The organism is Odoribacter sp. (assembly GCF_985060555.1).
In genome coordinates this window covers 57,672-115,342 of the sequence record NZ_CFKYFN010000116.1, presented here as the reverse complement: position 1 = coordinate 115,342, position 57,671 = coordinate 57,672, and the positions used below count along the sequence as shown (strand labels likewise).

At 43.3% G+C, this 57,671-nt stretch carries 53 protein-coding genes, 1 tRNA gene, 1 pseudogene and 1 riboswitch (1 of these 56 only partly in view); of the genes and pseudogenes, 27 read left to right on the top strand and 28 right to left on the bottom strand.

Annotated elements, in window-relative coordinates; genetic code table 11:
* The 5 genes and pseudogenes from AC5RDS_RS17035 to AC5RDS_RS17015 all read left to right on the top strand — a co-directional run.
* Positions 1-1,551 carry the 3' portion of a TonB-dependent receptor gene (locus AC5RDS_RS17035; RefSeq protein ID WP_494222417.1) on the top strand. 786 nt of this gene lie to the left of the window's left edge, so only the last 1,551 of its 2,337 coding nucleotides appear in the window; its start codon lies off the left edge, out of view; its stop codon occupies positions 1,549-1,551.
* Positions 1,552-1,592: 41 nt separating this feature from the next.
* Entirely contained in the window at positions 1,593-2,609 is a 1,017-nt protein-coding gene (locus AC5RDS_RS17030) for a hypothetical protein (protein WP_494222416.1), read from the top strand.
* 787 nt (positions 2,610-3,396) lie between these two features.
* A pseudogene (locus AC5RDS_RS17025) lies at positions 3,397-3,978 on the top strand (TIM barrel protein); the annotation flags it as partial.
* A 14-nt stretch (positions 3,979-3,992) separates the two neighbouring features.
* On the top strand, positions 3,993-4,091 hold the full coding sequence (locus AC5RDS_RS17020) for a hypothetical protein (protein WP_491677496.1): 99 nt from the start codon (positions 3,993-3,995) through the stop codon (positions 4,089-4,091).
* 85 nt (positions 4,092-4,176) lie between these two features.
* Positions 4,177-7,137, top strand: coding sequence for a PEP/pyruvate-binding domain-containing protein (locus AC5RDS_RS17015; RefSeq protein WP_013610970.1), 2,961 nt, complete (start codon positions 4,177-4,179; stop codon positions 7,135-7,137).
* Between the two features lie 134 nt (positions 7,138-7,271).
* On the opposite strand, the gene glmS is transcribed toward AC5RDS_RS17015, so the two are convergent.
* From glmS to bioD, 3 genes are all read right to left on the bottom strand, one after another.
* A complete protein-coding gene (gene glmS, locus AC5RDS_RS17010; protein ID WP_013610969.1) occupies positions 7,272-9,116 on the bottom strand; it encodes a glutamine--fructose-6-phosphate transaminase (isomerizing) in 1,845 nt (614 codons plus the stop codon).
* A 117-nt stretch (positions 9,117-9,233) separates the two neighbouring features.
* Complete coding sequence (locus AC5RDS_RS17005) at positions 9,234-11,036, bottom strand: peptidase U32 family protein (protein ID WP_013610968.1); 1,803 nt, start codon at positions 11,034-11,036, stop codon at positions 9,234-9,236.
* Positions 11,037-11,090: 54 nt separating this feature from the next.
* On the bottom strand, positions 11,091-11,756 hold the full coding sequence (bioD, locus tag AC5RDS_RS17000; protein ID WP_013610967.1) for a dethiobiotin synthase: 666 nt from the start codon (positions 11,754-11,756) through the stop codon (positions 11,091-11,093).
* Between the two features lie 160 nt (positions 11,757-11,916).
* Between bioD and AC5RDS_RS16995 the strand changes: the two genes are divergently transcribed.
* Positions 11,917-12,624 (top strand): YiaD family glycine zipper/OmpA-like lipoprotein, encoded by a 708-nt coding sequence (locus AC5RDS_RS16995; RefSeq protein ID WP_013610966.1) that lies wholly within the window; start codon positions 11,917-11,919, stop codon positions 12,622-12,624.
* Between the two features lie 192 nt (positions 12,625-12,816).
* On the opposite strand, the gene AC5RDS_RS16990 is transcribed toward AC5RDS_RS16995, so the two are convergent.
* Positions 12,817-13,725 carry a phosphate acyltransferase gene (locus tag AC5RDS_RS16990; protein ID WP_013610965.1) on the bottom strand — a complete coding sequence of 303 codons (909 nt, stop codon included), beginning with the start codon at positions 13,723-13,725 and terminating at the stop codon, positions 12,817-12,819.
* A 262-nt stretch (positions 13,726-13,987) separates the two neighbouring features.
* Here AC5RDS_RS16990 and AC5RDS_RS16985 point away from each other — a divergent pair, with 262 nt between their 5' ends.
* On the top strand, positions 13,988-15,082 hold the full coding sequence (locus AC5RDS_RS16985) for an MFS transporter (protein WP_022160307.1): 1,095 nt from the start codon (positions 13,988-13,990) through the stop codon (positions 15,080-15,082).
* A 143-nt stretch (positions 15,083-15,225) separates the two neighbouring features.
* On the opposite strand, the gene AC5RDS_RS16980 is transcribed toward AC5RDS_RS16985, so the two are convergent.
* From AC5RDS_RS16980 to AC5RDS_RS16970, 3 genes are all read right to left on the bottom strand, one after another.
* Positions 15,226-15,591 (bottom strand): hypothetical protein, encoded by a 366-nt coding sequence (locus AC5RDS_RS16980; protein ID WP_146752585.1) that lies wholly within the window; start codon positions 15,589-15,591, stop codon positions 15,226-15,228.
* 170 nt (positions 15,592-15,761) lie between these two features.
* A complete protein-coding gene (locus AC5RDS_RS16975; RefSeq protein ID WP_013610961.1) occupies positions 15,762-16,802 on the bottom strand; it encodes a TolB-like 6-bladed beta-propeller domain-containing protein in 1,041 nt (346 codons plus the stop codon).
* A gap of 122 nt (positions 16,803-16,924) precedes the next feature.
* Entirely contained in the window at positions 16,925-17,215 is a 291-nt protein-coding gene (locus AC5RDS_RS16970; RefSeq protein WP_262496256.1) for an NVEALA domain-containing protein, read from the bottom strand.
* A gap of 665 nt (positions 17,216-17,880) precedes the next feature.
* Positions 17,881-17,977, top strand: a riboswitch (TPP riboswitch).
* A 54-nt stretch (positions 17,978-18,031) separates the two neighbouring features.
* Here AC5RDS_RS16970 and thiS point away from each other — a divergent pair.
* Genes thiS through AC5RDS_RS16940 form a run of 6 tightly spaced genes read left to right on the top strand, consistent with a single transcriptional unit; the run spans position 18,032 to position 24,690 of the window.
* Positions 18,032-18,232, top strand: a complete 201-nt coding sequence (gene thiS / locus AC5RDS_RS16965; protein ID WP_013610959.1) for a sulfur carrier protein ThiS — start codon at positions 18,032-18,034, stop codon at positions 18,230-18,232.
* A 51-nt stretch (positions 18,233-18,283) separates the two neighbouring features.
* On the top strand, positions 18,284-20,041 hold the full coding sequence (gene thiC / locus AC5RDS_RS16960) for a phosphomethylpyrimidine synthase ThiC (RefSeq protein ID WP_013610958.1): 1,758 nt from the start codon (positions 18,284-18,286) through the stop codon (positions 20,039-20,041).
* 30 nt (positions 20,042-20,071) lie between these two features.
* A complete protein-coding gene (locus AC5RDS_RS16955) occupies positions 20,072-22,039 on the top strand; it encodes a thiamine phosphate synthase (protein WP_013610957.1) in 1,968 nt (655 codons plus the stop codon).
* 3 nt (positions 22,040-22,042) lie between these two features.
* A complete protein-coding gene (locus AC5RDS_RS16950; protein WP_013610956.1) occupies positions 22,043-22,810 on the top strand; it encodes a thiazole synthase in 768 nt (255 codons plus the stop codon).
* Between the two features lie 28 nt (positions 22,811-22,838).
* Complete coding sequence (gene thiH, locus AC5RDS_RS16945) at positions 22,839-23,945, top strand: 2-iminoacetate synthase ThiH (RefSeq protein ID WP_013610955.1); 1,107 nt, start codon at positions 22,839-22,841, stop codon at positions 23,943-23,945.
* A 43-nt stretch (positions 23,946-23,988) separates the two neighbouring features.
* Positions 23,989-24,690 carry a HesA/MoeB/ThiF family protein gene (locus tag AC5RDS_RS16940; protein ID WP_013610954.1) on the top strand — a complete coding sequence of 234 codons (702 nt, stop codon included), beginning with the start codon at positions 23,989-23,991 and terminating at the stop codon, positions 24,688-24,690.
* Positions 24,691-24,736: 46 nt separating this feature from the next.
* Here the strand turns inward: AC5RDS_RS16940 and AC5RDS_RS16935 are convergent, their stop codons facing one another.
* Genes AC5RDS_RS16935 through AC5RDS_RS16925 form a run of 3 tightly spaced genes read right to left on the bottom strand, consistent with a single transcriptional unit; the run spans position 24,737 to position 27,622 of the window.
* Complete coding sequence (locus tag AC5RDS_RS16935; RefSeq protein ID WP_041557163.1) at positions 24,737-25,927, bottom strand: transglutaminase-like domain-containing protein; 1,191 nt, start codon at positions 25,925-25,927, stop codon at positions 24,737-24,739.
* A gap of 18 nt (positions 25,928-25,945) precedes the next feature.
* A complete protein-coding gene (locus tag AC5RDS_RS16930; RefSeq protein WP_013610952.1) occupies positions 25,946-26,923 on the bottom strand; it encodes a dihydroorotate dehydrogenase-like protein in 978 nt (325 codons plus the stop codon).
* A gap of 15 nt (positions 26,924-26,938) precedes the next feature.
* The gene (locus tag AC5RDS_RS16925; RefSeq protein ID WP_022160312.1) at positions 26,939-27,622 is read right to left on the bottom strand and encodes a YggS family pyridoxal phosphate-dependent enzyme; all 684 of its coding nucleotides are present in this window, start codon (positions 27,620-27,622) and stop codon (positions 26,939-26,941) included.
* Between the two features lie 224 nt (positions 27,623-27,846).
* On the opposite strand from AC5RDS_RS16925, the gene AC5RDS_RS16920 reads away from it, so the two are divergent.
* The 9 genes from AC5RDS_RS16920 (at position 27,847) to AC5RDS_RS16880 (ending at position 38,403) form a co-directional block, all read left to right on the top strand.
* Positions 27,847-28,371: an RNA polymerase sigma factor gene (locus AC5RDS_RS16920; protein ID WP_013610950.1), complete on the top strand. Its 525-nt coding sequence runs from the start codon at positions 27,847-27,849 to the stop codon at positions 28,369-28,371.
* A gap of 2 nt (positions 28,372-28,373) precedes the next feature.
* Positions 28,374-29,546: an outer membrane beta-barrel protein gene (locus AC5RDS_RS16915; RefSeq protein ID WP_013610949.1), complete on the top strand. Its 1,173-nt coding sequence runs from the start codon at positions 28,374-28,376 to the stop codon at positions 29,544-29,546.
* Between the two features lie 111 nt (positions 29,547-29,657).
* Positions 29,658-30,185, top strand: a complete 528-nt coding sequence (locus tag AC5RDS_RS16910; protein ID WP_013610947.1) for a radical SAM-associated putative lipoprotein — start codon at positions 29,658-29,660, stop codon at positions 30,183-30,185.
* Complete coding sequence (locus AC5RDS_RS16905) at positions 30,178-31,245, top strand: TIGR04133 family radical SAM/SPASM protein (protein ID WP_494222415.1); 1,068 nt, start codon at positions 30,178-30,180, stop codon at positions 31,243-31,245. Before AC5RDS_RS16910 ends, AC5RDS_RS16905 begins: the two co-directional genes overlap by 8 nt.
* Positions 31,246-31,331: 86 nt before the next feature.
* A complete protein-coding gene (locus tag AC5RDS_RS16900) occupies positions 31,332-32,576 on the top strand; it encodes an exonuclease SbcCD subunit D (RefSeq protein WP_349174834.1) in 1,245 nt (414 codons plus the stop codon).
* Complete coding sequence (locus AC5RDS_RS16895) at positions 32,573-36,298, top strand: AAA family ATPase (RefSeq protein ID WP_118104697.1); 3,726 nt, start codon at positions 32,573-32,575, stop codon at positions 36,296-36,298. The genes AC5RDS_RS16900 and AC5RDS_RS16895 overlap by 4 nt, the downstream gene beginning before the upstream one ends.
* 66 nt (positions 36,299-36,364) lie before the next feature.
* Positions 36,365-37,102 carry a tRNA pseudouridine(38-40) synthase TruA gene (gene truA, locus AC5RDS_RS16890; protein ID WP_022160315.1) on the top strand — a complete coding sequence of 246 codons (738 nt, stop codon included), beginning with the start codon at positions 36,365-36,367 and terminating at the stop codon, positions 37,100-37,102.
* Positions 37,103-37,115: 13 nt separating this feature from the next.
* Entirely contained in the window at positions 37,116-38,264 is a 1,149-nt protein-coding gene (locus AC5RDS_RS16885) for an Lnb N-terminal periplasmic domain-containing protein (RefSeq protein ID WP_041556330.1), read from the top strand.
* A 66-nt stretch (positions 38,265-38,330) separates the two neighbouring features.
* Positions 38,331-38,403: transfer RNA gene (locus AC5RDS_RS16880), tRNA-Phe, on the top strand.
* 98 nt (positions 38,404-38,501) lie between these two features.
* Here AC5RDS_RS16880 and AC5RDS_RS16875 read toward each other — a convergent pair.
* Positions 38,502-38,639, bottom strand: a complete 138-nt coding sequence (locus tag AC5RDS_RS16875) for a transposase (RefSeq protein WP_229039691.1) — start codon at positions 38,637-38,639, stop codon at positions 38,502-38,504.
* A gap of 477 nt (positions 38,640-39,116) precedes the next feature.
* Here AC5RDS_RS16875 and AC5RDS_RS16870 point away from each other — a divergent pair, with 477 nt between their 5' ends.
* Entirely contained in the window at positions 39,117-39,503 is a 387-nt protein-coding gene (locus tag AC5RDS_RS16870) for a hypothetical protein (protein WP_118104695.1), read from the top strand.
* Between the two features lie 278 nt (positions 39,504-39,781).
* On the opposite strand, the gene AC5RDS_RS16865 is transcribed toward AC5RDS_RS16870, so the two are convergent.
* The 7 genes from AC5RDS_RS16865 to guaA form a co-directional block, all read right to left on the bottom strand.
* Positions 39,782-40,516 carry a tetratricopeptide repeat protein gene (locus AC5RDS_RS16865; RefSeq protein ID WP_013610932.1) on the bottom strand — a complete coding sequence of 245 codons (735 nt, stop codon included), beginning with the start codon at positions 40,514-40,516 and terminating at the stop codon, positions 39,782-39,784.
* 141 nt (positions 40,517-40,657) lie between these two features.
* Positions 40,658-41,128, bottom strand: coding sequence for a GAF domain-containing protein (locus AC5RDS_RS16860; RefSeq protein ID WP_013610931.1), 471 nt, complete (start codon positions 41,126-41,128; stop codon positions 40,658-40,660).
* Positions 41,128-42,591: an aminoacyl-histidine dipeptidase gene (locus AC5RDS_RS16855; RefSeq protein ID WP_046406021.1), complete on the bottom strand. Its 1,464-nt coding sequence runs from the start codon at positions 42,589-42,591 to the stop codon at positions 41,128-41,130. Before AC5RDS_RS16855 ends, AC5RDS_RS16860 begins: the two co-directional genes overlap by 1 nt.
* Positions 42,592-42,635: 44 nt before the next feature.
* Entirely contained in the window at positions 42,636-43,061 is a 426-nt protein-coding gene (locus AC5RDS_RS16850; RefSeq protein WP_013610929.1) for a MarR family winged helix-turn-helix transcriptional regulator, read from the bottom strand.
* A gap of 86 nt (positions 43,062-43,147) precedes the next feature.
* On the bottom strand, positions 43,148-43,483 hold the full coding sequence (locus tag AC5RDS_RS16845) for a DUF1904 family protein (protein ID WP_013610928.1): 336 nt from the start codon (positions 43,481-43,483) through the stop codon (positions 43,148-43,150).
* A 32-nt stretch (positions 43,484-43,515) separates the two neighbouring features.
* Positions 43,516-44,544 carry a DHH family phosphoesterase gene (locus AC5RDS_RS16840; RefSeq protein WP_013610927.1) on the bottom strand — a complete coding sequence of 343 codons (1,029 nt, stop codon included), beginning with the start codon at positions 44,542-44,544 and terminating at the stop codon, positions 43,516-43,518.
* A 228-nt stretch (positions 44,545-44,772) separates the two neighbouring features.
* Positions 44,773-46,302, bottom strand: coding sequence for a glutamine-hydrolyzing GMP synthase (gene guaA, locus AC5RDS_RS16835; protein WP_013610926.1), 1,530 nt, complete (start codon positions 46,300-46,302; stop codon positions 44,773-44,775).
* A gap of 199 nt (positions 46,303-46,501) precedes the next feature.
* Here guaA and AC5RDS_RS16830 point away from each other — a divergent pair, with 199 nt between their 5' ends.
* Complete coding sequence (locus AC5RDS_RS16830) at positions 46,502-47,293, top strand: patatin-like phospholipase family protein (RefSeq protein ID WP_013610925.1); 792 nt, start codon at positions 46,502-46,504, stop codon at positions 47,291-47,293.
* 21 nt (positions 47,294-47,314) lie between these two features.
* Here AC5RDS_RS16830 and AC5RDS_RS16825 read toward each other — a convergent pair whose 3' ends face one another.
* The 6 genes from AC5RDS_RS16825 to argS all read right to left on the bottom strand — a co-directional run bounded on the left by AC5RDS_RS16825 (position 47,315) and on the right by argS (position 52,760).
* Positions 47,315-48,673, bottom strand: a complete 1,359-nt coding sequence (locus AC5RDS_RS16825) for an MATE family efflux transporter (protein ID WP_195305805.1) — start codon at positions 48,671-48,673, stop codon at positions 47,315-47,317.
* Positions 48,674-48,692: 19 nt separating this feature from the next.
* The gene (locus AC5RDS_RS16820) at positions 48,693-49,466 is read right to left on the bottom strand and encodes an inositol monophosphatase family protein (protein WP_013610923.1); all 774 of its coding nucleotides are present in this window, start codon (positions 49,464-49,466) and stop codon (positions 48,693-48,695) included.
* 33 nt (positions 49,467-49,499) lie between these two features.
* Entirely contained in the window at positions 49,500-49,757 is a 258-nt protein-coding gene (locus AC5RDS_RS16815; RefSeq protein ID WP_013610922.1) for a TIGR03905 family TSCPD domain-containing protein, read from the bottom strand.
* Positions 49,758-49,793: 36 nt separating this feature from the next.
* Positions 49,794-50,036: a putative signal transducing protein gene (locus AC5RDS_RS16810; RefSeq protein WP_013610921.1), complete on the bottom strand. Its 243-nt coding sequence runs from the start codon at positions 50,034-50,036 to the stop codon at positions 49,794-49,796.
* 82 nt (positions 50,037-50,118) lie between these two features.
* On the bottom strand, positions 50,119-50,955 hold the full coding sequence (locus AC5RDS_RS16805) for a histidinol-phosphatase (protein WP_013610920.1): 837 nt from the start codon (positions 50,953-50,955) through the stop codon (positions 50,119-50,121).
* 14 nt (positions 50,956-50,969) lie between these two features.
* Positions 50,970-52,760 carry an arginine--tRNA ligase gene (gene argS, locus AC5RDS_RS16800; protein ID WP_022160328.1) on the bottom strand — a complete coding sequence of 597 codons (1,791 nt, stop codon included), beginning with the start codon at positions 52,758-52,760 and terminating at the stop codon, positions 50,970-50,972.
* Positions 52,761-53,009: 249 nt separating this feature from the next.
* Between argS and AC5RDS_RS16795 the strand changes: the two genes are divergently transcribed.
* On the top strand, positions 53,010-53,846 hold the full coding sequence (locus AC5RDS_RS16795; RefSeq protein WP_013610918.1) for a mechanosensitive ion channel family protein: 837 nt from the start codon (positions 53,010-53,012) through the stop codon (positions 53,844-53,846).
* Positions 53,847-53,958: 112 nt separating this feature from the next.
* Entirely contained in the window at positions 53,959-54,501 is a 543-nt protein-coding gene (locus AC5RDS_RS16790; RefSeq protein ID WP_013610917.1) for an HdeD family acid-resistance protein, read from the top strand.
* A gap of 205 nt (positions 54,502-54,706) precedes the next feature.
* On the opposite strand, the gene AC5RDS_RS16785 is transcribed toward AC5RDS_RS16790, so the two are convergent.
* Together AC5RDS_RS16785 and ispE are read right to left on the bottom strand one after the other, a co-directional pair.
* Positions 54,707-55,024 carry a hypothetical protein gene (locus AC5RDS_RS16785; RefSeq protein WP_013610916.1) on the bottom strand — a complete coding sequence of 106 codons (318 nt, stop codon included), beginning with the start codon at positions 55,022-55,024 and terminating at the stop codon, positions 54,707-54,709.
* Between the two features lie 22 nt (positions 55,025-55,046).
* Positions 55,047-55,871, bottom strand: coding sequence for a 4-(cytidine 5'-diphospho)-2-C-methyl-D-erythritol kinase (gene ispE, locus AC5RDS_RS16780; protein ID WP_013610915.1), 825 nt, complete (start codon positions 55,869-55,871; stop codon positions 55,047-55,049).
* A 113-nt stretch (positions 55,872-55,984) separates the two neighbouring features.
* Here ispE and AC5RDS_RS16775 point away from each other — a divergent pair, with 113 nt between their 5' ends.
* The gene (locus AC5RDS_RS16775) at positions 55,985-56,413 is read left to right on the top strand and encodes a thioredoxin family protein (RefSeq protein WP_046406005.1); all 429 of its coding nucleotides are present in this window, start codon (positions 55,985-55,987) and stop codon (positions 56,411-56,413) included.
* Positions 56,414-56,542: 129 nt separating this feature from the next.
* Here the strand turns inward: AC5RDS_RS16775 and AC5RDS_RS16770 are convergent, their stop codons facing one another.
* A complete protein-coding gene (locus AC5RDS_RS16770; protein ID WP_013610913.1) occupies positions 56,543-56,863 on the bottom strand; it encodes a cupin domain-containing protein in 321 nt (106 codons plus the stop codon).
* Positions 56,864-57,010: 147 nt separating this feature from the next.
* Positions 57,011-57,619 (bottom strand): trimeric intracellular cation channel family protein, encoded by a 609-nt coding sequence (locus tag AC5RDS_RS16765; protein WP_013610912.1) that lies wholly within the window; start codon positions 57,617-57,619, stop codon positions 57,011-57,013.
* Between the last annotated feature and the right edge of the window lie 52 nt (positions 57,620-57,671).

The following is a 57,671-nucleotide window of genomic DNA, read 5'->3' as shown; positions in this document are numbered from 1 at the left end:
CGCTACGTGGCTACCGGACAGCTCGAAGGTGCTTTTCCCGGTGATTTCGCCTGGCGTCTGCAGGGAACCTGGTCAAATTCCGGGGACCGTTCCACTGCGCACTATCTTCTGAACAACACGGGAACCAGAGAGTATCACGCTTCCGCCTCTCTGGGCTATGACCGCGGACGTCTGAGAGTGGAAGGTTTCTACAGCCGCTTCTACAGCCGGACAGGGGTGATGCTCAGCGCTCAGATGGGTAGCGAGGACCTGCTGGCGGAACGTATCCGGCTTGGTCGCCCCCTGCACACGGATCCCTTCTCCCGTGGTATCAGGCCTCCCTGCCAAGAGGTCACCCATCAGATCGCATTCGGCAGGATGCGGCTCGGCATGAAGAAGGGGGGAAGTATTCACTGGCAGAGTACCTGGCAGAAGGACGATAGGCAGGAAAACCGTGTCCGGCGGCTGGATTCTAACATTCCGGCGGTTTCCCTGTACCTGAATTCATTCCAGCATCTTCTGCGCTGGAAGCGGGATTACCGCTCCTGGCAGGTCGAGGCGGGAGGTCAGGTCATATTCATCGAGAACCACAGCCGCGCGGGTACCGGATTCGTGCCCGTTATCCCGAACTACACGGAGACACAGGCAGGGATATACGGAATCGGGAAATATCACCTGGCCAGGGGAGGCGTTGAAGCAGGCCTCCGCCTGGATATGCAGGAAACCCGTGCCAGTGGTTATGACTGGACGGGAAGCCCCTATGGCGGGACAAGAAAGTTTAACAACGTGTCCTACAGCCTGGGAGGACACTATCAACTTTCCAGACGCTGGAGGCTCACCTCCAACTTCGGTCTGGCTTGGCGTGCCCCTCACGTGTATGAACTGTACAGCAACGGGAACGAGCTCGGGTCTGGGATGTTTGTCAGGGGAGACTCTGCGATGCACTCGGAAAGAAGCTACAAATGGATATCTTCCCTCCGTTACGGCGACGGGATGTTCAGCGTCTGTCTGGACGGTTACCTGCAATGGGTGGACGGCTATATCTATGACGGGCCGGAGAAAGAGACAGTCACCGTGATTTCGGGGACATACCCGGTCTTCCAGTACAGGCAGACCCCGGCTTTCTTCCGCGGTATGGACTTTGACCTGCGTTTCACTCCGGGCGGTTCATGGGACTACCATGCCGTCGTCTCCTTTATACGGGCAAACGAACGGACAAAGGGTAATTATCTTCCTTATATTCCCTCCTTCCGTTTCAGCCATGAACTTGCGTGGATCCACGAGACGAAATCGCATCTCAGGCTGCGCCTGAACATCAGGCACCGTTTCACCGCAAAACAGAGGCGGTTTGATCCGGACACGGATCTTATCCCGTATACTCCCCCGGCGTACCATCTCCTCGGGTTCGACGCTGCTCTTGAACTTCCCGTGAAACGGGGACGCCAGGTCCGGTTCATGCTGTCGGCAGACAACCTCCTGAACCGTGAGTACAAGGAATACACCAACCGCTCGCGTTATTATGCGCATGATATGGGACGTGATGTGCGTTGCGGTGTAAACTGGATTTTTTAATTTATAACAACTATAATCAACACTAATAAATAAAAAGAAAAATGAGAACAATTGCATGTAAAACCGTGTGGGCACTTCTGATAGGAGTGTCCCTTGTCCTGTCGCTGAACTCTTGCAGCAAGGATCCTGTAATACCAGAAGACGAGACGAAGAACAAACTGCATGAGGACCCGGCAAAAATGACCGTCCGCCTCGTTGAATGCCACCTGCACGCTGACTGGAACGAGATACAGAAGGCCGGAGGTTCCCACCAAAATCCGGAATCCCCGGCCAGGTATATGAAACGTGTCCAGGAGATCACTTATGAACTGAAGACCGGCAGTGGATGGACCCTTGCTGAAGGAAGCCAGGGCAAGTTTTACGTTCAGAAAAACGGCGAATATAAAAATGGAAACAACTTTACCCCGGCCCCGGTTTACCTGATGTTTATCTATTACTACAATTCCAAAGGAGAGTTGATGAACGGCCAGTTCGTGGAGAACGGGCAGGAGAATATCCACCAGCATTTCTTCACCCCGGAGAACGTGAGACCTACCTTTGACGGGAAACCGGAAGCTGACGACAATGATCCGGAGGCACTGGTGGATTATCTCTACGTGGATACCACGCCCTGGGACAAGACCAAACATGACAACGAGGCGGAAATTACGGGAGGCACTAACCCGGTAGGATTAAAAGGAGTTATCCGGTTCCTGAAGGACCGCAAGGAGTTTGACCTAAAACTCCGCCTGTATCACGGCTACAATTCTAAAAAGAACCCGCAGACAAACGGCTTTGACCCGTTCTACAAGCCCTCCGGGGTATTGATCCAGCGTGGAACATGGGATATTAACCTGAGCATCCCGGTAGTGGTATTTTGGAGCCGCGAGGAGTTTGTTGATGTGGACCCGGAGGCAGATGTGAACCTAATCGGGGAGGATAGCTTGGATGAAGACAGCAACCGCACGCTACACTCCATCATGAAAACCTTCAATCTTACATGGAAGGAGGCGCTTGAGGAGTTCATCTCCTATACCTATCAGGCGGGGGATGTGGAAGCTGGATCCATATGGCTTTGATCATCTCGCGTAGGATGGAATTCTCTCTTTATCAATCTACAGGCGGCAGGTGGGGCCGCCTTTTTTGTCTTGTGCAGCGAAAAAATCCCATCTGCCATGCTTAATCCCCGTGGTTTACTTGGGGATGTATTGGGACATGCTTTACCATCTCACCCTGTTCCATTTTTCATGTTTGGCAAGTTGAAAAAAATCCTATACATACAAGACGTACCGTTTCCTTACCGACGGGTTTGGAACCGACTTCCCGTCTTTCGTGCAATTTTCCCGCTTGGTTACTGAACTTTTTTGGTCTTTTTCCGATTTGATGCATATAAGTTTATGCTTCCTTTCCAGGAAACAAGGAAGTGTCAAATGTCTAACTAATAAAAAACTTATGGCAACAGTTAAAACAGTATTGGTAAAAGGAAGGAGCAACCGGTCCGGCAAATTCCCGTTAGTCGTGCAGGTTCTTCACAAGCGAAGGAAAAAGGTTGTTTATACAGGATTCAGTATCCCGGATACCCTGTTTGATCCCGTAAAAGGAAGGGTTATCGACGGCGGGGAAAACACCCCGGAGTCGATTCGGAGGATCAACCACAGGTGCGAAAGTATCTCAAGAGTACTGTTAAAGTGTATTTCAATGATAGAAAAGAAATCCCGGGAATACGAAATAGAGGACGTGTTCAGGACTTACGGCGTGTTAACCCACGAAGCCGGTTTTTATTTCTATTTTTCACGGAAAATCCGAGAGCTTCGTGAAAGCGGTCATTAGGAAACAGCCCGGGTATACGCCTCCAGCCTGCGTTCCATGCAGAGGTACCTGGGAAAAAAGAATTTTCCTTTCATAAAACTCTCTTCCCGGATCATTTCCGACTACCAGGGGAAACTGCTCGCTTCTATCGAAGCCTACGAAGAAATAGTTGCCTATGCCCGCAAGAAACAGGCTGAAACAGGGAGCAAACTATTGTGGGGAACAGCGAATGTCTTCGGACATGCCCGTTATATGAACGGAGCAGCTACCAATCCCGATTTCGATGTCGTGGCACGGGCTGCTGTCCAAATAAAAAACGCATTGGATGCCACTATCGCCCTCGGAGGTGAAAACTATGTTTTCTGGGGAGGCCGTGAAGGTTATATGTCCCTACTGAATACCGATCAGAAGCGTGAAAAGAACCACCTCGCCCTCCTATTGGCCAAAGCGCGGGATTATGCCCGTAGCCAAGGTTTTAAGGGAACATTCCTGATCGAACCCAAACCGATGGAACCGATGAAACACCAATACGACGCAGATACAGAAACGGTAATCGGTTTTCTTAAAGCACACGGCCTCGATAAAGATTTTAAAGTAAATATCGAAGTCAACCATGCCACTCTCGCCGGCCATTCGAAGAAGGTAAACTTTCGCTGGAAGATCTGCGGGAATATGCGATCGCTCACGGAGAACCCAAACAAACCAGCGGTAAACAAGAACTATACGAAGCAATGATCAATATGTATATTTAACCATTGTCAAGTCGCCAAACTTTTGTAATTTTACATCATTCTGTACAACAGGATAGCTAGTCTATTACCATTGAATGATCTGTTTATGTCAATCGAACTACACAAAATCTACAAACGTAAAAAGAGCGACCGGGACATTTTCCAGGAATTAATGCCCTTCAAAATCAAAGAAATTCTTTTGATCGCCAATTATTATGATGCTTATACCATCGAACGGGAAGGGCAATTCACCGATAAAATCGTGGGGGAATATTTACAGGTCAACCTGTATACCGCCCCCCGTTTTACTTCTGTCGCCAGCGAAGCAGAAGCCCTGAAGATTTTGTCCGAAAGGCATATCGACCTGATCATCCTGATGGCCGGTCTGGACAAACAAACTCCTTTGGTCATCAGCCGTCATCTGAAAGATTTGTATCCGAATATCTGTCAGCTGATGCTGGTAAACAACAATTCGGACCTGGCCTATTTTCATACTATAGAAGATCGGTTGTACGAATCTATCGAAAGGTTGTTCGTCTGGAACGGTTCCACCAAGATATTCCTGGTCATGGCCAAATACATCGAGGATAAAATGAACCTCGACCGGGACACCCATTTGGGAGATATCCGGGTAATCCTATTGGTCGAAAACTCGATCCGGTATTATTCCCGTTATTTGCCTTTACTTTATACTGAGGTCATGACACAAACTCAGGAACTCATTTTCTCAGAACCTCAGGACAACGATATGAGTATTGTGATGAAAATAAGGGTAAGACCGAAAGTAATATTAGCAACCAACTATGAAGAGGCAGTATACGTTATCGATCATTACCGGGAAAATCTGATCGGAGTCATATCGGATGTGCGCTATAAACGGAATGGAGAGGAAGATGAAGAAGCCGGAATCGAATTGATCCGCTATGTCAAGCGAACCGGAGCGTATATTCCCTGTATGCTTCAAAGCCAGGAGATAGAAAATACAGTAAAAGCAGAAGAGTTGCATGCTGCTTTTATTAATAAAAATTCCCCGACTCTGGCTCATGATATCCAGGATTTTATCAAAGGATATCTGGGATTCGGAGATTTTATTTTCCGGAACAAAAACGGAGAACCGATCGACAGAGCCACTTCGATAGAAGAATTTAAACAAAAACTGCTGAGCATCCCGGATGAATCTTTGATATACCACTCCATTCGCAACGGTATTTCCACCTGGTTAATGGCCCACCGGGAAATTACTTTAGCGAAACATCTGAAAAGATACCGGTTTGAAGATTTCCCTACTCCGGCCGAAATGCGGCAATTCATCCTACGGGTATTCGAAGCGGCAGAACTGAAAAAAATCAAAGGGCGGATCATCAATTACAACCCCAAATTAGTCGATTCGAACCGTTACATCACCCGTTTAGGTAAAGGTTCCTTCGGAGGTAAAGGCCGGGGAATGGCTTTCCTGTCCAATTTTATCGAAAACGTCGATTTTAAGAAGCTGATCCCGAAACTAAAGATAGAAATTCCGAAAACGGCGATCATCGGTGTGGATGAATTTGATAACTTCATAGATAACAATGGGTTGAGTCGGATTATTTATAGTGATGAAAGTTACGAAGAAGTGAAAGCGGCCTTCATAGCGGCTCCCTTATCTCAAAAACTCAGGGACAAGCTCCGCTCCTACCTGGAAGTGATGCGTAAACCCTTGGCCGTACGCTCGTCCGGTTTGTTCGAAGATTCGCTCAGTCAGCCTTTTGCAGGTGTTTATTCTACGTATTTGATTCCCAATAACCACCCCGATATCGAACGCCGGATCGACGATCTCGAAACTGCCGTAAAACTGGTGTATTCATCGATATTCACCGATAGTTCGAGAGCTTACTTTCACGCGATCGACTGTATGATCGAAGAAGAAAAAATGGCGGTAATCCTCCAGGAGGTAGTAGGAAACGAATACAACGGAAAATATTATCCCAACATCAGTGGAGTCGCCCAATCCTATAACTTCTATCCTTTTTCTTACATTAAACCGGAAGATGGATTTGCAGTCATAGCACTGGGCCTTGGAGCATATGTGGTGGGGGGAGAAAAGACCTATCGTTTTTGTCCCCGTTATCCCAAATTGCAACTGGCCTCTATCCAGGATATGGCCCGGGATTCGCAAAAATATTTTTATGCCATAGACATGATCCATCCGGACTACAATCTGGTGAAAGACGGTGAAGATGCCGCTATCCGATCTTATGACTTGAAAGCGATAGAAGAAGACGGTAATTTACAGCATTGTGCTTCGGTCTACGATTTTATGAACGACCGCATAGGTTTCGATTTCAGTGTACGTGGCCCCCGGATTGTCAACTTTCCGGACATACTGCAATACGACTATATTCCTCTGGCTTCGACCCTGGATATACTGCTGGATATTTTCTCCCAGGCGATGGGAGCTCCCGTCGAAATGGAATTTGCAGTCAATCGGGAAAACAAAGAATGGAAATTTTATGTCCTGCAGATCAAACCCCTGATCAAAAATGAATATCATATGGATATCGACAAAGAAAATATCGATATGAGTAAAGCGATCTTACGGGCCGACAAAGGAATGGGCAACGGGAAAATCACCGACATTCAGGATCTGATTTATGTCGATCCCCGACATTTCGACCGCTTGCGCACCGAACAGATGGCCGAAGAAGTGAAATTTTTCAATGAAAAATTAAAAGCCACCGACACCCCCTATATCCTGATCGGACCGGGACGTTGGGGAACACGGGACAAATTGACCGGCATTCCTGTATTGTGGTCGGATATTTCTAAAGCCAGGATTATCGTCGAACAAGGATTAAGGGATTTCCCCCTGGACGCTTCGCTGGGGTCCCATTTCTTTCACAATGTGACTTCCATGAATGTCGGATACTTTGCCGTACCTTACGAATCGGACAGCTCCTTCATCAATTACGACATTATTCGAAATCAGCAATTGATCGAAGAAAAAGAATTCGTCCGCCACGTCCGGTTTGCCAAACCCGTAACGGTCTATATGGATGGCAAAAAACAGACTTCTGTAATCGTAGAATAGCCTTACCGGTAAAAAGGGAGCCGGACAGATAAAACAGCAACAACGAATAAAACGATGCAATCCAGTTTTAAACCGTTACTCCTGTTTTAACTGTCGGCACCGTTTTATCTACCGGCTAAAAGCCGCTATCCGTTTTATTCAACCGTAACTGATTTCGCCAGGTTTCTGGGTTGATCCACGTTGCGTCCTTTATTAACGGCAATGTAATAAGCCAGCAATTGCAAAGGGATGGAAGCTACTAAAGGAGCAAAAGGTTCCAACACATGAGGTACTTCGATGCAATAATCGGCAATATCGTGTACCAACTGGTCGCCTTCACTGACAATAGCGATTACTTTTCCTTTCCGGGCTTTGATTTCCTGTATATTACTAATGGTCTTTTCGTATATACTATCGGTAGTTGCAATAGCTACTACCGGCATTTCTGCATCGATAAGTGCTATAGGTCCATGTTTCATTTCGGCAGCAGGATATCCCTCGGCATGGATATAAGAAATCTCTTTCAATTTCAATGCTCCTTCCAAAGCGGCCGGATAGTTATAGCCACGTCCCAGATAAATGAAATTACGGGCATAAGTAAATATCTTAGATAATTCCTTTACCGGCTCGGCATTTTTCAAAACCATAGAAATCTTTTCAGGTATACCCTGCAACTCTTTTACCATTTCTTCGAAACGAGCTTGGGTAATAGTCCCTTTCTGCTGAGCAATAGTCAAGGCCAACATCGAAAGTACGGTTACCTGGCCGGTAAAAGCCTTGGTGGAAGCCACGCCGATCTCAGGTCCGACATGAATATAAGAACCCGAATCCGTAGCCCGGGCAATCGAAGAACCGACTACATTACAGATGCCGTAGATAAATGCCCCTTTCGATTTCGCCAGCTCTATCGCAGCCAGGGTATCGGCCGTTTCTCCCGACTGGGATATGGCGATCACGATATCTCCCGGATGGATCACCGGATTCCGGTAACGAAATTCCGACGCATATTCCACTTCAACAGGGATACGGCACAAATCTTCGATCAAATGTTCGCCGATCAAAGCAGCATGCCAGGAAGTACCACAGGCAACAATTACAATCCGGTTGGCATTCAGGAATTTATCCCGATTATCGATTACGCCGGAAAGTACCACACTATTTCCTCCTACATTGATTCTGCCCCGGATACAATCCTGTAAAGTACGAGGTTGTTCATAAATCTCTTTCAACATAAAGTGGGGATAACCTCCTTTTTCCAACTGGCTTAAGTTCATAGCCAGCTTTTTTATCTCAGGAGTGATTTCCACATTATTCAAATCCACTACTTTCAAAGGCTCTCCCCTACGAATCACCGCAATCTCTTCATCATTGAGGTAAACGACCTTATCCGTATATTCCACAATAGGCGTAGCATCCGAAGCTAAAAAAAACTCATCCATACCGATTCCGACAACCAAGGGGCTACTTTTACGGGCAGCTATGATCTCGTTGGGATTGCTTTTGTCCATCAATGCAATCGCATAAGCACCGATCACCTGATGCAAAGCCAACTGTACACCTGTACATAGATCCACCTGGTTGGTACGCATAATATACTCTACTAAATACACGATGACTTCGGTATCCGTATTACTGCGAAAAATATATCCTTTATTTTCCAATTCGGCCCGTAACACCGTATAGTTCTCGATGATACCGTTATGGATCAGGGCCAGATTTTTCGATTGGGAATAATGGGGATGTGCATTTACATCATTAGGTTCCCCGTGAGTAGCCCAACGAGTATGGGCTATACCGATACAACCCGATATATCTTTCGACTCGGCAAAACGCTCCAGATCAGCCACCTTGCCCTTCGTCTTATAAACATTCAATTCTTGATTATCCGAAATCAAGGCAATACCTGCGCTGTCGTATCCACGATATTCAAGACGATGCAAACCTTTGATCAGAATAGGATAAGCTTCTTTAGTTCCTATATAACCTACTATTCCACACATAAATTTTTATTTTAGCCCCTTAGGCTTATTTCTATTTTCCATAAATTCGGAAACAAAAATATAATATCGATAGCAAAGTAGGTTGGGTAGTAACATTTTTTTACAACATTTTAAACTTTATACATGTTTTATTACTTTCATAAAGCAGCGCTGACAATCGAATTCCAATCGGAACCGATGTTTGTCGTTGACCAGAAAAAGCGGAAATTCCAAATCTTTGTTTTTCTGCATTTTTCGGCAACGTCCTAATTCATACAACAGGCAATAACGGGTATGCATTAAATCTTTTTCCCCCGACTGAAATCCCGATTTCTCAAAACATGCTCCGACAACAGGTACCCCACAAGCTTCATAGAAATTTTTCGCTCCCTGATTAGCAATATTATAGTGCCAATCGGCTTCAACGGGAACAGAAGTCAGGGGCTTCCTATGTCCCGGTAACATTTTCTCCCGCCGGGCTTCTCTGGCCTCTATCAATTCTTCCAATAATTTCCGACGTAATGCATTGGCCGCTGCTGCCGGAATAAATAAGACCTCTTCGCCGTTCAAATCTACACTCTCACACTCAAAATCGGAATCTCCGCATTTCAGGAGTTGTTGTTTGAGGCGTTCTGCCTGCTGAGGATTCTGTGCCTTTTCAAAAGTTTCTTCCGAGCGTAAAATCACTTGTACGCCATCTTCGTCGGTCACTTCCAGCCATAAACAGCGATCCGCTGTCCATGCTTTTATTTTTATCCGGATCTTCCGTACGGATTTCACTTTGTCCAAACGGATATTAAAGCGATGATCGTAATTCCGGAACAATTCGGTCCCCGGCCGGAGCTTTACCGTTTCATTACAAACAATCCGGTTTCCCACAGCTTCATTGACCTTTATCCCTTTCAATCCGCCCTGCTCCAAATAGCATAATCCGTCTCCGTTCGCCAACTCCCCGATAGCATCCAAAATAATAGTATTTCCCTTTATTTCTTTAACTATCCCTATCTTTTTTCCCATCGATTTCGGCGTATCCATATTAACTAATCCCCTGTGCCGTCCCCTGATAAAATAATCGGAACTTCCCCGGCTGAAACTCCGCTCAGGATCTGCTTCGAATGCCGACAGGATATGTCCGGAACCACTCCGCACAATGCCGGGGTGGTTCCCGATCAGCGAAGAATAATAATTCGTAACATTCGCCACATAATTCTCATCCTTCAGGCGCCCTTCTATTTTAAACGAATCGACTCCGGCTTCTATTAAATCATCGATATAAGAAGAAAGATTCAAATCTTTGAGAGACAATACATATTTATCTCTAATCAACTTTTTCCCACTGTTATCTTCGACAGTCCATTTCATCCGGCAAGGCTGCGCACATTCGCCCCGGTTAGCCGAGCGGCCGAACATATATTGAGAGAGATAACATTGTCCGCTCAGACTGACACACAAAGCCCCGTGTATAAACACTTCCAGTTCGGCTTTCACCTCTTTCCGGATCTCCCGGATTTGCTCCAACGAAAGCTCCCGGGCCAATACAATCCGTTGAAATCCCAGCTGATCTAAAAACTTAATTCGTTCGAGTTCATAATTGTGCATCTGTGTGCTGGCATGCAAACAAATCGGGGGCAGATCCATATTCAATATGCCCGGATCCTGAATGATCAAAGCATCGACCCCGATCGCGTACAATTGCCGGATCATTTTTTCCGCTTCGGCCAACTCCGAATCATACAATATTGTATTCAGGGTAACGAATACCCGGCAATAAAAACGATGGGCATACCTCACCAAAGTCCCGATATCTTCAAGACTGTTGGCTGCAGCTTTACGGGCCCCGAAAGCAGGTGCCCCGATATATACCGCATCGGCCCCATTATCGATAGCGGCCTTACCGACAACAAGATCCCTGGCCGGAGATAATAATTCTACTTTTTGCATATGTTCCTCTTTCGACTAGAACGGCTCATTCCTTCCCTGTAGAAGCGATGCGATTTATTTCAATTCCAGTTCAGGCCACTTATCCCCCTCAACCACAGGTAATTCCAACAGACGACAATCCGGGAAATGTTCATCCAGATATTGCCGGATAATGGTAATCGAGTCATTCTTGATCCACTCACTGTCGTTGGGAAAGTCGTTATAAACGACGTAAGCTACCTCGATACCGCGTAGACGACACAATTCAAGACTCATCAGGGTGTGGTTGATACTGCCCAATTTTGACGACGACACCAATATCAACGGATGTTTATATTCCTGGATATAATCGATCGTCAGATACTGCCGGCTGACAGGCACATACAACCCACCGGCCCCCTCGAGCAATACGACATCGTAAGCGGCAGCTAATTTTTCTGTAGACCGATGAATCCGCTCTACATCGATTTCTACCCGGTCGATCTCGGCTGCCAAATGAGGCGAAGACGGGTAAGTCATGACATAAGGACAGGTCGTACCGTCTCTATCTACTTCCTGAGGAGGAATCCCCATAATTTCCCGGTGTTTCAGTATATCTTCCGAAATACCGACACATCCGGTCTGAATAAACTTCTGAGTGATCACATGCACTCCTTTTTGTAACAACGTCCGGGCTATTACTCCCGTAACGATCGATTTTCCGGCATCTGTATCGATCCCGCTAATAAAATATACAGCCATGTTTCAACTTATAATTTTATCTTACCACAAACTCCCCCTTATAGGTCTGTTTCAATTCATTCGGACAAAAATATAAAATTCAAGCTGAAATCAATTTTATTTTTAACAGATTGTTTCTAATTTCGCACGTATAATAACCAAGATTCTAAATTGAGAACACATGAAAATCAGAAATCTTTTTGTTATGTTATTGCTTGGTGGAAGTCTGATCTTCTCAGGCAGTGTTTTTACAGGGTGTGCCAGCTGGAGTAATACAGGTAAAGGTGCCGCGATCGGTGCCGGAAGTGGTGCTGCCTTAGGTGCAGGAATCGGAGCTCTTGCCGGAAAGGGTAAAGGAGCTGCCATCGGTGCTGCAGTAGGCGCTGCCGTCGGTTCAGGAACCGGAGCTTTAATCGGTCGCCGGATGGACAAACAAAAAAAAGAACTGGAAGCGATCGAAGGCGCTAAAGTCGAGTCTGTACAGGATGTCAATAACCTGCAAGCCATAAAGGTAACCTTCGACAATGGTATCCTTTTCGCCACCAATAAGAGCGAACTTAGTCCGGCTTCCAGAGAAGCCTTGACGAAATTCGCCACTTCCCTGAAAAATTCTCCGGATACGGACGTGACCATCTACGGTCATACCGACAATACCGGTACCCGTGCAGTAAACGAACGCATTTCTAAAGAACGTGCAGATGCCGTCGCCAACTTTCTGGTAGGCCAGGGAATCAGCCGTTCCCGTTTGACGACCGAAGGCCTTGCATTCGATCAGCCTGTGGCCGATAACAGCACTGCCGAAGGACGGGCACAGAACCGGAGAGTAGAAATATATATCACGGCGAATGCCGACATGATCAAGAAAGCTGAATCCGGACAACTCAACTAATTCTTTTGAATTTTTAATAAAAAGAAGTGATCCCCAAAGTCAAAAATTTGACTTTGGGTGATTAGTCCAATATAAATCGACAAACCTCCGGCTTCGATCAATAAGTATGAATCAAAACCGGAGGTTTATAATTAAAATTCCCGAAGAACTCGCACCTGTGGCTTGCAAAGCCAGAGAACGTGTCAAAAAAAATTATTCCGACAAAATAGCAGCCAAAGCAATCGAATTCAATTTCGTTTCAACACTATCTCCACGCGAAGACAATACACTCGGAACTTTTGCTCCGACCAGTACTGCTCCCTGTTTAGAATGCCCTAATTTCGTATTGGTTTTATAAAATACATTCCCGGATTCCAGATTGGGAAAAATCAAACAATCCGCATCTCCGGCAACTACCGACTGCATTTTCTTTATTTCGGCAGCTTCTTTATCGACAGCTACATCCAAAGCCATCGGCCCCTCGATTATGCACCCTGGGATCTGTCCCCGCTCTCCCATTTTCGACAAGATGGCAGCATCGACTGTAGACTGCACTTTAGGCAAGACCTGTTCCGTCGGAGCGATCATCGCTACTTTCGGTTTTTCAACTCCCAAAGCTCTCGCAGTAATCGTCACATATTTGATCATAGAAATTTTCTGATTCAAATCAGGACAAGGAATCACAGCCACATCACTAACAGTCAATAATTTATGATAAGACGAGCATTCCATCACCGTTACATGCGACAGAATTGCATTGGGCGCTACCAATCCCCGTTCCTTATTTAAGATCGCCCGCATATATTTATCGGTACTCACCAATCCTTTCATGATAACATCGGCTTCACCGTTTCGGATCATTTCGACAGCCGTTTCAGCTCCCCGGACATCATTCGGTTCATGGACAATTTTAAAACACGATTCATCATAACCGTTTTCTTTACACACTCCTTTGATAGTCTCCGTATCCCCTACCAATATTCCTTCCACCAATCCGGCCTTTACTGCCATATAAACAGCTTCTATAGAATGACTATCATTAGCAAAAGCAACCACTAAACGCTTTTTACGGGTATATCCTTTCAATACCTCATAAATATCGCTGATCTTTTCAATTTTCATAGTTCAAACTGTTATTTAGTTGTAATCTGAAACAAAAATACATATTAAAATTTAAAACCAAAAGATTACTGCACATTTTATTATAATGTGTGCAATTTTCATACCAAACCTGTTTTCTCTTTAAAAAACTTTTTTCTCCAGCTGCTAATCCTGAATCTTTATTATCTTTGTCATTGCATTTACCAGTCTGCAGGTGGCCTTGCTAAAACAAAATATTACAGCCCTTTATTTGATTAAGGTATCCAAGTGGTTTACCTTGATTATGCCTATTATCGTATTATTTTACGAAGAAAATGGATTGGGCTTAAAGGATATCTTCCTTTTAAAAAGTGTCTACTCGATTGTTCTGGTTAGTCTCGACATCCCGACGGGTTATCTGGCCGATGCCTGGGGACGGAAAAATTGTTTGATTACGGGTTGTATCGTCGCTTTCGGAGGCTACATCTGTTATTCGCTATCCTCTACTTTCTATGCATTTTTTATTGCCGAGATCCTGCTGGGAATAGGCCAAAGTTTGGTTTCCGGCGCCGATTCGGCTCTTTTATACGACACGATGCTTCATTACGACCGGGAAAACGAATACCTGAAATATGAAGGTAAAGTAACGATGATCGGGAATTTTTCGGAAGCCTTCGCGGGTATTTTCGGCGGACTGTTAGCCACATTTTCGCTCCGTCTGCCTTTCTACTGTCAGATTTTGATTGCCTTTATCGGTATTCCGGCAGCTTTGACTTTACAGGAATTCAATGTCAAAACCAAAATTGTCAATCCTTTAGCCAATATCTGGAAAATCATTCGATATTCGCTATTTACGAATAAAAGCCTTTGCTACGACATTATGTTCTCCGGCATTATCGGAGCGGCAACCCTGACTATGGCCTGGTTCGTACAACCGGTATTGATGAAAATAGAACTTCCGACCGCGCTTTTCGGTATCGTGTGGACAGTATTGAACCTCACTGTAGGCATAGCTGCCTTATATTCGGACAAACTCAACCGCAAGCTGGGAGAAAACCGGACATATACCCTTATTCTGATACTCATCGCCGGAGGTTATCTGGCCGTCTCTTTCTGCCTGAATTATTTCAGTTTATTTTTATTCTTCCTCTTTTATATCGTACGCGGATTCGCCACTCCTATTCTTAAAGGATATATCAATCGCCAGACCTTCTCGGAGATGCGTGCCACCGTCCTGTCGATCCGGAATTTCATCATCCGCCTGATTTTCGCCACGATGGCTCCTTTTATCGGTTGGTTGAATGACTCGATTTCCCTGGCCTTCGCCCTTCAGATCACCGCCCTTATTATTTTTGTCCCCGGCCTGATATTTCTGATATTACAATGGAATAAAAAGTAAGTGTAAATCAACACACGACTTGTTCATTTTAACCTTGATTTAAGCGTACAATGCCCCTTTTTTGAAATAGTTGCGTTATCAATAGAGATAGAATAATGGCAACCACATGTTGACATATAGTTTAAGGACTTTTTATGATGATGTTACTGACTAATGATTTTTTTGTACAAATTCCATAAATTACTACCGGGTGTAGGTTTGCCGATTAGCAACACTTTATTGTTTTCGTCCAATAAAAAAGTCTGATAGAATACATGTTGTGGTAATTTATTCTGCTTATTACATTCTCCCTTATAATCATAAAAAATAGGATAACTGAACTTGTTTATTTCCAGATAGGTCTCGAACTCTTCATAATTCTTTAAATGAGCATAGAATAGAAAAGCGACATCGTAATTCAGACTATCCGCTTCATGGATTAACTGTTTCCAAGCCAATGCTCCGAAATTGCAAGCCGTACAGCCTAATGTATCAATGTAAGTGAATATTTTATATTTTTTTGTCGTCAAAACCGGATACAGTGTGTCACAACAAATACCTTTATCAGGTAGTCTGGTAGGTAAAATAATTTGACGATTATGCCATTCCAATGCAATTTTTCGATATTTTTGTGTGTTCTTATCAAAGAAATTGCATGACATAATTACGATACAGATGAATGTTGTAATGACATATTTAATCATAATTTATCAAAATATTTGGATAAATCATATTTGTATAATTTTTCGTCACTAGTCAGACCATACAGGCATTTGTATTTTTCATCTACTGCAAAACACATGATGTTCTCTGAAATAATGATGTTAGCAATGGGATTTGCGTCCCAATTATAAATGTGAATTTCTTCATTACCAGTATGGTATTGTCGTTTTTCTTCCGGTTGGTTTACATAAAGAGCATATAAATATCGGTCTGTACTATTTTCACACGAGTAATATAATATGCGGGCAGAAGGTTCCATTGTTGCGGCTTTGTTTATAGAAATACCTTTACCGTATATCGTGAAAGGTCTTAATTCCGAAAAATCAGAATTGAAAATACAAATGTAATTGTTGTTCCAACCGACTAAAGCTATTTTACTGCGGTCTGGTTTTATGCAAGTATTCATCGCAACTATTTCTAATTTTTGTGTAGGAAAATTGCGAGAAAAAATTTTATGTCTATGTACTTCTTGATGATGTGTTAAGTTATAAGAAATATAGTACATATTATTGGAGGAATATTGAAATCCTACTAATTCATTATTATTACTTGTAGTGTACCATGTTCCGCTAGATAAAATTCCTTTAGACATTATAACAGAGTCTATGACTGTATGGCCTTCCTTTACGGATTGGCTAATGTTCCAGCAATATTTTATAAATCCATTATTTAACCATGTTTTTATTATTCCATCCTCAGTTTCATGGCATTTATCATGTACGAGCGCATAGAATTCGTTAGCACCTCTCCCTTCTGGTAAAAACTTTCCTAATTTTTTTAAATTAGATGTACTATAAACCAAATAATAATAATCATGATTCATCGGAGTATAGGCAATGAGAAAAGTATCTATTACCATAATGTCAACAATTCCTAACGCCTCCAATTTTTGCTCCTCTCCTTTTAAAGTAATCGTCTGAGGAAAACTATTAACTGTAGATGTTTCCTTTTCAAAAATAGATTTGTTTTCACATGAAAATAAAATACTAAAAACAAGAACTCTATATATATATTTCATAAGTATTAAATTGCTTAAATCAGAATATAATATACCTCGTATGCTTTGCAGATAAGTATAATGTTACTTTTTTAATAACCGAAATAAGAGAATACCTAACAAATTTAGGCATTCTCTTAACGCTATTGAGCATTTGTACAATAACCTTCAGAAGAGCCTAATTGTATATATTTTCCCCAAATAATACACACAGTTCTACCTCTATTAATGCATTCATATGCCGTATCATATTCCTTTCCAGTATATTGTTTACCAAAAGAACATTTTTTTCCATGAGCGCCAGCCTCTCCATCCGCTGCTAATGCCTCTATGTTTGAGAAAGCAAGTCCTATTGAAGAACTTTGCCCAAAGTTAGTCATTTTCACACCGATAGTAGCCAGAACTACAAGAGATAAACACACACCTATTTTTATAATTCTCTTTTTTATAGTTTTTCAATTTTATTTATACATTTCTATTTTCAATGTCTCCTCGTTTGTTGCAGCTGATAAATTTTATAATCTCCTGCCTTGCAGCGAAATTATATGAAAAAATTAGCACATTGCGACCTCCTTTCTTTTTTAGAAAAATATTGGGGATGAGAATTGTTTAAGAGCTACAAACTTGCCTGCAATTTTCCTCCTCCCGCTTTCTTCGTTTTCACATTAGTTTGTTTTTACAAAAATATATTATTTTTTAAACAAAAAAATAATATCCCAAATTATTTCCTAACGTTAATATTTTCTAAATCATAGTTTTCGTCCTCTTTATCATATGAAAAGTGGATAGTGTTTCAAAAAGTGTGTAAATTCCATAATAAGTTATTTTTGACTGTTCTATTACAAAAATAAATAAATTGGAATTTACACACTTTTTGAAACACTATCTGAAAATGCGATATAATGGATTTGCCTTCAAAACTAAATTCTGCGTACTTAATAATTCAGGCATCCGGGTCTGAAATTACTGATGAAATTTTGGATTCAGAGGATATACATGTCTGGCATTCGTTAAAATACTTACCAATATATATTTTGGAAATGATTAAAAACGATCCGAATGATTTGTTTCATCATTTTTTTCCGTTATCTTTGAACCGGATTTTCAGAAGGGGTGCCTTAATATTACGGGCTGAGATTATACCCAATAACCTGATCCGGGTAATGCCGGCGTAGGTAGAGTGAGCAAAATTTCATTTTTTAAAATTATTCCCCCTTTCAGATGGTCCGCTAAACCTAAAACAGTAGATCATGCATATTTTTATCAACGACGTAGCTACGGAATGCCCCGAAAACAGCACTATTTTACAGGTACTGACCCAACAAGACATTTCTCCCCTAAACATCGCCATTGCCTTGGACAATACGGTCGTACCTAAAGCACAATGGGAAACGACATTGGTTCGGGACGGTTCGCAACTACTCATTATCAAAGCGGTACAGGGAGGATAAACCGACTTTCCTAATTAATAATCAGTATATTAAAATCAGAATCTAATCATAATGGAAAATTTTGAAATCACTTCAGGCCCACTACCGGGTTCCGAAAAAATTTACGTAACAGGCTCCCGGTCGGATATCCGGGTTCCGATGCGGAAAATCAAATTATCCCCTACCGTCGATCTGGATGGCAGTAAGATTGAAAATGAAGATGTCGTCGTATACGATACTTCCGGTCCTTATACAGATACGAATTATACTGTCGATCTGCAAAAAGGTCTTCCTAAACTGAGAGAAAACTGGATCGAGGAACGCCAGGATACCGTTAAATTAGAGGGACTCAGTTCGGAATACGGCAGAATGAGGCAGGAAGACAAAAGTCTGGATTCTCTTCGCTTCGAACATGTAAATACCCATCCGCGAATCGCCCGCGAAGGGGCTCAGGTATCCCAATTATACTATGCCCGTCAGGGAATCATTACCCCGGAAATGGAGTATATCGCTATCCGGGAAAATCAATTGGCAGACCGAATCCGGGAAAAATATAAAAAAGAAAAAGGCGAATCGTTCGGTGCTCATATTCCCGATTATATCACTCCCGAATTTGTCCGGCAGGAAGTGGCTGCCGGCAGGGCCATTATTCCGGCCAACATCAATCATCCGGAATGCGAGCCGATGATTATCGGCCGGAACTTTCTGGTAAAAATCAATGCCAATATCGGTAATTCGCCGGTAACTTCTTCGATTGCCGAGGAAGTCGAAAAAGCAGTATGGGCATTCCGCTGGGGAGCCGATACGATCATGGACCTGTCGACCGGAAAGAATATACACGAAACCAGGGAATGGATTATCCGCAATTCACCGGTACCCGTAGGTACGGTTCCTTTATACCAGACCCTGGAGAAAGTCGGCGGGAATGTTGAAAAACTCAATTGGGAGATTTTCCGGGATACCCTGATCGAACAAGCCGAACAAGGAGTAGACTATTTTACCATTCACGCCGGCTTGCGTTGGAAACATGTGCCTCTGACCTTGAAACGCCTTACCGGCATTGTTTCCCGGGGAGGTTCGATCATGGCACATTGGTGTACGACCCACAAACAGGAAAGCTTCATTTACGAACATTTCGAAGAGATCTGCCAGATTCTGGCTAAATATGATGTCGGTATTTCCTTGGGAGACGGCCTGCGTCCCGGTTGTATCGCCGATGCCAACGACACGGCTCAGATCGAAGAATTGAAGACACTGGGCGAACTCTGCCAAACTGCCTGGAAATACAATGTACAGGCGATCATCGAAGGTCCGGGACATGTACCCATGCAAAAGATCAAGGAAAATATGGACCTGCAATTGAAATACTGCCGGGAAGCTCCCTTCTATACCCTGGGACCGCTGGTAACCGATATCGCTCCCGGTTACGATCACATCACTTCAGCTATCGGCGGAGCGATGATCGGCTGGTTCGGTACCGCTATGTTGTGTTATGTTACTCAAAAAGAACATCTCGGCTTACCGAACCGTGACGATGTTAAAGAAGGAGTGATCACGTTCAAACTGGCAGCCCATGCAGCCGATTTAGCTAAAGGCCATCCGGCCGCTTATTTCCGGGATTATGCCATGAGTAAAGCCCGCTTCGAATTCCGCTGGAAAGATCAGTTTCACCTGGCACTCGATTCGGAAAAAGCGATAAAATTCCACGATGAAACCCTACCGGACGAAGGCCACAAGGAGGCACATTTCTGTTCCATGTGCGGTGAACATTTCTGCTCCATGCGGGCCAGTAAAAAACTAAGGGAAAAAATCAGCCAGGAAAATAAATAATAAAGGTCTCGAGCCGCGAAACAGTTATTTATGAAAATAATCGTCATTACTTCACCCACTCCGGTCAAAGACGAAGCAGCCATTTGTAATCATCTCTTTACACACGGCCTGAAGTACCTGCATTTAAGAAAACCGGGTGCTTCAGCCGAAGTGTATGAAAGATTTATCCGGCAGATTTTCCCTGTCTACCGGAACAGGATCGTACTTCACGAGCATTATGAATTAGTGAAAAAATATCGGTTGCACGGAATACATTTAAAGTATCCACAAGCGAATGAATATATCTACTATATTCAGCAATATGCCGTGAGTATCTCTTGTCACCGTGTGGATGAAATCCGGCAACTTCCTTTCCGTCCTGCCTATTGTTTTCTGAGTCCTATTTTCGATAGTATCTCCAAAACGGGATACCGGAGCCGATTCGGGCAATTACCGGACTTATCGGACATCGATTGTCCTGTGATCGCCTTGGGAGGCCTCGAGCCTGATAAAACCGGCTTATGCCGCCGAGCCGGTTTCGAAGGAATCGCCGTTTTAGGGTACCTTTGGAATAATCCCGATGAAGCTATCGAAAGATACATCCGCCTGAAAACTCCATTCGTACTCAGTATCGCAGGGTTCGATCCCTCCTCGGGTGCAGGAATCGGTGCCGATTTGAAAACTTTCGAAGCCACGGGAAGTTATGGATTGGGCGTTTGTTCGGCTCTGACTTTTCAAAATGAAGACACTTTTACCGGAGTACATTGGACCGCCTGGGAGGATATCAAAAAACAATGTGACTTATTATTGCAAAAGTACAATGTCGAATTTCTGAAAATCGGACTGATCGAAAGTTTCGAAATCCTGGACCGGTTATTGGATTATTTGCTCGATCAGGACAAACGACTCAAAATAATCTGGGACCCTATCCTGAAAGCCAGTGCCGGTTTTTCATTTCACCGGTATACCCCCGAAGATCAGGAAAGACTAAAACGCATCCTTGACCGTGTTTATCTTATCACCCCGAATACGGACGAACTTTACCGATTATTCGGAGAAGGAATCACTCCCGATCGGTTACAAATCGTCTGTCGGGATCACCACCTGAATATCCTCTGGAAAGGAGGACACAACGCTGGAGTGGATGCTACCGACGTCTTATTCCAACCCGACCGGACGACTAATTTCTCGGTTCCCCGTAGTCGGTACACCAAACACGGAACCGGTTGTACCCTATCGTCAGCCCTCCTGTCAGCCCTGGCTCAAGGAGATGCCCTAGCTACTTCCTGTAATAAAGCACAGCTCTATGTATCCCGCTTTATCGAAAGCAACAACAGCCTGTTAGGTTATCATTGCATTGGAAAATATACTCCCGACTCAAAGCCCTGGCTCGGTGAATTGTCTTTGCAGTATATCACCGCTCCCAAAGAAGGGATGACCCTCTGCGAGCAGGTTGAAGCGGTCTGTCAGGGAGGAATGCGCTGGATTCAACTCCGTATGAAAGGAGCCTCCCTCGCCGAAATGCTCTGTGAAGGGAGAAAGGTAAAAGAGATTTGCCGGCGTCACCGGGCACTCTTTATTATCAACGATCGGGTCGACGTCGCCCGTTTACTGGAAGCCGACGGTGTGCACCTGGGCAAAGAGGATATGGATCCATGGGAAGCCAGGCGGATACTGGGCCCCGGTAAGATCGTCGGTGCCACTTGTAACACCTGGGATGACATCCTGCTCCGGCAAAAACAGCAGGTCGACTATATCGGTCTGGGGCCTTATGCTTTTACCACAACGAAAGAGAAACTCAGTCCGGTCCTCGGATTGGAAGGTTACCGGTTTCTATTGGGCCGAATGCAGGAAAATAAGATTTCGATTCCGGTCTTCGCTATCGGCGGAATAACGGAAACCGATATTCCGCCGCTAATGCAAACAGGTATTCAGGGAATCGCTTTATCGGGCCTGATCAAAAATAGTCCTGACCTAAAAAGGCAAACAATAAAAATATTAAATTTATTAAATTCATAAACCATGGAAACACTCAAAATTGCAGATAAAACCTTTACTTCCCGCTTATTCACCGGAACCGGAAAATTCTCTTCCAATCAAGTGATGGAAGAAGCGATAATCGCTTCTGAAAGTCAATTGGTTACCGTAGCCATGAAACGGATCCGGATGGAAGATAAGAACGACGATATGTTAAAGCACATTCTCCGTCCAGGTGTACAATTATTACCCAACACCTCCGGCGTACGGGATGCCAAGGAAGCCATTTTTGCCGCTCAATTATCCCGGGAAGCTTTCGGTACCAACTGGCTGAAACTGGAAATTCATCCCGATCCCCGCTATCTGCTGCCCGATCCGGTAGAAACCCTGAAAGCCACCGAAGAACTGGCTAAGCTGGGGTTTATTGTACTTCCTTACTGTCAGGCCGACCCGGTATTGTGTAAACGTCTGGAAGATGCCGGAGCCGCAACGGTGATGCCTTTAGGAGCACCTATCGGTACGAATCAGGGGTTACAAACCCGTGAATTTTTACGTATCATCATCGAACAAAGCAATATTCCGGTAGTCGTAGATGCCGGTATCGGTGCTCCCAGCCATGCTGCAGAAGCGATGGAATTAGGAGCAGATGCAGTACTTGTAAACACAGCGATAGCCGTCGCAGGCAATCCGGTGGAAATGGCCAAAGCTTTTAAGGTAGCCGTCGAAGCCGGACGGATGGCTTATGAGGCCGGACTAGCCGGAAAAAGTATCGCTGCCGAAGCAAGCAGTCCTCTGACCGCTTTCTTGAAATAAACAGACAATCCGATTTAATTTTAATAATATGTTTTCGGAAGAACTTGAAAAATATTCCTGGGAAGAAACGACCCGGGAAATCTACTCTAAAACAGCCGCCGATGTAGAACTGGCTTTAAGTAAAAGCCAGTTGGCCATCGACGATTTTATGGCCCTGATTTCTCCGGCTGCAGAGAAATACCTGGAACCGATGGCCGCATTAAGCCAAAAATATACCTTACAAAGATTCGGGAAAACCATATCGATGTATATCCCCTTGTATATCACTAATTCGTGTACAAATTTCTGTGTCTATTGCGGATTCAATCACAACAATCCCCTCAAACGGGTCATCCTCAATGAGGAAGAGATTCTCAATGAATTGCATGCTATCAAAAAACTGGGAAATTTTGAAAATTTATTGATCGTTACAGGGGAGAATCCGAAGGAGGCCGGTGTCGACTATCTGGAACGCGCATTGCAGTTGGCCCATCCTCTTTTTGCTAACCTTTCTATTGAAGTAATGCCTCTGAAAGCAGAAGATTATAAACGTCTTACGCATTCAGGATTAAATGGAGTGGTTTGTTTTCAGGAGACCTATAACCGGGCACGCTATAACGTTTATCATCCGAAAGGCATGAAATCCAAATTCGACTGGCGGGTCAACGGTTTCGACCGTATGGGGCAAGCCCATGTACACAAAATCGGTTTGGGAGTTTTAATCGGTCTGGAGGAATGGCGTACGGATGTAACTATGATGGCCCGCCACCTGCGTTACCTGCAAAAACATTACTGGCAAACCAAATACAGCGTCAATTTTCCACGGATGCGTCCTTCGGAAGGCCATTTCCAGCCTAATGTTATCCTGGAGGACCGTGCCTTGGCCCAATTGATCTTCGCTTTCCGTATATTCGACCATGATGTCGATATCTCGATTTCTACCCGGGAAGGGGCCGAGTTCCGCAATAATATGCTCCCTTTGGGTATTACTTCCCTGAGTGCCGGATCGAAAACCGAACCCGGAGGGTATTTCACTTATCCTCAGGCTCTGGAACAATTCCACATCAGTGACGAACGCACTCCTGAGGAAGTTGCCGACAGTATACGTCAAAAAGGATACGAACCGGTATGGAAAGACTGGGACGGATGGATGTAATTCAACCGGAATTACATCCCCAATACCAGATAAATAATCGACTATGGGAGAAAAAGAACGCTATGCCAGGCATTTGATTTTGGAAGAAATCGGAGAGCCTGGACAAGAAAAATTGAAACGGGCGAAAGTATTGGTTGTAGGAGCCGGCGGATTAGGTTCCCCCGTCTTACTCTATTTGACTGCTGCCGGAATCGGCCGGATCGGTATACTCGACAATGATATAGTCTCGGAGAGTAATCTTCAACGTCAGATTCTCTACGATACCCAATGTTTAGGAGCCCTGAAGGTCGAAGTCGCTGCCCGGAAGCTTCAGGCTTTAAATCCCTATACAACTATTGTACCCTACGCTCAGCGGCTGACTTCGGAAAACACTTTTATCATCGCTGAATACGATCTGGTAATAGACGCAACCGATAATCTGCCTTCCCGTTACCTGATCGACGAAGCCTGCGTCCGATACGGTAAACCGTTCGTTTATGGAAGTATTTGTGAGTTTAAAGGTCAGGTTTCCGTTTTTAATTACCAGGGAGGTCCTACTTACCGTGACCTTTACGAATACCATGATGCTATCGCTGAGTTTCAGCAACCACAAGGCGTCATCGGCGCATTACCGGGAGTCGTCGGTTCGATCCAGGCTAATGAAGCCATCAAGCTTATCCTGGGAAGCCAGGATACTCTTTCCGGCAAATTACTGCTGATCGATCTGTTGAAAGGCAGTTTCCAAACCATGAACTTTATAAACTAAAAAAGGGACTTGTTTCCAAGCCCCTTTTCTCCCCTTTTCTCAAGTATTATTTCATATATAACTTCAGTTCGACAGGTTGTTCGCCCAGTTTTACCTCCACTTCCTTCATCTTTCCGGCTTCATTTGCATATTTCACCGTATAGGTTTGATTTTTCTCTAACATAAAGGTGAGCACATCATTCATATCCTGAGTCGGTCCGGCAGTACGCCCGCCTCCCATTTGCAATTTACCGCAAAAAATATCCAGATTGGCAGCCACCCGGTCCTCCGAGTTCTGTACACAGGCATTATCTGTAAACATCATAATTCTCAACGGAACATGGTTACCATCCGCAGAGATCGTTTCCAGATGCGATTTATATAGATCGGTATAGAAATCAGTTACATTCGCAGCAGGTACATAACGAATATTCTCATCCCATACCAAAGGGAAATAGGTTCCGGTCGGTTTAAACGAAGAAGCATAAATAGCTTTCTGCTGATCGTTTTTTACCGCTTTCCCGGCATCGGCAAAAAACCAGGCATTGTTCAGTTGACCGGGAAAATAAAATTCCGTAAAATACCAGTTTCCGTCTGCCCAAACCTCGGTCCAGTTATGATTGCCCCGTTCGTCGTGCCAATTGGGAGTACCGGCCACCCGTGAAGGAATTCCGACAGCCCGGAAAGCATCCGTCAGCAAGATCGATAATCCGGTACAGGAAGCCATATGCTGCCGCATGGATTCGAACGGACTCTGATCCGGTTTTTCACGTTTGGTATTATAATCGACCAATACTTCATCCCGGACATTCCGGTTGACCGAATCGATGGCTTCAAAAATCGTCTTACAATGCTGTACATACTTCCCGAAACGTTCGTAAAATTCCTTTCTCCACCCTTCACGGGTTTCATTCAGGCTGACATAAGGCAGTACATCATTCAGAAAAACAGTATCGGGAATCTCTCTGGCCCAAACGTATTTTTCACGAGCCTGATAAGCATAGGCTGTATTCTCCAATAAAAAATCCGCTGTCAATTCCTTTAAATCTCTTTCCGGCATATAAGCAATCAGGAAAGCCATCCCTTCCTTTTGGTTATCAGGAGCATTTTTCAATGCCGCTGTCAATTCGGTTGCATTATCCCCGGCTTTTACCAATGCCTGATCCAACAAGGCATGATATTTCTCAGGAATACCTGCATATTTATTCTCCGTACAAGCTAACAGACAGAGCATAAACAACCCTAGTACACACTTCATATTTTGTAACATCGAAATTTATTTATGATCACTAAAATATTTCATAAACTGTGCTCTCTCATAGCGGGCAGCATTACCTGCATCGGCATAGGATAATCTTCCCCGGAATTCATCTATCGACTCAAAGCCTTTTTTATCCATCCAGCTATTCAAAAAATGATTCATCGTACGGATCGTACCGATTCCCTGTTCATACATAGCCGAACATACCTGCACAGTAGTCGCCCCCGCCAGTAAAAGCTTCACAACAGCTTCTCCATTATGAACACCTGTTGAAGAAGAAAGTTGCAAAAGTTTATCTTTCCCCGACAGAATTCCGGTCCAGCGCAAAGTTGTCCTCAAATCGGCCGGCATACTGAACACAGAAGCCGCTCCGACAGCTATCCGTTCGATATCGATATCCGGTTCGTAAAAGCGATTGAAAATAGTAACGGCATCCGCACCATAAGCTTTCAGCTTACTCACAAAAGCCGGCAAATTCGTAAAATAATGGCTGATCTTGACAATTACCGGAATTTTAACCACCTTTTTCACATGTTTAACGATATCGAAATACATGTTTTCAACCTCCACACTCTCAGCAAACTCATCCATCGGCAGGATAAAGGCATTCAACTCAAGCGCATCGGCACCGGCTTTTTCCAGTTCACTGGCAAAACTAATCCATTCCCCGTCCCGTAAGCAATTGATACTGGCGATAACAGGGATATTCACTTTATTTTTTACTGCTTTCACCAAATCGATATGTTGCTGGACAGTATTAGCCCGAATATAGTTCTGGATATAATCGGCACTTTCAGGATAACTATTATCGGTCAATGCTTTAGATGCATCCATATTTATTTGTTCTTCAAATATAGATTTCAACACTATAGCTCCGGCCCCGCTTAAAGCAATTTCTTCAATCTTACTGACCTCGGAAGTCAAACCACAGCTCCCGGCAATAATCGGACTCTTCAATTCCAATCCGATAAATTTTGTCTTCAAATTTACCATAATCTCTATCGTTTATTATTTATTGTTATAATCTCTGGCTCCAAAAACCGCACTTCCTACCCTCACCATCGTACTTCCTTCTTCAACAGCGATCGGATAATCCCCGGACATCCCCATGGACAATTCCTTAAAACTTTCTTCCTCCTGGAAATACGTCGCTTTCAACAACCCGAATATCCGGTGAAGTTCCCGGAATTCCTTTCGGATCTGTTCACGGTCTTCGGTATAGGTTGCGATCCCCATGACCCCGACAATCCGGATATGCTCCAACACTTTAAACTCATCACTTTCAAGCAGCCTGCACGCCTCCTCCCAATCCAGACCGGATTTAGTCTCTTCTTCAGCAATATGAAATTCCAGCAGACAATCGATCATACGTTCGTTTTTCAACGCTTCACGATCGATTTTTTGCAATAATTTCAGGCTATCCACGGAATGAATCAATTTCACAAAAGAAGCAATGTATTTTACATTCTTCTCTTGTAGCTGTCCGATCATATGCCATTCGATATCCTTGGGCAGTTGCCGGTATTTAGCAGCCATTTCCTGTGGCCGGTTTTCACCGAAAGCACGCTGTCCCCCTGCATAAGCTTCTTCAATATACTCCACCGGTTTCGTCTTCGATACGGCAATCAGCCTGACCCCTTCCGGTAACGTTTTCACAATCTCTTCTATATTTTCCTTGATATTTAACATCATAGCGATAACTATAAAAAGTAGCGACAAAAATATCAAATAAGACCCAAAATTAACAAACAACCTAGCACAAATATAGGATAAAATTATCTATATTTCTTTCCACTCTCGAAATTAATACGAGGAAAACCGGAGAACGATGTATTTTACAACAAGATTTTTTTTTGTTCTTATGCAACGTTTTGTTTCTCCCATGCATCTTATTGACGAAAAAAGAAATCACGTGAATGGATGAAGTGTTACTGATTCAGGAATGCCTTAAAGGAAAGCGGAAAGCTCAGGGAGAACTGTACCGACGATACGCCGCTAAAATGATGGGCGTATGTATGCGCTATTCCCGCAACCGGGATATGGCACACGATCTGTTACAGGAAGGTTTTATAAAGGTATTTACGAATCTGAACGAATATAGCGGAAATGGGAGTTTCGAGGGGTGGATGCGGAAAATTTTTATTAATTGTGCCCTGGAAAAAATCCGTAGATCCAAAGTTTTCCCTCTGACCTTCCCCACTGAGGAGACAGAACAGGAAACTTCTTTTCCCAATGCTTTAGAAGAAATATCGGCCCAGGAAATGCTGGATTTAATTCATCGTTTACCTCCGGGATATCAAACGATTTTCAACCTGTTTGCGATCGAAGGATTCTCACACAAGGAAATCGGAGCTATGCTCCGAATCACAGAAGGTACTTCCCGATCACAATATGCCAGGGCACGTTATACTTTACAACAAATGATAAAAAATTTATATTGACTATGGATAGAAGAGACCGATTTGAAGAATTGTTCCGGGAACGGTTGCATAATTGGGAATGTGAACCGGATTCAGAACAATGGAAAACCCTCGCTGGTTTTCTTCCTCTACGACCTACCCGGTTTTCCACCAGATCCATACGCCGGACGGCAGCTATCGTAACCCTCCTTTTACTCGTGGGAGGCGGACTCTTATACGATCGTCTTATCCCGGAAACTACGACAGAAATAGTCCGAAACAGAATACAACCTTTTATTGTGGATCATATACAAATACCACAGCTTACCGGAACAGTTACGACGGATCAAATAGCCGATTCACTCCTCCCTGTTCTCACTCGAAAACCTATCTACACAACTGGAAAAACGATTTCAACGGATAAATATAAAAGTCAAGAAACTAAAATATTACCTATAGTCATTGCAAGTAAAGCTCTGGAAACAGATTTTTCACCGGTACTGATCGTCCGCAACACGAAAACCGAACCGGTAAAAGTCCGAAAGGCCTCACGGAAATGGCATTTGGGCATGGGAGGAGGTAATTTTAATATAGCCGGTATTTCCAGCAACTCCGCCGGCTATCCCGATTATGCCTGTAACGATCATCTTCAGGGGAATACCCCCAAACCTCCTCTGACGAAGGCCGGAACATCCCCTATTTCGACACGCACCCTGTTATCCGATCTGAAACCGGATAAAGTGAAGCATAGCTCTCCCATCTCTTTCGGAATAAGTATATCCCGCACGTTGTCGGACCGTTGGAGTTTCAATACCGGACTTACCTATAGCTATTTACGCAACCAGTGGCGATATGAAAGTTCGGATTACGATGTATTGCGTCAAAGATTGCACATGCTGGGAATCCCGGCATCTTTCAGTTATCGCCTGACCCATTGGGAACGTTTCTACTGTTATTGGTCTGCCGGTATTGTCTGTGAAGTTAATCTTTCAGGCAAAATCTATTCGGCCTATAAAAGTCAGCGTCGACGAATACCGGGTACGCTTTGGTCAGCGAACACACGAATAGGTATTGCCTACCCCATTATTCGCCATGTATCGGTCTATGCAGAAGGAGGATTTTTATGGAATCTGACCCCGGCCAGTGAAATACAAACGATTCGCTCGGAACAGTTTTTCAACCTCACGGGGCAAATCGGATTCCGTTTGAACTTTTAAATACAACTCATTATATGAAAGACCTTCGATTTCTCACCGTCAACCTGTCCGGAAAGGCCGACCTCAAGAAAATCAAGGCATTTAAACAGTTTAATCATAAAAAAACAAACCATGAAAACATTACATTATCGCTGGAATCGTAGCCTGAACTGGATATTGACTACTTTATTAGGATTTTTAGGTTTCTCCTCCTGTGAGGATAACGGGGACGATCCCGGTAACATCATATGTATGTACGGTACGCCGACAGCTTCCTATACCATCAAAGGAAAAGTCACCGATCAGGCAGGTCAGGCGCTATCCGATATTCAGATTATCGTGTCCGATATGGAATTCAGTTACGAACCCCGTCCTGATTTTATCCCCGATACCCCCTATGGAAGCCACCCGGTCAACGATACGTTATACTCCGGAAAAGAAGGAGAATTCGAAACCCGGCAAGCAGCGTTCCCGATCGATACGGTGAAGTATAATTTAAAAATCAACCCCGACGAAAATAATCCGTACTACCAGGCCGATTCTCTGAAAGTAACCTTCCTTCGTAAAGATTTACAGGGAGGTGAAGGCTGGAATAGGGGAAATACAACACAAGAAGTAAAAATCATACTGACTCCTCAAAAAGAAGAAGATCATGAATAATTCCATCAGCCTCCGGAAACGCCTGGGCCTGGAACTCTTCCGACAAAAAGAACAGCTGATCCGGCAAAAACACGAATTACATACTCTTTTTTGGGAATGTACCCTTCGCTGTAATCTCGCTTGCCGGCATTGTGGCAGTGATTGCAAAGCGATTTCCGGGCAACCCGATATGCCAAAAGAAGACTTCTTAAAGGCTTTGGACAACATTACTCCACAGGTCGATCCCCACCGGGTTTTTATCATTTTCACGGGTGGAGAACCTCTGATGCGCAAAGATCTGGAAGAGTGTGGCCGGGCATGTTATCGCCGGGAATACCCCTGGGGATTGGTAACCAACGGTTTGTTATTATCCCGTCAGAGGCTGGACAGACTTTTACAAGCAGGCCTGCACAGCATTACCGTAAGTCTGGACGGACCGGAAGATGCCCACAACTGGTTACGCCGACATCCGGAAAGCTTTCGCCGGGCCAGTCAGGCTATCGGAATGCTGAGCCGGGAAAAAGAAATCGTATGGGATGTCGTCAGTTGTATCAATCAACAAAACATCAATACTCTCCCCGTTTTCAAAGAATATTTGATCGAACTAGGAGTCGGACAATGGCGTATCTTTACCATCTTTCCCGCAGGCAGAGCAGCACAAGTGCCTGAATTACAACTATCTTCTTCCCAATTCAAAAAAGTATTGGATTTTATCCGTCAAACCCGGCAAGAAGGTCGTATTCACGTCAATTTCGCTTGTGAAGGTTTTTTAGGTCCTTATGAAGCTGAAGTCCGTGACCAATTTTATCGTTGCCATGCCGGAATTTCTGTCGGATCTATCCGCATTAACGGAGCGATATCGGGTTGTCCCAGTATCCGGGCCAACTACGACCAAGGGAATATTTACCAGGATGATTTTATGGAAGTGTGGAACAACCGCTTCGAAAAATTCCGGAACCGGGAATGGGCCCGTCAGGGCGAATGTGCCGATTGCAACCTGTTCCGTTATTGCGAAGGAAATGGCATGCACCTACACGATGAATCCGGTAAGCTGATGACTTGCCATTATCACCGGCTATAGCTCACGGGCTATGGTAGGATTACCATAGCCCGTGAGCTATTTGGTTATATCTGCAAATCTTACTATTTTTGTCCAAATGACAGGACATGAAAATCATTCATACAGCAGACTGGCATATCGGGCAGACCTTTTTCGGCTATGACCGTTTTCAGGAACATCAGTATTTTTTAGATTGGCTGACAGATCAAATTACCACACAACAAATCGATGTGCTTCTTATTTCAGGAGATATATTCGATGTAGCTAATCCTTCTGCTCAGGCACAACGTCAATTTTATCGGTTCCTACGCCGGGTAACAGAACAAAATCCGGGCTTACAAATCATCCTGATTGCAGGAAATCATGATTCTGCCAGTCGGCTCGAAACCCCGATTCCTTTACTCGAAGAAATGAACATACAAATTCGGGGTACAGTACGTAAAAGAGCAGACGGCACAATCGATACGGAGGAATTAATCATCGAACTGAAAGACAGATCGGGGAAACGGCAAGGTTGGTGTCTGGCGGTACCCTATCTCCGACAGGGAGACTATCCGGCAGTCGAGAGTGAAGGAGATCCTTATCAGGCAGGGGTTAAGGCCATGTACGACACGCTGGTTGCCTGCGTCGAAGAACGCAGGCAAAAACAAGAAGCCATCATTGCTATGGGACACCTGCAAGCCGCAGGAAGTCAGATTTCCGAAGGTGATCAAAGTGAACGCCTGATCATCGGCGGACTCGAAGGGATTCCTTCCAGTGTCTTCCCTTCCCAAATCACTTACGGAGCTTTGGGCCATATCCACCGGGAACAGCAGATTGCCAACCGCAACGAGATACGCTATGCCGGCAGTCCGTTACCCATGTCTTTTGCAGAAGAAAATTACCGCCACGGAGTGATCTTACTGGAGATCGACAAAGGAATACTTCAAAATCAGACTAAAATTATTTTTAATCCTTTAGTCACTTTACTTCGTATCCCTAAACATCCGGCCCCCTTGGACGAAGTGTTGAATCGCCTCTCTCAGCTCCCGGAAGAGAGAGACGATCATCCGGCCCCTTTCCTCGAAGTCAGGGTACTACTCACCGAACCGGAACCTGCTTTGCGCAATAAAGTGGAGGAAGCCCTACGCACCAAACAGGTGCGTTTAACCCGGGTACTCCCCTTTTATCCGGATACAGTACAACTTACAAAAAACGAGAATACGCTCACCACCGAAGAATTACTGGATCCCTGGAAGCTGTTGAACCGAGTATACGAAAGGCGATATCAAAATCCTCTGCCCGAAGAATTGGCTCATTTATTCCGGGAAGTCATTGAAGAATCACAGCTGAAAATGGGAGAAAAACAATGAAAATATTACGTATACAAGGAAAAAATCTGGCATCTATTGCCGGAGAATTCGATATCGATTTTACGGCAGCTCCTCTGCGATCTGCCGGGATCTTCGCAATATGCGGTCCCACCGGTGCCGGAAAATCGACTATTCTGGATGCTATCTGTCTGGCCTTATTCAACAATATGCCCCGCACCACCGGTATTGAAGGTACTAAAATGCCGGATGTCGGACAAGAATTCATTCAACAGGGAGATCGTCGTCAAATACTCCGCAGAGGTACTGCCGAAGCGATGGCTGCTGTAGAATTTATTGCTGTAGACGGAAAAAGTTATCGCTCGGTATGGCGGGTATGGCGAGCCAATAATAAAATAAGCGGGAAACTTCAACCTGCAGAACTCCGGGTATACCCCCTTGGAGATCCGTCTCCTATCACTACAGGAATCAGTGAATCGGAGAATAAATTGATTCAACTCATCGGTCTGAATTATAATCAATTCACCCGTACCGTTTTATTGGCACAAAATGAATTTGCCCGATTCCTCAAAGCCCGGAAAGAAGAAAAGGCCGAAGTACTCGAAAAACTGACCGGTACTGAAATCTATTCTGTTATCTCGAATACGGTCTATTCCAAAACGACAGCTATCCGCAATGAATGGAAAGAACTCTCCGCCCGTATGGGGAATATTCGCCTGCTTACCCAGGAAGAAATCGAGACATTACAGCAACAATCGGCCAAACTCCTGAAACACGAAAAGGCTCTTCAACAAAAAAATGAAGAAATCCAACGTAAAATACGTTGGATAGAGCAATTAGAACAAATCAATCAATCTAAATCGGAAGCCCAGGCCACCCTTTCGGATGCCCAAAAAGTACAAGCCGAAGCACAAGCCCAGTCAGTCTGGTTACAGCAGATGGAAAGCATCGAAAGCAGCCGTCTTTTTTGGATTGAAAAAAATGAATGTACCACTCATTTAGTAAGCCAAACTGAATTATTACGACAAACAGAACAGGCGCTCTCCGATCTGAACGAAAAAGCCACGCAAACCCTTCAATCGGTGGAACGGCAAAAATCATTGGTAAACCAATATACAACCCAGTACAATAAGCTTAAACCGGAACTTTTAGAAGCCCGTCGTTTAGATATCGGAATTGTCAATGCCCGGCAGGTAGAACAAGAGAGCCGGAAAACTTTAACCGACCTGCAAGATAAAATCAAAGTGCATCAAAAAATTCAGGATAGCAGATACTCCCGTATTCTGCAACAGAGAGAATTAGACGATAAATTAAAAGAATGGTTCAGGAAAAACAGGCAACATGAACAAATGTGCCTGAACATAAAGCTGATCGAAAGTTTTCTGGATACAGCTTATACCCAAAGGTTGCAGGTTATAGAAAATCAATCTTTATATACCTCTACTCTACAACAACTAACAGTAAGCCGGCAACAGCTGGAACTTCAACGCCGTGAGATCGAAACATCCATACAACGTCACAATGACCTCCTGCAGTTGCGCCAGCAACAACAAATATCGGTCAACCGGTTTCCCATAAGCGAACTTCGCAATCGTAAAGAACAACTCCGCCTACAACGCGAAAGATTGCTTCAGGAAATTACCTTGACGGAAAAACTAGATAAGACCCGGCAAGAACTGAGAAAAAGGCAAGATAAACTGCAACAACAACAACAAAATTTACAAGCACTCAAAGTTCGCCTGACCGAATACAAAAAAGAAATCGAAATTGCAGAAATAAAATACACGACCATACGCCACACTTTGGAACAAGCCCGACTATCGGTTTCAGAAAATGTCGTTCGACTCCGGGCCCAACTGGAAGAAAATACCCCTTGCCCGGTATGTGGCAGCCAATCCCACCCTTATGCGGCACATCATCCCCTGGCCGACGGCTTGCTCGAAACACTCGAAAAAGAAGTCAGACAGCATGAAGCAGCATATAATCGGTTAAAAACCGAAAATGCGCGTCTTGAAGCCGAACACCGGTACCTCGGAGAAGTATTACCCGTATTACAAAATGAAAAATATGAATCGCAAGAAGAATGCGAAGAGATTTGCCAGCAAATCAAGGAGCTTAATTCGGATAGGTCTGTTTCTAACGGACAAAATCGGATAAACCTAAGAGAACAGCTGAATATCAGCCAAAAAGAATTGGAAAGTATTTGTCTGAAAGAAAACGAATGGGAGCAACGGCAACATCAGTTAGAAACGCTCCAAAAAGAACTGGATAAAATACAAAACCAAAACAATGCCCTGCAAAAAACATTTCAGCAGACCCAGGAAAAGGTAGTCGGTCAAGCCACTGAACTATCTAAATTGCAAGAGATCATTGAAGGCCTGAAAGTCCAGCAAAATATTTCACTGGAAAAGGTCGCTCCTTTTATGCATGCACCTACCTGGCGACAACGCTGGGAAGATAACTACCCGGATCTCAAACAGGAACTGACCACAGCTGCTCAAAAATGGCAAACTAAAACGCTGCAATCGGCAGAAAATGAAAAACTATTGCTTCAATCGGTAGCTGAATACGAGGAGAATCAGAAAAACCTGGAATCCTTCCGCCAAAGCGAAACAGAAGCCGCCGAGGCTTTGAAAAAACGCTCTGAAGAGACTTTGTCTTTCATCCGGAAACGGGCCCGGCTTCTGCAAGGTCAAACAGTCGATGAAACCGAACGTTATTGGCAAGAGTTAACAGAAAGGGCGACTCAGGAACTGGAAACAGCCATCCGGCAGAAAGAACAGCTTTCAGGCCAATCGGAACAACTAAAAGGAAAAATCACCCAACTCCGTACCACCTGTGACCAATATCAAAAGCGCCTGGAAAAAGCCACCCGGCAATTAGGCGAATGGCTGGAAAAATACAATCGGACAGCCCCTGCTCAGCTAACCGAAGCCACTCTCATTTCACTATTGCAAGTGGCACCTGAAAAAATCCGGGAAGAACGGGAAAGACAAAATCACCTCCGGGATAAGGTAACGACTGCTTTGGCCACTCTACGGGAACGTGAAAAACAATTGGCCGATCATTTACAATCGCCCGGCCGCCCCGATCCACAATCGGAATCACTTTCCTCTTTACAGCGTCAATACACCGCATTACAAGAGGAATCCGAGCGTATCCTCCAACAAAAAACCGAAGTATTGGCAACTCTGCACACCCAGGAAGAAAACCAAAAACAAGCGGCCACCTTAAAGGATACCCTCGATGCGAAAACGAAATTATTAAACCAATGGAGCAAACTAGACGATCTAATCGGTTCACAGAGTGGCTATAAGTTTAAAGAGATCGCCCAAGGATATACGCTGGATATCCTGTTATCATACGCCAATATACAACTTCGGGAATTAACCTCCCGCTATCAGTTGCAGCGTATACCCGATGAGTTGGCCCTACAAGTCATCGATCACGATCTCTGCGATGAAGCCCGGTCGGTATTCTCTTTATCGGGAGGCGAATCCTTCCTCATCTCTCTGGCTTTAGCCTTGGGCTTATCTTCCTTTTCTTCACGGAATCATTTCGAAGAAAATCTCTTTATCGACGAAGGTTTCGGCACTTTAGACAGCGAAACCCTGCAAATTGTCATGGAAGCCCTGGAACGTCTCCGCTCACAAGGCCGGCAGGTGGGAATCATATCCCACGTACAGGAATTGACCGAACGTATTCCTGCCAAAATTTGTCTGGTAAAGACCGGCAACGGAAAGAGTAAAGTCGTTGTAGAATAAAGAAACCCCTATGCCGGATATACAATATTCGGCATTATTTTTTATCTTCGCGGGAGATAAGAAAAAATGGTCAGATATTTTATTGAATTAGCTTATAACGGCAGCCGATACCACGGCTGGCAAATCCAGCCGGGAGCATCGTCCGTGCAGGAAGAAATCAACCGGGCCCTCAGTACTTTGCTACGCCAGGACATATACGTCGTCGGCGCCGGTAGAACGGATACGGGTGTACACGCTTCATTTTTCGTCGCTCATTTCGATATCGAATGTGAACTTCCGGAGCCGCAACAGGTGGTCTATAAACTGAACGGATTACTGGATAAAGATATTGCAATCTACAAAATATACCGGGTACCTATGGATAAACATGCCCGTTTTTCGGCTATTTCCCGTACCTATAAATATTATATCGATAAAACAAAAGATCCGTTTACCTATCCATTTGCCTGGAAAGCTTATCCCCTGCCGGATATTCAGGCAATGAACGAAGCCTGCCGGGTGTTATTCGATTATACGGACTTTACCAGTTTTTCGAAACTTCATACCGACGTCAAAACCAATAATTGTATTATATATGAAGCTCAGTGGGAAGAGACCGATAAACAGCTGATTTTTACGGTAAAAGCCAACCGTTTTTTGCGGAATATGGTAAGAGCGATTGTCGGTACGTTGATTGACGTGGGAAGAGGTAAACTGACCCCAGAAGATGTTCGCAAAATTATAGAATCTAAAAACCGCTGTAATGCAGGTACTTCTGTTCCTGCACAGGCTCTATTTCTTTGTCATATTGAATATCCGGAATAAAAAGACATATAAAATGAAAAAGATCATCTTTTTATTTATAATAAGCAGTCTGATTTCTATTAAAGGAATAGGATTAACACTCTCTCCGGAGACCGAAGTCAGTATCCTGACTTGTGCTCCCGGCAACGAATTATACTCTCTTTTCGGTCATACGGCCATCCGGATCAACGATCCCCGACACCAAATCGACAGGGTGTACAATTATGGCACTTTCGACTTCTCTACTCCCCATTTTTATTTAAAATATGCACGAGGCCTGCTTCCTTATCAGCTGACTGTTCAGAAATTCTCCCATTTCATATACAATTATCAGCTGGAAGAACGTACGGTCTACGCTCAAACTATCCGGCTGGATTCGCTGGAAAAACAACGGATTTTCGATCTGCTCGAAGAGAACCTGCTCCCGCAAAACCGCTATTATCTCTACAACTTTCTATTCGATAATTGTACCACCCGAAGCAGGGATATCTTATTAAAAAGTTTACCCGACAGTGTCGCCTGGAATATGCCGGATGTAAACAAAAATTTCTGGAATCTACTGGATGAGTACTTGCAAGCTTCCCCTTGGGTACAATGGGGCATACATACGATCCTGGGGCAAAGGGGTAATCGTACGGCCACTACTTTTCAATATATGTTCTTGCCGGATTATCTGATGTATGGACTTAAAAATGCCCGATACGACGGACAATTGCTGGCCGAACCTGCCGAAGTTTTATATCAGGCTCCGGAAATGAACCTATCCAATTCCTGGTATGGGACTCCCCTTTTCGTTTTTGCTCTAGGATGCCTGCTACTGATCCTACTTTTACAATATGTTAAAAGCCGGTCATTATTGAATGTCATTTCCCTTATTTTTCTCCTTTTCACAGGAATTGTAGGGATTTTGATTGTATTCTTAGGAGGTTTTACAGCACACCCCATCACTGCTCCAAACTGGAATATCCTATGGGCCAATCCGCTCAATTTATTTGTAATCCCTTTTATTTTCAGGAAAGCGCTTCCTCTATTCATCAGAAAATATCTGAAATTCTATCTGGCTATCCTGGCTATAGCTATACCGGTCTGGGCCATTGCTCAGCCAGCCGTACCCATGGCTTCTATCTCTTTGATTATCCTGATGATCTATCTGTGTTTCAGACTAAGAAATGAAAAAAGATAAAAAATACCCGCAAAACTATTGCAGATTTATAGAAACGCCCTATATTTGCACTCGCAAAACAGCACTGGTGGCATAGCTCAGTCGGTAGAGCAAAGGACTGAAAATCCTTGTGTCCCTGGTTCGATTCCAGGTGCTACCACATAAAAATAAAGTAGTTACGAAAGTGGCTGCTTTTCTTTTTTACCCCTGTCTTTGGTCGTTTTAGGGGATCAATCGGAAAACCTGTATTTTTTTATGTCATGCGTAAATTTTGCACAGTCTAAACAAGAAAAATTTAATATCTCTAATTCCCCTGAATACCCTTCTAAACTCTTTCACTTTGGCATTAAACGATTCCGCCGCCGCATTTGTACTCCTGTAGTCGAAATAATTCAAGATAGTTTGATAGTGATACTTAAATCGTTCTGGTCACGGTAGCGAAAACCTTGAAGTTGTTTTCCTCGACTTTCCTGTACCATTGAGCCAGTTTTGTATAAGCGATGGCTACCTAGCAACGGAGTTACAGAAAACACTATTGGTATCCGATTTCGGCCCTTAACGAGCCATAACGAAAGACGATGTTAGAATGGTTATAAACTACGACTACACCAGTAAAGGCTCTTATACAGAACTTGCCGTTGGTTTGTTTACCTTTTCTTATTCCATGGGAGGTATTAACTTTGTCGATATGGCATACATAACCCATTCACACATTATTGACAACTGTTTGATATATACACGTACAACAACCCATAAGCTGATAAAGCTACCTTTATAACCTAAAGTAAGAGAGCTAATTTTTATTGGAGTGAGAGGAATTTTATATTAGAAAATTATTTATTACTTTAGAACGCATAAATAATATACGTATAAATGGAATTATATATATCAATCATCGGGGCAATAGTTGCTATTATCGTATCCGTTTTAGGGGCAATCTTAGCTAATAAAAATACAATAATCCTACAAACAAGAAAACTAAAAGAAGAACATTATATAGCATATATTGAAGCTCTCCATAATTATGCTGCCTCAGACATTAATGATAAAGATGCTTTAAAAAACTATGTTTATATGCGAGATAAACTATTACTAATAGCTAATGAAAAGGTTATTATCAAATTATTAGAATTTGAAGATAAGGGTGTAGGCAAAACCACTGATTTACATAATAAATACCTTACAGAGCTACTAAAAGCTATACGGAAAGATCTAAAATTAGGTTATAAATCTTTACCAATCTTATGTTTAAAGAAATAATTCATATTGACTGATAAAATAGAGGTTTACAAACCAAACTATCCTTTACTCTAATAATATACCACTTCCCTATTCGGGGGAGGTGGCTATTTGATTAACTTATTCCTACTTACTTTATTTTCCCAAAAAGAAATAGTTAAATCAATTTCTTCCCATGATACGAACATTGCTATGATTTAGATATGAGTAATCTAAAAAGCGGACGAAAGGTCCATCCCAAAGTTCCCAAAAAACGGTTCCTGAAAAAGAGGAACCGTTTTTATTCGTATTGAAATTTTTTATTTCAGAGCTTCGTTTACCTGTTTCATCAGATCTTTTACATCCTGATTTGCCGGATCTAAAGATTGAGCTTGTACCAGATAATCCTTTGCTTTTTTGAAGTCGTTCACCGCTTTAGCTTTCTCAGCATCATATTTTGCTTTATCGCTATTCGCTATCGGAGTTGCTGCCTGCAAAATCTTTGCTCCATTGTTAAAGTATAAACTAGCTAAGCTGGCCAGTCCCTGGGTTTTAAAACTCTTGGTTGTCAAATTCACCACTTTAGTATAATTTTCAGCAGCCTTCGCTTCATCACCTGCTTTTTGGAATGTCTGTCCTTCCTTCATATAATAAGCAGCATACATGGTTTCCAACTTCATATTTCCCGGAAATGCTTTCATTCCATCCTGCAAAGTGGTCAACATTTCTGCAGTTTTATTCTGGCTTTTTTGTGCCTGTGCTTTTCCCAGATAAGAAGACGCACCTTTGTAGTTATTTTTGATAGACATATCAAAATATTTCTCAGCAGCTGCGTAATTCTTTATTTTAGTAGCACAGTAAGCCGTATTATAGACAGTTGCATTATCTTTATTGTTTACAATTTTCAGATAAGCTTCATATTGCTTGAAAGCCTCTGGATAATTTTTAGCTTTAACAGCTGCATTACCGGCATTTTTTTCTGTAGCCCCCGGATCCTGAGCAAAAACACTTACCGTCAATAAAACACTTAAAATTAAAAATGCAATTCTTTTCATAGTTCAGAATAATATTTAATAGTTATCATTTTTATAATAGTTACAGCCCCTAAGGTAAAAATGTCTCTCTAAAATTCAAAATCATTTTCAGATTTTTTACAAATGAGCTATTATTTTCACATGCAGGGGTTACTTTTCTATTCATTCATAGAGCAAGGATAAAATTTTTTTCAATCCTTCTTCGTCTTCCTGATCGAAGGCATCAAGCTTATCACTATCTATGTCCAGACAAGCAAAAACCTTTCCTTCGGGATCACGAATAGGGATGACAATTTCACTTTTAGACATGGAATTGCAAGCAATATGACCGGGAAAGTCTTCAACATTCCCGACTATAACGGTCTTTTCAGAAGAAACAGCAGCCCAGCATACTCCGGTATGATGCCGTAATTTCTGGCAGGCCACAGGCCCCTGATAAGAACGGACGATCAGTTCGTCATCGATCAACGCATATACTCCGGTCCAAAAAAATGTCTGCATTTTATGGTGCAAAACAGCTTCCATGGTCGCTAATCGTGCCCAAATATCTTCAGTGGTATGAATATAACCTTTAATTTGCTCATACAGCCGGTCATATTTGGCTAGTTTAGCACTTTTACCTGTATCGTTCATTAGGCCTCTTTTGTTAAACGTTCCAAAATATCCACTAAATGTTTCCACCATTTCCCGACTGTTTCGATATCTACTTTCTCATCCGGGGAATGCACACCACGTAAGGTCGGGCCGAAGGAAATCATATCCATTCCGGGATATTTCTCCAAAAACAGTCCACATTCCAATCCTGCATGGATAGATCTGACTACAGGTTCATAACCGAACAGTTGTTTATAAGATTCCACTGCAATTTTCAAAATAGCGGATTCCGGATTAGGTGCCCACCCCGGATATCCTTCTCCATGCTCCACTTCAGCACCGATCAAACGGAATACTGCAGCCACCATATGAGCAATATTCATCTTCTCCGAGTCGACATCACTTCTCTGGGAAGTAGTAATCAAGATCGTATCGTTTTCGATAAATTTCACTGCTGCAAGGTTAGTAGAAGTTTCTACCATTCCAGGCATCCGATAACTCATCGCGAATACACCATGAGGACAAGCATACAAGGCATTCAATAATTTATTGGTAAATTCCTGAGTCAATACCTCTCCAGGTAAATCGACAGATTCCAGTTCCAACTGTAGTCCCGGTTCTGTTATTTTCCAAACCTCCTCCATCTCAGCTGCATACATATTGAAGTCAACCCGGATATTTTCTTTCAGGACTTCATCGAAAACGATCACCGCATTAGCTTCCCGGGCTATGGCATTTCTCAGGTTTCCTCCTTCCAAAGATGCAACCAACAGACCATACCGCTCATTCAAATCCCACAGAAAGCGATTCAATATCTTGATCGCATTTCCTCTCCCTTTATTAATATCATCACCGGAATGTCCGCCCTGCAATCCTTTCACTTTAACCTGAACAGCAAATTTATGGGCAGGTAAAACCATTTTTCGGTAAGGCAAGCGAATAACGGTATCGATTCCACCGGCACATCCGATAAAAATTTCCCCTTCATCTTCCGAATCCAGATTCAATAATATCTTGCCCTGAAAAAATCCAGGCTGTAAAGCAAAAGCCCCGGTCAATCCGGTTTCTTCGTCAACGGTAAACAGACATTCCAAAGGTCCGTGCTGAATATTTTCATCTGTCAAAACAGCCAATGCAGCAGCTATTCCAATACCATCGTCCGCTCCCAGTGTCGTACCTTTGGCTTTTACCCATTCACCGTCTATATAAGGTTTTATCGGATCTTTATCGAAGTCATGAACGGTATCTGCATTTTTCTCACAAACCATATCCATATGTGCTTGTAAAACCACACCCGGGGTTTGTTCTTTTCCCGGAGTAGCCGGCTTCGTAATCAATACATTACCTGCTTCATCCTGACGAGCTTCCAGCTGATGTTTCTTAGCAAATTCCATCAACCAGGCAGCTATTTTTTCTTCTTTTTTAGATGGGCGGGGAATTTTACAGATCTCTTCGAAATAACTCCACACCAATTCGGGTTGTAATCCTTTAAAAATTTCCATTTTATTTGTTTTTCATGGTTTATTTAACAACAACGGATATGACGTTAGCCCATCATATCCGTTAATTTCTTCAACACCCAAACACAAGATTTAATTTCCTGCGGAGCAATGGTAAAAGTCAGGTCAGCATGTACCTGCTCTTCGATATTGGTCAAAACCTTTTTGGCCTCTATGCCTTTTTCGGTCAGGACCACAAAATTATTCCGCTTATCTTCCTGACACATTTTCCGCTGCACAAACCCACGTTTCGTCAGGGTATTCAATAGTTTCGTCACATTGTATTTATCTTTCTGAAGCCTCTTGGAAATAGTTTGCTGATTCACGTGATCTTCCGCCCAGAGCACCTGTAATAATTCATATTGTTCCCTGCTCAAATCGAATCCGGCTTTCAAAAACTCACGATTTAAAGTTTTGGTATATCCCCGCTCAGCTTTACTGAGATAAGAGACTAATTCTCTGACATCATCCATAGTTTATGTTGCGTTTTATACTATACGCAAACATAAGCATTCTTTTTATATTTCACACCAAATCGGCCCGTTTTTTATCAACATATTTATTTCAGACAGGCTCCATTTTCATAATAATTCTCAGGAGTCAGGTAACGAAAATATACATCCGAATTCTGATATCCGGCGGCCATCAGACATTCATAAATGACTTTCGCAACTTCGTGTTGTACCTCCGGAGGCCGTTCAAAATAATCTACTTCTACATAAGGCCAATCATTACCGCTCTTAATGGTTACATCTTCGACCACGCTGGAATGAATCAGCTCGAACACGATATGTTCACGCGGGCATCCGATCGTCTCTTGTAGCCGGTCTGCCATCCGACGACTCACACCTGCCATCCGGGAAGCTTCTACAAAATGAAATTTAAAAAAAGGCATAACAATAAAAGTTTTTAGTAGAATATGAATATTTAAATACCGCTGTTTTTTAGTTGTTCGAAAAACCAGGGAATCGTTTCTTTTACCTTTCTCACCACTTCTGCCAGCGGCAAATCCATCTGTCCTCCGGCAGCATTCAAATGACCTCCCCCATTGAAAAAAGCCTTAGCCCATTCATTGACCGGCACATTTCCCTTAGAACGAAAAGATAATTTTACCCTTTCCCTGCGTTCCGTGATTTGTACCGATACACAGACATTGTGAACAGAGAGCGGAATATTGACCAACCCTTCCAAGTCTCCGTCTTTGTAATTATAGCGGTCTAATTCTTCCCGGGTAATCGGCATAATAGCCACCGGATATTGTTCATTCACCTCCAGTTTATTGAGTAAAACATTTCCAATCAGACGCAGACGGGATAAATTGTTCATTTGATAAATCCGTTCATGGATATAAGCTTTGTCCAATCCTGCTTCCAACAGGTCTGCGATAATCCGATAGGTCTGCGGATGAGAAGAATTATGACTCAATCCTCCCGTATCGGTATTAATGCCGGTGTACAAAGCGCCGGCGATATCCGGAGTAACGATCTCCTTTCCCCAAATCTGTGACATGACGATATAGAGTAGTTCACAAGTCGAAGAAACCTGAGTATCGGAGATTACGTATTGTTGCGGATCGGGATCCGGATGATGGTCGATGATTACACGCCCGGCAGGAGAAGCCACCACCCAATTTTCAAGGTCACCTTCCCGGGCAACTGTATTGTGATCGAGCATAAAAATAAGGTCGGCATCGGCAAGTAAGCGTTTACATTCTTCCGGTTTTTCCTGAAAAGAAATAGCCGAAGAGATATTTTTCAAAAAACGGAGATATTCCGGAATAAAATCACAGGTCAGGATATGCCATTCTATTCCCACTTGCTGCAACACTTCAGACAAAGCCGAACAAGAGCCTGCCGCATCACCATCTGCCGAAATATGAGGAATAATCACCGTTTTTAAAGTCCCCTGCCCTAATCGTTCTTTTAATCTCCTTATTTCATCCGCATTATTTTTCATAAACCAATTGTTTTTATTTTCCTATTATACAGGGATCTACCTTTATCTCTAAAAAAATAAGCTGCCCCCAAGGACAACTTACCAGCCAGTTATTCCCACGTGATAATTTACGATCTCACGGCTTCAAAGGTAATAAAACTAAATCTATTTTTAAAATAGAATAACTCACGAGGCATAGCTCCTACCTCCGTGAGTTATAAAAAACAGTCATTAGGACTGGTTTATAGATTATTCCCACTCGATTGTTGCAGGTGGTTTTGAACTGATGTCATAAACAACACGGTTGATCCCCCGGACATTATTTATAATCCGATTGGAAACCCGGGCCAGAAATTCATAAGGCAAGTGACACCAATCGGCGGTCATGCCATCTGTCGATTCAACTGCCCGAAGCGCAACCACACTTTCATAAGTCCGCTCATCTCCCATCACACCGACACTCTGTACCGGTAGCAGCATCACTCCGGCCTGCCAGACTTTATTATACAATCCTTCTTCCTGAAGCATAGAAATAAAAATGTGATCGGCTTCTTGCAAAAGTCTTACTTTTTCGGGAGTGATCTCGCCTAAGATCCGGATAGCCAAGCCCGGACCTGGGAAAGGATGACGTTGCAGGAATTTATCCGGCAAACCAAGACTTTTTCCTACCCGGCGAACTTCATCTTTAAATAACAAACGGAGAGGTTCTACCAGTTTTAATTTCATATAATCGGGCAAACCTCCTACGTTGTGATGGGATTTAATAGTCTGTGAAGGTCCGTTTACCGAAAGCGATTCAATCACATCGGGATAGATCGTACCTTGTCCCAGCCATTTGGCATCTTCTATTTTAGAAGCTTCCTGATCGAAAACATCGATAAAAGTACTTCCGATAATTTTCCGTTTCTTTTCAGGTTCGGTGACACCTGCCAGACGTCCTAAAAACAAATCTCCGGATTCCGCTCCGACCACATTCAGTCCTAACTCTTTATAATTCTCCAGAACCGTTTTATATTCGTCTTTTCTCAGCAAACCATTATCAACAAAGATACAGGTCAGATTTTTACCAACAGCCCGATGCAATAACATAGCTGCTACAGTAGAATCCACCCCACCGGATAATCCCAGAATCACCCGGTCGTCTCCCAATTTCTGTTTTAATTCAGCCACTGTCGTCTCTACAAAAGAATCGGGGGTCCAGTTCTGTGAACATCCGCAGATACCCACCACAAAGTTGCGAAGCAGACAAGTTCCCTCGGTACTATGATATACTTCAGGATGGAACTGAATACCGTAAGTAATCTCGTTCTCTACCTTAAAAGCGGCATTTTTCACATCTTTGGTACTGGCAATCACCTGACAGCCTGCCGGTAATTTTTCTATCGTATCTCCATGTGACATCCATACCTGTGAATTATCGCCGATACCTTTAAACAGCTTACTTGTTTTATCGACGAAAGCTAAATTCGCCCTGCCATATTCACGTTTGTTAGAAGCCTTTACCTCTCCTCCGAAATGATGAGCCAAATACTGAGCGCCAAAACACACTCCCAATAAAGGCAACTGACCTTTTATCGCCGTCAGATCCGGCTGAGGAGCTTTATCATCCCTGACGGAAAAAGGACTTCCGGAAAGAATAACTCCTTTTACAGAGGAGTCGAGAGCCGGATAATGATTGTAAGGATAAATCTCACAATATACATTCAATTCCCGGACTCTTCTCGCAATCAACTGGGTGTACTGCGATCCGAAGTCCAATATCAAAATTTTTTCCTGCATCTTATTTGTTTTGATTTGAGGTGCAAAGATAAAAATTAAAGGTAAAAGGTAAAAAATATCTTTTCATAAATTTCAGGTTTAGAACTATTATTTAAACTGATAAGAATACTCTCAAATAAACAATTTCTTTTATATTTTTGGCCAATGAAAACCCCACCTCGGGATTTTCGTACAAATCGGTAATTAGAAACTATTATTTATGGATACAACACCTCGATATCGGTTAGGATTGGTGCTCAGCGGCGGTGGAGCCCGGGGCTTCGCCCACATCGGAGTCGTACAAGCCATGTATGAAGCAGGCCTCCGTCCCGATATCATCTCGGGCACCAGTGCCGGCTCGATTGTCGGAGCCATGATTGCCGCCGGTCATACCCCCGAAGAATGTTTGAATTTTTTCCTGGGAAAAAAAATTTTGCATTTTGCCCGTCCCACCATGTCGAAGAAAGGGATCATGATTATGAACGGTATGGAAGAACGGCTGGCAGAATTTCTGCATGTCAAGACTTTTGAAGAACTGAAAATTCCCCTGGTCATTACAGCCAGTGACATTAACGGAGCTGTACCCGTCCATTTTGAAAAGGGAGAACTTCTCCCCTGCATTATTGCTTCCTGCTCTATCCCGGTAGTCTTTACTCCCCGGGAAATCGATCATGTCGATTATGTCGACGGAGGAGTCTTTATGAATCTTCCCGTACGTCCCATACGCAAGCGTTGCGAGAAAATTATAGCCGTCGAAATCAATTCGATAGATACTTCGGAAAAAATCACCAACATGATCGGTATGGCTATCCGTTCTTTTCATCTGGGTCTGGACCGGAATACCGATATCGACCGGAATATGTGCGATGTATTCATATCCCCCCAAAATATGACCAAATACAGCATGTTCGATCTGGAACACATCAGAGAGATCTATGAAGAGGGATATCTCACAGCCAAACGTATTCTAAAAAATTCGATCTTACAGACCCGGCATCAGGTTTTGGCCTGATCGTCCGGTCAGCTTATCCTTTCAGCCTTCCGTCAACGGACATCTGAGCTCTTTCAATTTCCGGTAGACATAAATAAAGGCTGGAATCAGAAAGAGATCGGCTGCCAGCCAGGCTGTCGGATCGCCGAAACAAACTGCAATATAACCGTATACCGGTACGGCATATATGCTGACCAGGGTACGGGCTATCATTTCGGAAACTCCGGAAAGCATAGCCAGATTCGTATACCCTGCCCCCTGAATGGTGTAACGCAGGATACAAAGCAATCCCAGGAAAGGAAAGAAATAGGCAGATACGTGCAAAAACAACTCCGTATTTTTCAATATTTCCAGTTCGGTAGTATCTACAAAAAGTAAAGCCAACGTCCTCGCCCCGACCATTAAAACGACAAAGGTCAGTAAGGCGTAAATCAGCATCATCACCCCACTGGCTTTGATCCCTTGCCAGATACGTTTCGGCTTACCTGCTCCGTAATTTTGTCCGCAATAAGTCGCCATAGCGATTCCCAAACTTTCAAAAGGACAGATAAAAAACATTTTGATCCGCATAGCAGAGGTAAAAGCAGCCACACAAGCCGTTCCCAAGGCATTATTTGCACTTTGAAGCATAATACTACCGATCGCAGTGATCGAAAACTGTAATCCCATCGGTACGCCGATATTTAATAAAGTCCTTGCCAGATGCAACTGAAATTTATGCTCTTTGGCTTCCCCTTTCAGTATCTGAAAATGCCTGTACATGTATACATAACACAATAAGGCAGAAATTCCCTGAGAAAAAACAGTAGCGATCGCCGCTCCCAAAACTCCCCATTTCAATACCAGAATACAGAAAAGGTCCAGGATAATATTGAGTATAGTCGAAAAGAGCAGAAACCAAAACGGTGTCTTACTATCTCCCAATGCACGGATAATGCTGGATAGAAGATTGTACAGAAACGTACAGGGTACTCCGATAAAAGTCACCAGCAAGTAGGCATACGCACCCTCGAAGATATTCTCCGGTGTACGCATAATCCTCAAGATATCTGCACAATAGATACTGGTAATCAAAGCAATCATAACAGACATCACCAACGAAAGCTGCAAACTCACAGCCACATAACGCCGCATCATGACATAATCACGGGCACCGAACTTCTGGGCCACCGGAATACCGAAACCACAACTACACCCATTACAGAAACCCAAAATCAGGAAAATCACGGAACTACTGGCTCCGACAGCAGCCAACGCATTTATTCCCAAGAATTTTCCGACAATAGCAGCATCTACCAACGAATAAGTCTGTTGAAGCAAATTGCCCCAAAGCAAGGGCATCGTAAAATTGAAAATAAGTGGCAGCGCGGGCCCTGCTGTCATCTCTCTGGAAGTTGCCATAACTTAATTTCAAATCAAATCATTGTATTTTTTCACCCATTTTCTCAACGAGCGCCGCATTTCCTGCCAGTATAGAAATACCCCGGTTTTCCCTGAATCTGCGGACGATGCCTCCGGCTTCCTGTACAATCAAGGCTCCGGCACACATATCCCAGGGCTGTAATGCCAATTCCCAATATCCGTCCAACCAACCGGCAGCGACGCAGCATAAATCATAAGCAGCCGAGCCCATTCGTCTTATCCCCCGGATGGAAGGCAGGATTGCAGCCAGATTTGCAGCATTATTATCCGGATTTACATCTTTATCGTAAGGAAATCCTGTTCCCAAAACAGAATGAGCCAAATCCTGTTTTTCAGCAACACGGATCACTTTTCCATTGTACCGGGCTCCTCTGTCCCTGATTGCCGTATACAACTCGCCGAGATACGGCGCATAAACAACCCCCAGAATGGTTTCTTCCCGGTATTGCAACCCGATAGATACTGTAAATACAGGTAATCCCTGGCTATAATTATTCGTACCGTCCAAAGGATCGATCACCCACCGATACTCGGCAGTACCGGCATGAGCACCGCTTTCTTCCCCAAGGACTGCATGCCCGGGATAGTGCTTCTGAATCTTATCCAACAGAAAAGCTTCACTTTCTTTATCGGCTCTTGTTACCACATCGTACACATTCGATTTGGTTTGTATACCCAAATCATTTCCCCTGAAATAGGAAAGCTGTATCTTTCCAACTTCTTTCGCCCAGGCTACCGCATATTCCAATGCCTGATTTAAATCAATACTCATTTTAATTACTTCCCATTAAAAACAAAAAATCCTTTAACACCGTTCTATTTCTTTCAGCGCTTTCACCAATTGATCCGGACAGGAAGTACGTTTACTTCCACATTGTATACCTTCCAATCTTTCTATTACCTCCTCTACTTTCATTCCCCTTACCAACATCGAAATTCCTTGCAGATTTCCGCTGCATCCTCCTTCGAAACAAACTTCCCGGATCACCCCATCCTCCACGGTCAAATCAATAGCTACCGAACAAACGAGCGACGATGGTATAAAATGAATCGATTTTTTCATCGTTTAAATTATTTATATTTCCAAGCTTTTCCACAACTACGGCACTTCCAGGCCGGCCGGAATAAGGGAGAAACCTTCTTCAAGGACTTTCAGAGCTTCCTGCCAACATTCATGCCGGACGAGCAGCTTTACTCCACCGATTGCCTGTGCATGGATCCCCGTCCGGACCGTCAATTCATCCTGCATCCGGGTTTCGATCCCGGCAGATTCTAAAAAAGCCTTAGCCATATAGGCTTCCTGCGGATTTATAAAGGTTTGTACGATCACCCAACTGTCCATTGTATAGAAAGTTTGTCAGTTAAAAATCAATTCTTTTATTCGAATTTTTCCGGAACTTTCCAGGTTCATCCCTACTGATCTCTCAAGCAATCGGCACATCGATCCACTTTCCTCCCTGCAATTGTCTAACGGTATGGAATCCAGCTTCTTTCAGCGCCTGTAAAGCCTCCGCCCGCCCGGCATTGATCAAATCCGGACGGTGGGCATCAGAATTAACCAGTACCGGTATCCCCAAAGCACGAATAAAGGCAAAATGCCGGATATCCGGAAAAAAACACCCTTTACGTAAAAAAGCTTTAGTATTGATTTCCATCATGATACCTCTTTCAGCAATCAGCGTAAAGTATTCCTTCAACATATCGGTAAACCAGCCCTGCCGGAATAGATCCGGTTGACAAATCCCGGCATTATAAGAAATCTTATCGGCATGTCCGACAAAATCAAAACCTCCCGCTTCCACCATACGCATGGCTGCAACAAAATAGCGGGTGACCATCTCCTGCAAATTCCCACGAAAATGCTTTTCCAATAAATACCGGAAATTTTCAGGATCGGTATCTGTATCGATAATTTCCTCTTCGTCAGTATACACCAAATGGACCGATCCGATCCGGTAATCCAACGGTAAAGCCTGAAAATAGGAATTAGCCGGATTCTGAATTTCATTCAGATAGTCTATTTCCAAACCGGCATAGATCTCGATTTCTCCTGCATATCTCTGTTTCAACCGCCCAATTTCCTGTAAATAATCGGGCACCCGCTCTTGCGATAAAGTCCAGCACGTCTCGAAAGGAAGCGGAGCATGTGAAGATATACCGTAAGAAGTAAAGCCGGCAGCGATAGCCGACTTCACAAAATCTTCCATAGGAGCTTTTCCGTCACAAAAAGAACAATGACTATGATAATTGGTCAGATTCATACCCCATTTCCCGATCACATTCTTTCCGGCATCTCAATGCCTAACATTCCCATGGCATTTTTAATCGCCTCACCACATTGTTTAGCCAGCAACAAACGGAAATTTCTCAAAGCTTCATTTTCTTCTTTCAGAATAGAAAAATCATGGTAAAACTGATTGAATTCTTTAGCCAGGTCATAAGCGTAATTAGCCAATAATGCCGGACTATAGGTTGTCCCTGCTTCTTTCACCACGTCAGGCAATTTAGCCACCAATTTAATCAGATTCTGTTCTTTTTCCGAGAGCTGAATATGTGTATCCGCCGACAAAGGTGATGCCCCTGCGTCTGCGGCCTTACGTAATACCGACTGAATACGCGCATAAGTATATTGTATAAAAGGACCGGTATTTCCGTTAAAATCGATCGATTCTTTCGGGTTGAACATCATGGTCTTTTTGGGGTCTACTTTCAGAATAAAATATTTCAACGCCCCCAAAGCCACTTTCCGGTATACCTCTTCGGCCTCAGCTTCGGAATAGCCGTCCAATTTTCCTAATTCCTGAGAAGTTTCTCTGGCTGTATCGATCATTTCAGCCATCAGATCATCGGCATCGACAACCGTACCTTCACGGGATTTCATCTTTCCCTCAGGTAATTCAACCATTCCGTAAGACAAATGCTTAATTTTATCCGCCCAGGGGAAACCCAATTTACCACAAATCAATGAAAGTACCTGGAAATGATAATTCTGTTCATTTCCGACGACATAGATCATTTCATCCATATCGAATTCATTGAAGCGTTCGTAGGCCGTACCTATATCCTGAGTCATATAAACCGAAGTACCGTCGTCCCGTAACAGTAATTTATGATCCAGCCCGTCTCCGGTCAAGTCGGCCCAGACACTACCGGTTTCTTTCCGGTAGAGTACACCGTCAGCTAAACCTTTCAGGACAATGTCACGGCCTTTTTTATACGTTTGTGATTCGAAATATACTTTATCGAAACCCACCCCCATCAAGCGATAGGTTTCGTCGAAACCTTTCAACACCCAATCGTTCATAGTACGCCACAAACTCACGGTCTCTTCATCACCGGCTTCCCATTTACGCAGCATTTCCTGCGCTTCCAGCAAGATCGGAGCTTTTTTCTTGGCCTCTTCTTCTTCCATTCCCTCCTTTTCCATCAAAGCTTTTATTTCAGCTTTATATTCCTTATCGAAACGAACATAGTAGTCGCCGACAAAATGGTCGCCCTTCGTACCTGTAGACTCGGGAGTAGCACCATTAGCGAACTTTTTCCAGGCAATCATACTCTTACAAATATGTATTCCCCGGTCATTCACCAAATTTACCATCCTCACTTCATGTCCATTGGCTTTTTGTATCTCGGATACCGACCAACCCAACAGGTTGTTACGGATATGACCGAGATGTAAAGGTTTGTTCGTATTAGGCGAAGAATACTCGATCATGTAAGAATGCCCGCTATTTTCATGCACATATCCATACTTCGGGTCCTGAGCCACTTCGTTCAATACACCTAACCAATAAGCCGCTGAAATCTCGATATTCAAGAATCCTTTCACCACATTGTAGTCTTTAATCTCTTCAATGTGTTGTTTCAGGTAGCCCCCCAATTCTTTCCCCGTCTCTTCCGGAGATTTCTTCGAAAAACGCGTAAATGGAAAAACAACTACAGTCAAATCTCCCGCAAACTCTTTCCGGGTAGCTTGTAACTGCACTTTATCCTTATCCACATCAGCGTCATAGCACTGCTTCACAGCTTCTATCACCTTGGTGGTCAACAAACTTTCTATGCTCATAGTATTCTGACGATTAATTTTTCACAGGTTACAAAAATACAATTATTTAGCGAAACATTAAAAATGAAAGTGGAATAAAGCCTTTTACGGTTGTAATTTTTGTAAAAAAATATAAATATGATAACTTTGGAGCGTAATTTGATATGTCCCAAGGATTCAGTATACTTCAAAATACCAATAAATGAAACTCTAAAAGAAGAAAAATAAAAAATCTCTATAGTGAGTGATAAATAAAAAAATCAATTAATTATGGAAAATTCTTTATCTACAATGTCTTTGGACACATTGGTCAATAAACTTATTGATCTCAGTGTTTCATTCGGTTCCAAGTTACTGGTGGCACTTCTGGTGTTCTTCATCGGTCGTTGGATTGTAAAAAAATTAAATCGTTTAGTTATAAACATACTTACGAAACGGCATGTCGAAGCTTCATTGGCCACTTTTACCAAGAGTTTGGTGAGTATCACCCTGAATTTCACTTTAGTGATTATCATTATCAGTGTTTTAGGTATCGAGACAAGCTCATTCATCGCTTTATTTGCTTCTGCCGGTGTCGCTGTCGGTATGGCATTGAGCGGTACACTGCAAAATTTTGCCGGTGGAGTGATGATACTGCTTTTCAAACCGTTTAAAGTGGGAGATTATATCGAAGCACAAGGTCAGTCGGGAACAGTGAAAGAGATCCAGATTTTCAATACCATCATTACGACTACCGATAACAAGGTGATCATCATTCCTAACGGAGGCTTATCTACCGGAATTATGATGAACTACTCGAAAGAATCGCAACGGCGGGTCGACTGGGTATTCGGAATCGGCTACGGTGATAGCTACGAACATGCAAAAGCTGTCATTGCCCGGCTTTTAGATAATGATCCCAGAGTATTGAAAGATCCCAATTATTTTATCGCTTTAACCGCTCTTAACTCCAGTTCTGTCGACATTGTCGTTCGGGCCTGGGTAAAAGCAGAAAATTATTGGGGTGTCTTTTTCGATATGAACGAAAAAGTATACAAGACCTTTGCAGAGGAAAACCTCAATATTCCTTTCCCGCAAATGGATGTACACCTCTATAACGAAAAATAATCTTTTTACTGTCGGCAGGACTAGATCATGATCCTGCCGACAGTAAAAAATCCCCCTTAAAACATTACCAGCCTTTTTTCGTTTAAATAACTATAATTTAAAACTTATAGTTATGGAAACGACAGAAACTTACTCTTCTAACAACCGATATTGGTGGCTAATGCTAATTATCGGTATTCTTTCTATTCTTTGCGGTATATGGGTATTCAGAAATCCGGTTGAATCCTATTTTGCGCTGGCGGTTTATTTCAGTATCATGTTTATCCTGTATGGGATCGGTGAAATTGTAAATGCATTTGCAGGGCAACGCTACCGGAACTGGGGCTGGGGCTTAGCCGTCGGAATACTGGATTTGGTCATCGGATTTATATTATTAGGTAATCTAGCCTGGGCAGCCGATCTGTTACCTTATGTCGTAGGATTTATCTTAATGTTCGTAGGTATCGGTTTTATCGGTCAATCCAGTCAAATGCAATCTTTCCGTATTCCTAATTGGGGATGGGTATTGACAGGAGGAATCCTGACCTTAATTTTTGCCTTTTTGATTATTTTCCATCCGCTTTTCGGTATATTCAATATTATCGTATGGACAGGTCTGGCCTTTATTTTCGGAGGTATATCCGCCATTTTCTATTCTTTTAGCCTGAAAAACTAAAATCCAACAGGAGAAATCTTATAATTTACCTCTTTCCTTTGGACGGTATAGACAACCTGTCAATCGGTGGAACTACAATCTTCGATAAAATACAATGATATCGGGAGACTAATTCCACCGATCAACTTTCGGAAAAGATTCGTCCTTCAGGCTTAAAACCGTTAATCTGTCCGGAAAGGCTTGTCCTCCCTTTTTCCCCCGGTATTTACAATAAATAATGTCCCAAAAAGGAAATAAAAGCACCGACTACGACAGAAGCCAATAAAAGCGGGAATGCACATCTTGAACTTCCCCGCCCCGAGGTAATCACCAGAGGGAGGGTCAAAACTGCAGACACGATCATACCTTTCCACCACCATTGTGTCCAAGGTAAACTCAGGTGATAAACCACATAGGGCATGATCAGAAACAACACAAAAGCCGATAAAACAGTATATTTATCTGCCTTTCTTTTGAATAAAGGAATGATACCGATAAATGCCGATACCAAACCAATTAATATAATCGTCAGATAAGCTCTCATTACAATTCGAACAGGTTATATTTTAAATTAAAGTCTCTCCTTGCCACACACAACAATCGGGAAAATCCAGGTTGATTTCCCGGTCTTTCTTAAACAAGCCATAAATAGCCGATCCGCTCCCGCTCATACTCACAAATTCAGCCCCCCGCTCATACAATTGCTGCTTCAATAAAGTTAGAGAGGGATATTTTTGAAAAACAGTCGCTTCAAAATCATTCCGGATATATTCTTTCCATGTATTTACCGGAAGTTGTCCGAGCTGACGCAGATCATATCCGGCCGGCCGGGGAGTGATCCCTGCATATGCTTCAGGCGTAGATACTCCGAAAGAGGGTTTCACTATGATGATCCGATAACCGGCCAACGTAAGCTCTATCGGCTCCAGCAACTCCCCCTTACCGGAAGCAAATGCCGGACGATCATCGATAAAAAAAGCACAGTCACTCCCCAGGCGGGCAGCATAAGTTACCATCTTTTGCCCGGAGAGACGAAGATCGAAAAAAGCATTCAAAGCTTTCAGCATAAAAGCTGCATCCGCCGATCCCCCCCCTAAACCGGCACCGAAAGGGATGATCTTATGTAAGTGTACTTGTATGGCCGGCAAATGAAAATCGGCAGCCAACAAGTGATAAGCTTTAATCACCAGATTTTTCCCGGGATCTCCTCCCACTTCCAGACCGGTATTCTTAAATCGGAAACTCCCGCTTTCTCCTTCTCCCCGCCCAATTTCGAGTATATCAGACCATCCCACCGGGAAAAAAATCGTTTCCAGATTATGAAAACCGTCATTTCTCTTCCCGGTCACAAAGAGACCGATATTTATTTTCGCATGTGGAAAAACAACCATGGAGTAATCTTTTATTTTAAACTTTGCAAAGATACCCTTTTTTGTAACTTCGTCCACAGGGAATCTGTATATATTTCCGATAGTCGTTCAAATAATTACTTAATATTTTAGCTATGAAAAAAACATGGATCCTGTTATTGATATTTTTTTCAGCAGGAATTTTGTCATATGCCGATGCCCAAAGTGTGAAAAATTTGAATACGAAAGAATTCAAAGTACAGATTTGGGATTTCGAAAAGAATAAAGACTGGAAGTATCTCGGTGATAAACCGGCCATCATCGATATGTATGCCACCTGGTGTCCACCTTGCAAAAAACTATCTCCTATTTTGGAAGAGATTCAAAAAGAATACGGAGATAAGCTTCAGATCTATAAAGTGGATGTGGATAAAGAACCGGCATTAGCTCAATTATTCAATGCCTCCAGCATCCCACTGATGCTCTTTATTCCCGAAAACGGCAAACCTTTTACGGTAACCGGGTTACGTCCGAAAGAACAAATAACAGACATTATTAATGAAAAACTAGAAGTAAAAAAATAACGACCGTACCTCCGGCACCGAAAAAATAAGTACCGGAGATAACTCCACACTCTCCCCGTACTTCTGAACTAAAGCTTCAAAAGCACAGCAATCATCTTGCAAAATAACATCGATAAAATAACCTTTTCCCTATTCGATATCAAACACGCACAACCATACACATACCGGCTCGATACTGGTACTATCGAGCCGATGTTTGCAATTTTTGGGAATATGCAGGTAGTCTCCTTTTTTCAATGTCACTTTGCGGTCCTCAAATTCCAGCGTAGCCTCTCCCTGAATCAATAATATAAATTCATCGTTCTCCTGATCGTACCAAAATCCTTTGGGCGAACTATGACCGGAAGAAACGATCCGGTCGATCCGGCAATTAGGAGATTTAAAAAGCAAATCGAACTGTTCCTCTTCACCAGCCTCAGCTATCTGAGCAAAAATATTTTCAGGTTTCATATACATTCTGAATAAAAATCAGAAAATTGATTTCAAATTAATAGTATTTCAGACTTTTTTCTGACTAATTATAACAGAACAAAGATAAAACTTGTTATTCTAAATGACAACGTTTTCGATATTAATCTTACATAAAGACTTTCCAACTCAGTTTTCCCCTTTCAGATTAGGCAGACTGATGTGATACTTTACAGCCAGAATCCGGATCAGGATGACAGAAACAGCCCCGATGATCTGTGTCAGTGTCGAATTTAAACCGGAATACAGACAGAGATAGTAAACCAAGCCACCGAACACACAAGCCAGGGCATAGATCTCTTTTCGGAAAATCAAAGGGACTTCATTGATCAGGGTATCCCGCAAAACTCCTCCGGCGGCTCCGGTGAGAGTACCCATAATCAATCCTACCCACATGGGGTAACCATAAGTGATGCTTTTCTCGATACCGACAACGGCGAATAACCCTAAACCGATGGCATCGAAAATAAAAAAAGTATTATTCAACCTGATGACATATCGCCCGAACAGAATAACAAATCCCAAAGCCAGGGCAGTCACGATCAGATAGGAAGACTGCAACATCCAGAACGGGGTAACATCCAGCAACAAATCCCGAATCGTTCCTCCTCCGACAGCTGTAACGAATCCAACCACATAAGCCCCGAACCAATCGAAGCGTTTAGCAGAAGCCAAACGGATCCCACTAATGGCAAACGCAAATGTACCGATATAATCAATAAGCGTCAGAAAATTCATCGTTCCTCTTCAATTAACTACCTGTAAAAAATAACTGTCCGATTTTGAGAGC

What these genes read in the sequence shown, in the direction of transcription:
- AC5RDS_RS17030 (WP_494222416.1), top strand. Translation starts at nt 1,593, where the DNA reads ATGAGAACAATTGCATGTAAAACCGTGTGGGCACTTCTGATAGGAGTG.
- AC5RDS_RS17015 (WP_013610970.1), top strand. Translation starts at nt 4,177, where the DNA reads ATGTCAATCGAACTACACAAAATCTACAAACGTAAAAAGAGCGACCGG.
- glmS (WP_013610969.1), bottom strand. Translation starts at nt 9,116, where the DNA reads ATGTGTGGAATAGTAGGTTATATAGGAACTAAAGAAGCTTATCCTATT.
- AC5RDS_RS17005 (WP_013610968.1), bottom strand. Translation starts at nt 11,036, where the DNA reads ATGCAAAAAGTAGAATTATTATCTCCGGCCAGGGATCTTGTTGTCGGT.
- bioD (WP_013610967.1), bottom strand. Translation starts at nt 11,756, where the DNA reads ATGGCTGTATATTTTATTAGCGGGATCGATACAGATGCCGGAAAATCG.
- AC5RDS_RS16995 (WP_013610966.1), top strand. Translation starts at nt 11,917, where the DNA reads ATGAAAATCAGAAATCTTTTTGTTATGTTATTGCTTGGTGGAAGTCTG.
- AC5RDS_RS16990 (WP_013610965.1), bottom strand. Translation starts at nt 13,725, where the DNA reads ATGAAAATTGAAAAGATCAGCGATATTTATGAGGTATTGAAAGGATAT.
- AC5RDS_RS16985 (WP_022160307.1), top strand. Translation starts at nt 13,988, where the DNA reads ATGCCTATTATCGTATTATTTTACGAAGAAAATGGATTGGGCTTAAAG.
- AC5RDS_RS16975 (WP_013610961.1), bottom strand. Translation starts at nt 16,802, where the DNA reads ATGAAATATATATATAGAGTTCTTGTTTTTAGTATTTTATTTTCATGT.
- thiS (WP_013610959.1), top strand. Translation starts at nt 18,032, where the DNA reads ATGCATATTTTTATCAACGACGTAGCTACGGAATGCCCCGAAAACAGC.
- thiC (WP_013610958.1), top strand. Translation starts at nt 18,284, where the DNA reads ATGGAAAATTTTGAAATCACTTCAGGCCCACTACCGGGTTCCGAAAAA.
- AC5RDS_RS16955 (WP_013610957.1), top strand. Translation starts at nt 20,072, where the DNA reads ATGAAAATAATCGTCATTACTTCACCCACTCCGGTCAAAGACGAAGCA.
- AC5RDS_RS16950 (WP_013610956.1), top strand. Translation starts at nt 22,043, where the DNA reads ATGGAAACACTCAAAATTGCAGATAAAACCTTTACTTCCCGCTTATTC.
- thiH (WP_013610955.1), top strand. Translation starts at nt 22,839, where the DNA reads ATGTTTTCGGAAGAACTTGAAAAATATTCCTGGGAAGAAACGACCCGG.
- AC5RDS_RS16940 (WP_013610954.1), top strand. Translation starts at nt 23,989, where the DNA reads ATGGGAGAAAAAGAACGCTATGCCAGGCATTTGATTTTGGAAGAAATC.
- AC5RDS_RS16935 (WP_041557163.1), bottom strand. Translation starts at nt 25,927, where the DNA reads ATGAAGTGTGTACTAGGGTTGTTTATGCTCTGTCTGTTAGCTTGTACG.
- AC5RDS_RS16930 (WP_013610952.1), bottom strand. Translation starts at nt 26,923, where the DNA reads ATGGTAAATTTGAAGACAAAATTTATCGGATTGGAATTGAAGAGTCCG.
- AC5RDS_RS16925 (WP_022160312.1), bottom strand. Translation starts at nt 27,622, where the DNA reads ATGATGTTAAATATCAAGGAAAATATAGAAGAGATTGTGAAAACGTTA.
- AC5RDS_RS16920 (WP_013610950.1), top strand. Translation starts at nt 27,847, where the DNA reads ATGGATGAAGTGTTACTGATTCAGGAATGCCTTAAAGGAAAGCGGAAA.
- AC5RDS_RS16915 (WP_013610949.1), top strand. Translation starts at nt 28,374, where the DNA reads ATGGATAGAAGAGACCGATTTGAAGAATTGTTCCGGGAACGGTTGCAT.
- AC5RDS_RS16910 (WP_013610947.1), top strand. Translation starts at nt 29,658, where the DNA reads ATGAAAACATTACATTATCGCTGGAATCGTAGCCTGAACTGGATATTG.
- AC5RDS_RS16905 (WP_494222415.1), top strand. Translation starts at nt 30,178, where the DNA reads ATGAATAATTCCATCAGCCTCCGGAAACGCCTGGGCCTGGAACTCTTC.
- AC5RDS_RS16900 (WP_349174834.1), top strand. Translation starts at nt 31,332, where the DNA reads ATGAAAATCATTCATACAGCAGACTGGCATATCGGGCAGACCTTTTTC.
- AC5RDS_RS16895 (WP_118104697.1), top strand. Translation starts at nt 32,573, where the DNA reads ATGAAAATATTACGTATACAAGGAAAAAATCTGGCATCTATTGCCGGA.
- truA (WP_022160315.1), top strand. Translation starts at nt 36,365, where the DNA reads ATGGTCAGATATTTTATTGAATTAGCTTATAACGGCAGCCGATACCAC.
- AC5RDS_RS16885 (WP_041556330.1), top strand. Translation starts at nt 37,116, where the DNA reads ATGAAAAAGATCATCTTTTTATTTATAATAAGCAGTCTGATTTCTATT.
- AC5RDS_RS16870 (WP_118104695.1), top strand. Translation starts at nt 39,117, where the DNA reads ATGGAATTATATATATCAATCATCGGGGCAATAGTTGCTATTATCGTA.
- AC5RDS_RS16865 (WP_013610932.1), bottom strand. Translation starts at nt 40,516, where the DNA reads ATGAAAAGAATTGCATTTTTAATTTTAAGTGTTTTATTGACGGTAAGT.
- AC5RDS_RS16860 (WP_013610931.1), bottom strand. Translation starts at nt 41,128, where the DNA reads ATGAACGATACAGGTAAAAGTGCTAAACTAGCCAAATATGACCGGCTG.
- AC5RDS_RS16855 (WP_046406021.1), bottom strand. Translation starts at nt 42,591, where the DNA reads ATGGAAATTTTTAAAGGATTACAACCCGAATTGGTGTGGAGTTATTTC.
- AC5RDS_RS16850 (WP_013610929.1), bottom strand. Translation starts at nt 43,061, where the DNA reads ATGGATGATGTCAGAGAATTAGTCTCTTATCTCAGTAAAGCTGAGCGG.
- AC5RDS_RS16845 (WP_013610928.1), bottom strand. Translation starts at nt 43,483, where the DNA reads ATGCCTTTTTTTAAATTTCATTTTGTAGAAGCTTCCCGGATGGCAGGT.
- AC5RDS_RS16840 (WP_013610927.1), bottom strand. Translation starts at nt 44,544, where the DNA reads ATGAAAAATAATGCGGATGAAATAAGGAGATTAAAAGAACGATTAGGG.
- guaA (WP_013610926.1), bottom strand. Translation starts at nt 46,302, where the DNA reads ATGCAGGAAAAAATTTTGATATTGGACTTCGGATCGCAGTACACCCAG.
- AC5RDS_RS16830 (WP_013610925.1), top strand. Translation starts at nt 46,502, where the DNA reads ATGGATACAACACCTCGATATCGGTTAGGATTGGTGCTCAGCGGCGGT.
- AC5RDS_RS16825 (WP_195305805.1), bottom strand. Translation starts at nt 48,673, where the DNA reads ATGGCAACTTCCAGAGAGATGACAGCAGGGCCCGCGCTGCCACTTATT.
- AC5RDS_RS16820 (WP_013610923.1), bottom strand. Translation starts at nt 49,466, where the DNA reads ATGAGTATTGATTTAAATCAGGCATTGGAATATGCGGTAGCCTGGGCG.
- AC5RDS_RS16815 (WP_013610922.1), bottom strand. Translation starts at nt 49,757, where the DNA reads ATGAAAAAATCGATTCATTTTATACCATCGTCGCTCGTTTGTTCGGTA.
- AC5RDS_RS16810 (WP_013610921.1), bottom strand. Translation starts at nt 50,036, where the DNA reads ATGGACAGTTGGGTGATCGTACAAACCTTTATAAATCCGCAGGAAGCC.
- AC5RDS_RS16805 (WP_013610920.1), bottom strand. Translation starts at nt 50,955, where the DNA reads ATGAATCTGACCAATTATCATAGTCATTGTTCTTTTTGTGACGGAAAA.
- argS (WP_022160328.1), bottom strand. Translation starts at nt 52,760, where the DNA reads ATGAGCATAGAAAGTTTGTTGACCACCAAGGTGATAGAAGCTGTGAAG.
- AC5RDS_RS16795 (WP_013610918.1), top strand. Translation starts at nt 53,010, where the DNA reads ATGGAAAATTCTTTATCTACAATGTCTTTGGACACATTGGTCAATAAA.
- AC5RDS_RS16790 (WP_013610917.1), top strand. Translation starts at nt 53,959, where the DNA reads ATGGAAACGACAGAAACTTACTCTTCTAACAACCGATATTGGTGGCTA.
- AC5RDS_RS16785 (WP_013610916.1), bottom strand. Translation starts at nt 55,024, where the DNA reads ATGAGAGCTTATCTGACGATTATATTAATTGGTTTGGTATCGGCATTT.
- ispE (WP_013610915.1), bottom strand. Translation starts at nt 55,871, where the DNA reads ATGGTTGTTTTTCCACATGCGAAAATAAATATCGGTCTCTTTGTGACC.
- AC5RDS_RS16775 (WP_046406005.1), top strand. Translation starts at nt 55,985, where the DNA reads ATGAAAAAAACATGGATCCTGTTATTGATATTTTTTTCAGCAGGAATT.
- AC5RDS_RS16770 (WP_013610913.1), bottom strand. Translation starts at nt 56,863, where the DNA reads ATGAAACCTGAAAATATTTTTGCTCAGATAGCTGAGGCTGGTGAAGAG.
- AC5RDS_RS16765 (WP_013610912.1), bottom strand. Translation starts at nt 57,619, where the DNA reads ATGAATTTTCTGACGCTTATTGATTATATCGGTACATTTGCGTTTGCC.